The organism is Lentzea fradiae, assembly GCF_900100955.1.
In the GTDB taxonomy this organism is placed as follows: domain Bacteria; phylum Actinomycetota; class Actinomycetes; order Mycobacteriales; family Pseudonocardiaceae; genus Lentzea; species Lentzea fradiae.
The window spans coordinates 1-56,895 of sequence record NZ_FNCC01000011.1; the positions used below are offsets into that span (position 1 = coordinate 1).

The 56,895-nt window shown below is 70.5% G+C and carries 54 protein-coding genes (1 of these 54 only partly in view); 20 read left to right on the top strand and 34 right to left on the bottom strand.

The features are described 5' to 3' along the window. Positions 1–136: 136 nt before the first annotated feature. Positions 137–1,408, bottom strand: a complete 1,272-nt coding sequence (locus BLT23_RS25475) for a sensor histidine kinase (RefSeq protein WP_090053042.1) — start codon at positions 1,406–1,408, stop codon at positions 137–139. Beyond that, on the bottom strand, positions 1,405–2,082 hold the full coding sequence (locus BLT23_RS25480; protein WP_090053045.1) for a response regulator transcription factor: 678 nt from the start codon (positions 2,080–2,082) through the stop codon (positions 1,405–1,407). Before BLT23_RS25480 ends, BLT23_RS25475 begins: the two co-directional genes overlap by 4 nt. Before the next feature lie 95 nt (positions 2,083–2,177). Between BLT23_RS25480 and BLT23_RS25485 the strand changes: the two genes are divergently transcribed. Beyond that, on the top strand, positions 2,178–2,786 hold the full coding sequence (locus tag BLT23_RS25485) for a single stranded DNA-binding domain-containing protein (RefSeq protein WP_143036036.1): 609 nt from the start codon (positions 2,178–2,180) through the stop codon (positions 2,784–2,786). Positions 2,787–2,859: 73 nt separating this feature from the next. Next, complete coding sequence (locus tag BLT23_RS25490; RefSeq protein WP_143036037.1) at positions 2,860–3,468, top strand: hypothetical protein; 609 nt, start codon at positions 2,860–2,862, stop codon at positions 3,466–3,468. Here BLT23_RS25490 and BLT23_RS25495 read toward each other — a convergent pair. Then, the gene (locus BLT23_RS25495; RefSeq protein ID WP_090053053.1) at positions 3,440–4,480 is read right to left on the bottom strand and encodes a potassium channel family protein; all 1,041 of its coding nucleotides are present in this window, start codon (positions 4,478–4,480) and stop codon (positions 3,440–3,442) included. The genes BLT23_RS25490 and BLT23_RS25495 overlap by 29 nt on opposite strands. Continuing rightward, entirely contained in the window at positions 4,467–5,900 is a 1,434-nt protein-coding gene (locus tag BLT23_RS25500; RefSeq protein WP_090053056.1) for a M20/M25/M40 family metallo-hydrolase, read from the bottom strand. The genes BLT23_RS25495 and BLT23_RS25500 overlap by 14 nt, the downstream gene beginning before the upstream one ends. 62 nt (positions 5,901–5,962) lie before the next feature. Between BLT23_RS25500 and BLT23_RS25505 the strand changes: the two genes are divergently transcribed. Beyond that, a complete protein-coding gene (locus tag BLT23_RS25505; RefSeq protein ID WP_090053059.1) occupies positions 5,963–6,355 on the top strand; it encodes a DoxX family protein in 393 nt (130 codons plus the stop codon). Positions 6,356–6,408: 53 nt separating this feature from the next. Beyond that, positions 6,409–6,945: a hypothetical protein gene (locus BLT23_RS25510; protein ID WP_090053062.1), complete on the top strand. Its 537-nt coding sequence runs from the start codon at positions 6,409–6,411 to the stop codon at positions 6,943–6,945. Between the two features lie 56 nt (positions 6,946–7,001). On the opposite strand, the gene BLT23_RS25515 is transcribed toward BLT23_RS25510, so the two are convergent. From BLT23_RS25515 to BLT23_RS25530, 4 genes are all read right to left on the bottom strand, one after another. Continuing rightward, positions 7,002–10,358 carry an ATP-dependent helicase gene (locus BLT23_RS25515; RefSeq protein WP_090053065.1) on the bottom strand — a complete coding sequence of 1,119 codons (3,357 nt, stop codon included), beginning with the start codon at positions 10,356–10,358 and terminating at the stop codon, positions 7,002–7,004. Between the two features lie 87 nt (positions 10,359–10,445). Continuing rightward, the gene (locus BLT23_RS25520) at positions 10,446–13,583 is read right to left on the bottom strand and encodes an ATP-dependent helicase (RefSeq protein WP_090053067.1); all 3,138 of its coding nucleotides are present in this window, start codon (positions 13,581–13,583) and stop codon (positions 10,446–10,448) included. Between the two features lie 57 nt (positions 13,584–13,640). After that, a complete protein-coding gene (locus BLT23_RS25525; RefSeq protein ID WP_090053070.1) occupies positions 13,641–15,755 on the bottom strand; it encodes a putative bifunctional diguanylate cyclase/phosphodiesterase in 2,115 nt (704 codons plus the stop codon). Between the two features lie 109 nt (positions 15,756–15,864). Next, a complete protein-coding gene (locus BLT23_RS25530; RefSeq protein WP_090053073.1) occupies positions 15,865–16,719 on the bottom strand; it encodes an SAM-dependent methyltransferase in 855 nt (284 codons plus the stop codon). Positions 16,720–16,837: 118 nt separating this feature from the next. Here BLT23_RS25530 and BLT23_RS25535 point away from each other — a divergent pair, with 118 nt between their 5' ends. Continuing rightward, on the top strand, positions 16,838–18,151 hold the full coding sequence (locus BLT23_RS25535) for a cytochrome P450 (RefSeq protein ID WP_090053802.1): 1,314 nt from the start codon (positions 16,838–16,840) through the stop codon (positions 18,149–18,151). 17 nt (positions 18,152–18,168) lie between these two features. After that, positions 18,169–19,167 (top strand): alpha/beta fold hydrolase, encoded by a 999-nt coding sequence (locus BLT23_RS25540; protein WP_245744167.1) that lies wholly within the window; start codon positions 18,169–18,171, stop codon positions 19,165–19,167. A gap of 205 nt (positions 19,168–19,372) precedes the next feature. Here the strand turns inward: BLT23_RS25540 and BLT23_RS25545 are convergent, their stop codons facing one another. Both BLT23_RS25545 and BLT23_RS25550 read right to left on the bottom strand, forming a co-directional pair. After that, entirely contained in the window at positions 19,373–21,457 is a 2,085-nt protein-coding gene (locus tag BLT23_RS25545) for a putative bifunctional diguanylate cyclase/phosphodiesterase (protein ID WP_090053078.1), read from the bottom strand. A 102-nt stretch (positions 21,458–21,559) separates the two neighbouring features. Then, positions 21,560–22,378, bottom strand: a complete 819-nt coding sequence (locus BLT23_RS25550; RefSeq protein ID WP_090053081.1) for an SAM-dependent methyltransferase — start codon at positions 22,376–22,378, stop codon at positions 21,560–21,562. Between the two features lie 181 nt (positions 22,379–22,559). Between BLT23_RS25550 and BLT23_RS25555 the strand changes: the two genes are divergently transcribed. Genes BLT23_RS25555 through BLT23_RS25565 form a run of 3 tightly spaced genes read left to right on the top strand, consistent with a single transcriptional unit; the run spans position 22,560 to position 25,217 of the window. After that, positions 22,560–23,870 (top strand): cytochrome P450, encoded by a 1,311-nt coding sequence (locus tag BLT23_RS25555; RefSeq protein ID WP_090053084.1) that lies wholly within the window; start codon positions 22,560–22,562, stop codon positions 23,868–23,870. 17 nt (positions 23,871–23,887) lie between these two features. Then, entirely contained in the window at positions 23,888–24,877 is a 990-nt protein-coding gene (locus BLT23_RS25560; RefSeq protein ID WP_090053086.1) for an alpha/beta hydrolase, read from the top strand. Positions 24,878–24,890: 13 nt separating this feature from the next. After that, entirely contained in the window at positions 24,891–25,217 is a 327-nt protein-coding gene (locus BLT23_RS25565; RefSeq protein WP_090053089.1) for an MGMT family protein, read from the top strand. A 13-nt stretch (positions 25,218–25,230) separates the two neighbouring features. Here the strand turns inward: BLT23_RS25565 and BLT23_RS25570 are convergent, their stop codons facing one another. The 11 genes from BLT23_RS25570 to BLT23_RS25620 all read right to left on the bottom strand — a co-directional run bounded on the left by BLT23_RS25570 (position 25,231) and on the right by BLT23_RS25620 (position 38,989). After that, positions 25,231–25,884, bottom strand: coding sequence for a sirohydrochlorin chelatase (locus tag BLT23_RS25570; protein WP_090053092.1), 654 nt, complete (start codon positions 25,882–25,884; stop codon positions 25,231–25,233). Next, a complete protein-coding gene (locus tag BLT23_RS25575) occupies positions 25,881–26,975 on the bottom strand; it encodes a uroporphyrinogen-III synthase (protein ID WP_245744168.1) in 1,095 nt (364 codons plus the stop codon). The genes BLT23_RS25570 and BLT23_RS25575 overlap by 4 nt, the downstream gene beginning before the upstream one ends. Next, a complete protein-coding gene (gene nirD, locus BLT23_RS25580) occupies positions 26,972–27,283 on the bottom strand; it encodes a nitrite reductase small subunit NirD (protein ID WP_090053094.1) in 312 nt (103 codons plus the stop codon). Before nirD ends, BLT23_RS25575 begins: the two co-directional genes overlap by 4 nt. Beyond that, positions 27,280–29,748 carry a nitrite reductase large subunit NirB gene (nirB, locus tag BLT23_RS25585; protein WP_090053097.1) on the bottom strand — a complete coding sequence of 823 codons (2,469 nt, stop codon included), beginning with the start codon at positions 29,746–29,748 and terminating at the stop codon, positions 27,280–27,282. Before nirB ends, nirD begins: the two co-directional genes overlap by 4 nt. 112 nt (positions 29,749–29,860) lie before the next feature. Next, entirely contained in the window at positions 29,861–31,162 is a 1,302-nt protein-coding gene (locus BLT23_RS25590; protein WP_090053099.1) for an MFS transporter, read from the bottom strand. A gap of 100 nt (positions 31,163–31,262) precedes the next feature. Further along, positions 31,263–32,693, bottom strand: coding sequence for an FAD-dependent oxidoreductase (locus tag BLT23_RS25595; RefSeq protein ID WP_090053102.1), 1,431 nt, complete (start codon positions 32,691–32,693; stop codon positions 31,263–31,265). Continuing rightward, a complete protein-coding gene (locus BLT23_RS25600) occupies positions 32,690–34,609 on the bottom strand; it encodes a molybdopterin oxidoreductase family protein (RefSeq protein WP_090053104.1) in 1,920 nt (639 codons plus the stop codon). The genes BLT23_RS25595 and BLT23_RS25600 overlap by 4 nt, the downstream gene beginning before the upstream one ends. Positions 34,610–34,714: 105 nt before the next feature. Continuing rightward, on the bottom strand, positions 34,715–35,512 hold the full coding sequence (locus tag BLT23_RS25605) for a TIGR02569 family protein (RefSeq protein WP_090053107.1): 798 nt from the start codon (positions 35,510–35,512) through the stop codon (positions 34,715–34,717). A 247-nt stretch (positions 35,513–35,759) separates the two neighbouring features. Then, the gene (gene moeZ, locus BLT23_RS25610; RefSeq protein ID WP_090053109.1) at positions 35,760–36,932 is read right to left on the bottom strand and encodes an adenylyltransferase/sulfurtransferase MoeZ; all 1,173 of its coding nucleotides are present in this window, start codon (positions 36,930–36,932) and stop codon (positions 35,760–35,762) included. Between the two features lie 79 nt (positions 36,933–37,011). Continuing rightward, complete coding sequence (locus tag BLT23_RS25615) at positions 37,012–38,010, bottom strand: DUF3152 domain-containing protein (protein ID WP_245744169.1); 999 nt, start codon at positions 38,008–38,010, stop codon at positions 37,012–37,014. Between the two features lie 25 nt (positions 38,011–38,035). Continuing rightward, positions 38,036–38,989 (bottom strand): alpha/beta fold hydrolase, encoded by a 954-nt coding sequence (locus BLT23_RS25620; RefSeq protein WP_245744170.1) that lies wholly within the window; start codon positions 38,987–38,989, stop codon positions 38,036–38,038. A 127-nt stretch (positions 38,990–39,116) separates the two neighbouring features. Here BLT23_RS25620 and BLT23_RS25625 point away from each other — a divergent pair, with 127 nt between their 5' ends. Beyond that, positions 39,117–39,746: a TetR/AcrR family transcriptional regulator gene (locus BLT23_RS25625; protein ID WP_090053116.1), complete on the top strand. Its 630-nt coding sequence runs from the start codon at positions 39,117–39,119 to the stop codon at positions 39,744–39,746. Positions 39,747–39,806: 60 nt separating this feature from the next. Here the strand turns inward: BLT23_RS25625 and BLT23_RS25630 are convergent, their stop codons facing one another. Continuing rightward, positions 39,807–40,601, bottom strand: a complete 795-nt coding sequence (locus BLT23_RS25630) for an alpha/beta fold hydrolase (protein ID WP_245744171.1) — start codon at positions 40,599–40,601, stop codon at positions 39,807–39,809. Next, complete coding sequence (locus tag BLT23_RS25635; protein ID WP_090053119.1) at positions 40,574–41,461, bottom strand: AurF N-oxygenase family protein; 888 nt, start codon at positions 41,459–41,461, stop codon at positions 40,574–40,576. Before BLT23_RS25635 ends, BLT23_RS25630 begins: the two co-directional genes overlap by 28 nt. A 61-nt stretch (positions 41,462–41,522) precedes the next feature. On the opposite strand from BLT23_RS25635, the gene BLT23_RS25640 reads away from it, so the two are divergent. Together BLT23_RS25640 and BLT23_RS25645 are read left to right on the top strand one after the other, a co-directional pair. Further along, positions 41,523–42,206, top strand: a complete 684-nt coding sequence (locus tag BLT23_RS25640) for a TetR/AcrR family transcriptional regulator (protein ID WP_090053122.1) — start codon at positions 41,523–41,525, stop codon at positions 42,204–42,206. Beyond that, positions 42,206–42,532 carry a DUF4873 domain-containing protein gene (locus BLT23_RS25645; RefSeq protein ID WP_090053124.1) on the top strand — a complete coding sequence of 109 codons (327 nt, stop codon included), beginning with the start codon at positions 42,206–42,208 and terminating at the stop codon, positions 42,530–42,532. The genes BLT23_RS25640 and BLT23_RS25645 overlap by 1 nt, the downstream gene beginning before the upstream one ends. A gap of 70 nt (positions 42,533–42,602) precedes the next feature. On the opposite strand, the gene BLT23_RS25650 is transcribed toward BLT23_RS25645, so the two are convergent. Beyond that, entirely contained in the window at positions 42,603–42,827 is a 225-nt protein-coding gene (locus tag BLT23_RS25650) for a DUF3107 domain-containing protein (RefSeq protein ID WP_053739329.1), read from the bottom strand. A 43-nt stretch (positions 42,828–42,870) separates the two neighbouring features. Next, complete coding sequence (locus BLT23_RS25655) at positions 42,871–43,512, bottom strand: ferritin-like fold-containing protein (protein WP_090053127.1); 642 nt, start codon at positions 43,510–43,512, stop codon at positions 42,871–42,873. Positions 43,513–43,680: 168 nt separating this feature from the next. On the opposite strand from BLT23_RS25655, the gene BLT23_RS25660 reads away from it, so the two are divergent. Genes BLT23_RS25660 through BLT23_RS25670 form a run of 3 tightly spaced genes read left to right on the top strand, consistent with a single transcriptional unit; the run spans position 43,681 to position 47,542 of the window. After that, positions 43,681–45,309, top strand: coding sequence for a DEAD/DEAH box helicase (locus tag BLT23_RS25660; RefSeq protein WP_090053130.1), 1,629 nt, complete (start codon positions 43,681–43,683; stop codon positions 45,307–45,309). A gap of 5 nt (positions 45,310–45,314) precedes the next feature. Then, complete coding sequence (locus BLT23_RS25665) at positions 45,315–46,655, top strand: Rv3212 family protein (protein ID WP_143036038.1); 1,341 nt, start codon at positions 45,315–45,317, stop codon at positions 46,653–46,655. Positions 46,656–46,663: 8 nt separating this feature from the next. Next, a complete protein-coding gene (locus tag BLT23_RS25670) occupies positions 46,664–47,542 on the top strand; it encodes an alpha/beta fold hydrolase (RefSeq protein WP_090053133.1) in 879 nt (292 codons plus the stop codon). A gap of 291 nt (positions 47,543–47,833) precedes the next feature. Here the strand turns inward: BLT23_RS25670 and BLT23_RS25675 are convergent, their stop codons facing one another. Beyond that, positions 47,834–48,136 carry a hypothetical protein gene (locus tag BLT23_RS25675; protein WP_143036039.1) on the bottom strand — a complete coding sequence of 101 codons (303 nt, stop codon included), beginning with the start codon at positions 48,134–48,136 and terminating at the stop codon, positions 47,834–47,836. Positions 48,137–48,232: 96 nt separating this feature from the next. Then, the gene (locus tag BLT23_RS25680) at positions 48,233–49,069 is read right to left on the bottom strand and encodes a RecB family exonuclease (RefSeq protein ID WP_090053140.1); all 837 of its coding nucleotides are present in this window, start codon (positions 49,067–49,069) and stop codon (positions 48,233–48,235) included. Between the two features lie 59 nt (positions 49,070–49,128). Here BLT23_RS25680 and BLT23_RS25685 point away from each other — a divergent pair, with 59 nt between their 5' ends. After that, positions 49,129–49,431, top strand: a complete 303-nt coding sequence (locus BLT23_RS25685; protein ID WP_090053143.1) for an ArsC/Spx/MgsR family protein — start codon at positions 49,129–49,131, stop codon at positions 49,429–49,431. Between the two features lies 1 nt (position 49,432). On the opposite strand, the gene BLT23_RS25690 is transcribed toward BLT23_RS25685, so the two are convergent. The 4 genes from BLT23_RS25690 to BLT23_RS25705 all read right to left on the bottom strand — a co-directional run bounded on the left by BLT23_RS25690 (position 49,433) and on the right by BLT23_RS25705 (position 51,798). Beyond that, complete coding sequence (locus BLT23_RS25690) at positions 49,433–50,107, bottom strand: MarC family protein (protein ID WP_090053145.1); 675 nt, start codon at positions 50,105–50,107, stop codon at positions 49,433–49,435. Next, positions 50,061–50,918: a PHP domain-containing protein gene (locus BLT23_RS25695; protein WP_090053148.1), complete on the bottom strand. Its 858-nt coding sequence runs from the start codon at positions 50,916–50,918 to the stop codon at positions 50,061–50,063. Before BLT23_RS25695 ends, BLT23_RS25690 begins: the two co-directional genes overlap by 47 nt. A 36-nt stretch (positions 50,919–50,954) precedes the next feature. Next, complete coding sequence (locus BLT23_RS25700; protein ID WP_090053150.1) at positions 50,955–51,515, bottom strand: PH domain-containing protein; 561 nt, start codon at positions 51,513–51,515, stop codon at positions 50,955–50,957. A 64-nt stretch (positions 51,516–51,579) separates the two neighbouring features. Then, a complete protein-coding gene (locus tag BLT23_RS25705) occupies positions 51,580–51,798 on the bottom strand; it encodes a hypothetical protein (RefSeq protein WP_090053152.1) in 219 nt (72 codons plus the stop codon). An 81-nt stretch (positions 51,799–51,879) separates the two neighbouring features. Between BLT23_RS25705 and BLT23_RS25710 the strand changes: the two genes are divergently transcribed. Then, entirely contained in the window at positions 51,880–52,293 is a 414-nt protein-coding gene (locus tag BLT23_RS25710) for an NUDIX hydrolase (protein WP_090053809.1), read from the top strand. 37 nt (positions 52,294–52,330) lie between these two features. On the opposite strand, the gene BLT23_RS25715 is transcribed toward BLT23_RS25710, so the two are convergent. After that, a complete protein-coding gene (locus BLT23_RS25715; RefSeq protein WP_090053154.1) occupies positions 52,331–53,329 on the bottom strand; it encodes a DUF2332 domain-containing protein in 999 nt (332 codons plus the stop codon). 1 nt (position 53,330) lies between these two features. Beyond that, the gene (locus tag BLT23_RS25720) at positions 53,331–53,834 is read right to left on the bottom strand and encodes a MaoC family dehydratase (protein WP_090053156.1); all 504 of its coding nucleotides are present in this window, start codon (positions 53,832–53,834) and stop codon (positions 53,331–53,333) included. 286 nt (positions 53,835–54,120) lie between these two features. On the opposite strand from BLT23_RS25720, the gene corA reads away from it, so the two are divergent. Next, positions 54,121–55,200 carry a magnesium/cobalt transporter CorA gene (gene corA, locus BLT23_RS25725; RefSeq protein WP_090053811.1) on the top strand — a complete coding sequence of 360 codons (1,080 nt, stop codon included), beginning with the start codon at positions 54,121–54,123 and terminating at the stop codon, positions 55,198–55,200. A 141-nt stretch (positions 55,201–55,341) separates the two neighbouring features. Further along, on the top strand, positions 55,342–55,719 hold the full coding sequence (locus BLT23_RS25730; RefSeq protein WP_090053159.1) for a hypothetical protein: 378 nt from the start codon (positions 55,342–55,344) through the stop codon (positions 55,717–55,719). On the opposite strand, the gene BLT23_RS25735 is transcribed toward BLT23_RS25730, so the two are convergent. Further along, entirely contained in the window at positions 55,703–56,791 is a 1,089-nt protein-coding gene (locus BLT23_RS25735) for a DUF2332 domain-containing protein (RefSeq protein WP_090053161.1), read from the bottom strand. The genes BLT23_RS25730 and BLT23_RS25735 overlap by 17 nt on opposite strands. A 64-nt stretch (positions 56,792–56,855) precedes the next feature. Here BLT23_RS25735 and BLT23_RS25740 point away from each other — a divergent pair, with 64 nt between their 5' ends. Further along, positions 56,856–56,895: the beginning of a metallophosphoesterase family protein gene (locus BLT23_RS25740; protein ID WP_090053164.1), read on the top strand. Its footprint extends 629 nt past the window's final position; the window shows 40 of its 669 coding nt (coding positions 1–40); the start codon lies at positions 56,856–56,858; its stop codon lies off the right edge, out of view.

Genomic DNA, 56,895 nt, shown 5'->3' on the forward strand with positions numbered 1-56,895 from the left:
GCCGCGATCTGGCACAACTGGATCATCGACGCACCCGTCAAGCGCTCACTGATCGCCTACGACCACTGAAGATCCAGGAATCAATCATCTAGGGCGAAGCCGAGCAGCGACCCCGGCCCGCGCGGCGGGGCCCGGATCAGATCGCCGGGGGTCTGGGGGCAGCGCCAGGCAACCGGACCCGGAAAACCGCTCCCCGGTCAGCGGGCTCACAGGTCAGCTCCCCGCCGTGGGCCCGAACCACCCCCCGGGCGATGGCCAGCCCCAGCCCGGACCCCCCAGACCGCCGGTCCCGGGCGTCGTCCAGCCGAACCAGCCGGTCGAAGATCCGCTCGCGCTCCCCCTCAGGCACCCCTGGGCCGTCATCACGAACACTGAACCCGGTCGGATCAACCCGAATCCGCACCACCCCACCGGGCCCGGTCGCCTGCCGGGCGTTGTCGACGAGGTTCGCCAAAACCTGAGCCAGCCTCTGCCCGTCCCCCTCCACCACAACCGACACCCCCTCGACAGCGATGTCGAAGTCAGGCGCCACAAACCGGGTACGAGCCACCTCGGCCTCGGCCAGGGCGAGCAAGTCCACCGGCTCCCGCTGCATCTCGTACCCGGCGTCGAGCTGGGCCAACGCCAGCAGGTCGTCCACCAGCCGCCCGGCCCGCCGAGCCTCCCGCACCAGCAAGAAGGACATCTGGTCCCGGTCAGGGGAGTCGACGGGCGCCTGCACCAAAGCCTCGGCCACAGCCTGAACCCCGGTGATCGGCGTGCGAAGCTCATGAGCCGCATCGGCGACGAACCGCCGAGTCCTCTGCTCCGACCCCTCCAGCGAATCCAGCATCCCGTCGAACGCAGCCGCCGTGCGCCCCAGCTCCGTATCGGTACGAGAAGGGTTCAACCGGCCGCCGCGATGTCCAGCCGCGATCGCCTGAGCCAGCGACGTCATGGCGTCGAGCGGAGCCAAAGCCCGCCGCACCACCACGATCATCAACAACCCGGTGACGACGATCGCGCCGAGTCCCAGCAGCACCAGCAACTTCCGCAACCGCAGCTGCGCCTGCGAGATCGCCTCGGTGTCGGCGTAGAAGGTGTACTTGTTGCCGTTGATGGTCCGCGCGTTGCGTTGGTAGTGCCCGCCTTCCGGGATCTCCCCGACCAAGGCGCCGTTCGACAGCTCGACGACCACGCGAATGTTCCGTTTGGACAGCTGCCGCACGACCTCGCGCGGCGGCATCCCCCGCACCACGAAGCCGGCCGCGCGGGTCTGCGCCTCCCGCAGCACGCTGTCGACGTCTCTCGAAGACTGGGTCGCGAACGTCCTGTCGACCCCGATGACCAGTGCCACCAGCACGAGCAACAGCACGAGCAACACGGAGAAGGTCACCCGGCGGCGCAACGAGACGGTGCGCAGGTTCATTCGTCGGCCCGCAGCACGTAGCCGAGGCCGCGGACGGTGTGCACGAGCCGCGGCCCGTGTTCCTCGATCTTGCGGCGCACGGCGCTGATGTGGACCTCGACGAGGTTCGGGTCGTAGTCCTCGTAGCCCCAGACGGCGGTGAGGATCTGCGTCTTCGACACCACCCGCCCGCGCTGGGCCGCCAGGTACACGAGGAGCCGCAGCTCCGTGGCCGTCAGCTCGATCGCCCGGCCCGCGCGCATCACGACACCGGCGTCCGCGTCCACGACCAGGTCGCCGACCTGCACCGTCGACGGTGTCCTGCCGAGCCGCCGCAGCACCGCGGACACGCGTGCCACCAGCTCGGCGAGCACGAACGGCTTGCCCACGTAGTCGTCGGCTCCGCCGGACAGCCCGCGCAGCCGGTCGGGAACCCCGTCGCGGGCGGTCAGCATGACCACCCCGGCCCCCGAGGACCGGCGGATCACCTCCAGCAGCTGGAACCCGTCGCGGCCGGGCAGCATGACGTCGAGGACGACCAGGTCGGGGCGGAAGCGACCGAGGTCGGTCTCCAGCTGGCGCCCGTCCAGCCGGTGCTGCACCTCGTACCCGGACTCGCGCAACGCGGACGACACGGCGGCACCGATCGCCTCGGCGTCCTCGATCACCAACACCCTGGCTGACACCTCGACCATTCTGCTGATCATCCGGCGTTCGGGCGACTCGCCTTCAGCTCCTTCTCAGGAGCGCCTTCAGCCCGTTTTCAGATTGTGCGCGGACTCTGGTGTCCATGTCGAAGAAATCAGCGTGGGCCGGCGCCGTCGTGGCGGCCGTGGGGCTCACCGTCGGCGGCATCGCGGTCGCCACCGCGGCCGAGGGCCCCGACGGCCCAGCAGCAGTGTTCGGCGAGCACCACCCCGGCGGGTTCGGCAAGCCGGGCGGACCGCCCGACAGGGGCGAGTTCAAGGACAGGGCCGGGTTCAAGGACAGGGCGGCCCTGAAGGACAGCACTCTCGTCGTCGGACGCGTCAAGTCCGTCGAGTCCGGCAAGCTCGTCGTCATCAAGGACGACGGCAACGAGGTGTCGTTGACCACTGACAGCTCGACGAAGCTGCGCGGCGGCGACCTCGCGGGCCTTCAGGCCGAGCAGCGCGTGACCGTGCGCGTGAAGGACGGCAAGGCGCTGAACGTGGCGCTCGCGAAGGCCGCCGAACGCGGCACGGTCAAGGACGTCAACGGCGACAAGGCCACGTTGGTCCAGGTGGACGGCTTGCAGACGCCGCTCGACCTGTCCGCGGTGGCGGAGAAGCCGAAGAACGGCGACCTGGTCGCCGTGACCGGCACCGTGTCGGACGGCAAGACCATCAAGGTCGAGCAGCTGCGGCAGCTGACGAAATAAACCTGGGCTCCACGTGGGCCGCCGCGTCTGCGAACATCGCAGTGTGGCGGTTCCGCGTAGCCCCAGCAGATGGGTGTTCATCCTCCTGGTCGCAGGACTGGTGGGGATGGGGGTCGCGGTCGCCCTCCTCGTGCCCGGCAGGGTGCTGGGCGCCGCGGAACCCCCCAGACCCGTGGCCGCGACCGTCGTCGAGTCGGGGACGTGCGGTCGCGGCATGGACACCGTCGAGTGGGACGCGGGCGGTGGCGAGAAGAAGCAGGCCAAGCTGGACGGCTGCGGGCACACCGAGGGCGAGACCGTCGAGATCGTCATCACCGGCACCGACATGGTGTCGTCCGCCGCGTCCGTCCCAGCCGGACCGCCGGTGTCGAACCGCGTCACCGCCCTGTTGCTCTGCCTGGCGGCGCTGGCAGGTGGCTTCTACGCGTTCCTCTTCCGCTACGCCCCGCTGCGCGCCCCGGCCGTGCTGCCTGGTTCTCCCGCCCCGGTCCGGGCCAAGGTCTCCGCCGGCGCGGTTCCTCCCGGCCCTGCCTCTCCAGGTCCGGCGGCCGATCCCTTCCCGTCCGGCCCGCATCCTTCCGGCCCGCATCCTTCTGGCCCGCTCCCGGTCGTTCCGCCTCCGTCTTCCGGCCCGGACCAGGTGTCCCAGGTGCCTACTCCCCCGCCGGGGTCACCTTCTTGACGTAGAGCAGCCGGTCCCCCGGCTCGATCGCGTCCGCCTCCGGTGCGTCCACCCGGTACAGCTTCCCGCCCCGCACCACGCCCAGCACTATGTCGGACAGGTGCCGCGGCGACCCGCCCACCTCGCTCCGCTCGACGTCGCGCTCCGCGATGGCGAGGCCCGCGTCCGGGGTGAGGAGGTCCTCGACCATGGCGACGACGGTCGGCGTCGCGGTGGCCATGCCGAGCAGGCGGCCCGCCGTCTCCGACGACACCACCACCGAGTCGGCGCCGGACTGCTTGAGCAGGTGCTCGTTCTCGCGTTCCCGCACGGACGCCACGATCTGCGCGTTGGGCGCCAGCTCACGAGCCGTGAGCGTGATCAGGACGGCCGTGTCGTCGCGGTTCGGTGCGACGACGATCGCGCGCGCTCGTGCCGCACCGGCGACCCTCAGCACGTCGTTGCGCGTACCCGATCCGTGCACGGTCACGAGGCCGATGGCGGACGCGGCGTCGAGCGACTCCTGCACGGTGTCCACGACGACGATGGAACCGGGCTCGACACCGTCCCCGAGCAGTGCCGCGACCGCGGACCGCCCCTTCGTGCCGTAACCCACGACCACGACGTGGTCCCGCACGACCCGCCTCCACTTCTGAATGCGCAACGCCTGACGGGAGCGCTCGGTGAGAACTTCGAGTGTCGTGCCGACCAGCACGATCAGGAACAGGACCCGCAACGGCGTGATGACCAGGACGTTGACCAGCCGTGCCGACGACGACGCCGGAGTGATGTCGCCGTAGCCGGTCGTCGAGAGCGACACCGTCGCGTAGTAGAAAGCGTCGAGGAGCGAGACACCGTCCTCGTTGACATCACGGTAACCGTCGCGGTCCAGGTAGACGATCAACACCGCGAGCAGCAACGCCGCCATCGCGCCGATGACGCGTTTCAGGATGGCGCGGGCCGGGCTCGTCCCCTGCTCCGGCATCCTGATCACGCCGACGAGCGAATGCGCGGCTTCCTCAGACAGACTCATCCGTCACCCTCTTCGCGATCCCCGCTCCGGCGAGCATCCGCCACAGGTGAGCGGCCGCCTCCGCGCCTTTGAGGAGCAACGGCACCACCACGCGCTCGTTCGGCGCGTGGACGCGATCATCCGGCAAAGTCGCGCCGAGGTAGACGAGTGGCACGCCGAGCAACGCCTGCAGAACCGCGGCGGGCCCGGACCCACCGGCCCGCGCGAACCGCACCGGCCGGTCGAACGCGAGCTCCATCGCCTCCCGGACCGTGGCGTTGGCGGGGTGGTCGGGACTGATCGCGTACGGCGGCACGCCCGTGCCGCGGAACGTGACCTCCGCGCGGATGCCGTCCGGCGTGTGCTTCGCGACGAACGCCCGCAGCTGGTCCTCGACCTTCTCCGGCCGCTGGTCCGGCACGAGCCGGAAGCTGATCTTCGCCGTCGCGGACGCGGGCACGATGGTCTTGAGACCGGGCCCGGTGTAGCCGCTGAGCAGGCCGTTGACCTCGGCGGTGGGCCGCACCCAGATCCGTTCGAGCGTCGAGTAGCCGGGCTCGCCGGACGTCGCCTGCGCACCGCCGCCGCTGGTGGCGAGCCAGACCCGTTCGTCGAAGGGCAACGACGCGTAGTCCTCGCGCTCCCGGTCCGTCGGCTCCCGCACGTCGTCGTAGAAGCCGTCGAGCCGGACCCGGCCCTCGTCGTCGTGCAGCGCGGCGACGAGTTTCGCGAGCGCCGTGGCGGGGTTCGGAATGGCCCCGCCCGCACGTCCGGAATGGACGTCGTCGGTTCCGCCGTAGAAGACGATCTCGCCGCCGAGAACACCCCTCTGCCCGGTGTTGACGGTCGGCGCGTCGCGTTCGTGCAACGACGTGTCCGTGAACACGACAAGATCGCACCCGAGCGCATTTCCGTGATCTTCGAGCAGCTTTCGCAGATGCGGAGAACCCGATTCCTCCTCGCCCTCGACGAAGAGTTTCAAGGTCACGCTCGGCGACGTCCGCCCGGTCGCCGCCAGATGCGCCCGAACCGCGAGCAGGTGCATGGCGACCTGCCCCTTGTCGTCACTGGCACCCCGCCCGAGCACCTCGTCACCGCTGGTCACGGGCTCGAACGGCGGGTGGTGCCACCGTTCGACGGGGTCGACCGGCTGCACGTCGTGATGCCCGTAGACCAGGACCGTCGGCGCCTGCGGGTCCTCCGACGGCCAGCACGCGAACACGGCGGGAAGCGCGGGCCCGTCGTCCCAGACCTCGACCTGCGGCCACCCGTCCTCCCGCAGCCGCCCGGCGAGCCAGTCGGCGGATCTCCGCACGTCACCGTGGTGCGCGGGATCGACGCCGATGCTCGGAATCCTGATCCACTCGAGGAGCCCGGCGACGAACGAGTCGGTCAGCGCCTCGACAGCAGCGCGTTCGGGATGACGAGAATCACCTGCCACAGTCGTGGACAATAAGCCAGCCCGATCTCGCCGACGCTCCGCAGGCGTGACAGGGTTGCGTCATGGAACCGAACCGTTCCCGAAGGCGGTCGGCCCTGGCGCTGGCCGCGCTGCTCGGCCTGGCGGGAGCGACCCACTTCACCAGGCCGAAGTACTACGACGCGATCGTCCCGCGAGCCCTGCCCGGCACCCCGCGCCAGTGGACCTACGCCTCCGGCGCCGCCGAACTGGCCATCGCCGCCGCCGTCGTCGCCCCGCGCACCCGCCGCCGGGGTGCCCTGGCCGCCGCGGCCCTGTTCCTGGCCGTCTTCCCGGCGAACGTGAAAATGGCGCTCGACTTCCGCGAGAAGTCGCCAACGGCCCGAGCCCTGGCGTATGGTCGCCTGCCTCTGCAGATCCCACTCGTGGCTTGGGCGTGGAAAGTGGCCAAAGCCGCACCTGACAACCCTGGGTAATCCTTAACCAAGTATCCCCAAACGCTGTCATTTTCCGCGCGAGGAACCCTAGGATGCGCCCTGTGCACACGCTTCTCCAGCGCGCCGCAACCGCGCTCGACTGGGACGGAGTCGTCATCCCCGACGTGGCCGTCCTGGGCCAGCAGGTGTCGGCGGTCGTGCGCCTGCTGCCCGAAGTGCACGAGTGGAGAACGGCGAACGGCTGGCCCCCGCGCGCCGACCCGTCGTGGTTCCGCTCCTGGTTCGAACCCGAGGCCCACGACCGCCTCCCCGTCGCCGCCGTCGACCTGGTCGGCGTCCTGGTCAGCGAGTCGACGACCGACCGCGCCCTGCAGTCCTGCGGCACCCTGCTGACCCTCGCGCCCTGCGCGGTGATGCTCCCCCGCTCCCAGGCTTCGCAAGCCTGGTCCTACATCGAGCTCGACTACTACGGCATCGGCGTGGTCGTCGGAGACGAGACTTCGGCCGAGCTGATGGTGCCGCCGGAGGACCGCTCGCCCGAGTTCGGGCCTTCGCTGTTCGGGCGCTGGCTGCTCGAGGTGTTGTACGAGCGGGTTTTGAAGGCTTCTCACGCGCCCGCCGGGGCTTGACGGGGCTTTCCGTCCCGCGTCGCTTCGCTCGGCCTGGAGCAGGCCCGAACCGCCACTCACCCCACTGACCGGATCAGGTCCTTCAACCCCTGCTCGTCCAGCAGGTCGGCCGGCCGGACGGTGTGGTCGTGCCGCACGTAGTGGAACGCCGCCCGCACCCGCTCCAACGGCTCCCCGGTCAACGCCGCCCACGCCAGCCGATAAGCGGCCAGCTGCACGGACAGCGCCGGAAGGGCGTCGGCATCCGGGACGGCGCCGGTTTTCCAGTCGACGACGGTCCAGCCGTCCGGGTCGCGGTAGACGGCGTCCATGCGGCCTCGGACGGAGATGCCGTCGAACTCCGTCTCGAAGGGGACTTCGACGTCGTGCGGGGTGCGGTCGGCCCAGGTGCTGGCGAGGAACGACTCCTTGAGGCGTTCGAGGTCCGCGTCGGGGGCCGCGTCGGCGTCGCCTGCTCCTGGGAGGTCGTCGAGGTCCAGGAGTCTGGTGGCGCCGAAGCGGTTCTCCAGCCAGGTGTGGAAGGCGGTGCCTCGTCTGGCCAGGGGGTTCGGGGGGAACGGGAGGGGACGGCGGAGCCTGCGGGCGAGGGTGTCCGGGTCTTTGGCCAGTTCGACCAGCTGCGAGACGGACAGGTGGTCTGGGAGGAGCACCTGTTCGCGGCGGTTCTGGGCTGCTGCTCGTTCGGCCAGGAGGACGTCGACGTCGCGGGCCCAGCCTTCCGGGTCCGGGTCTTCCGGCATTTCGGGGTCGTCGGGGACGACGTCGTCGGGGAGGGGTTCCGGCTCTGGTGGGAAGTCGTCGTCCGGGGGTTCGTCCGGGGGTGGGTAGTCGTCTTCGTCGGCCGTGCTGGTGGAGGGCTCGTCGAAGATCAGGGGCAGGGGGGCTGGCGGGGCGTTGCGGAGGGCGTCGAGGGCGTCGAGGACCAGTTGGGCGCCTTCTACTACGGCGTCACGGCGTTTGCCGAGGGGGTCGGCCGGCCATTGGGTGGACTTGACGTCTTCGGCCAGGGGGTTGGGGGTGTCGGGGTCTGGTTCGGGGGCCCACACGGCGATGTCGCCGGGTGGGGTGTCTCGTTGCAGGACCTCGTGCATCTCCTTCAGGAACACCGAGGGGCCCTTGGGCTTGTCGCCTGTCTCCGCCCACCAGTGGCCTGACATGAGGAGGCTGTGCTCGGCCCGGGTGACGCCCACGTAGAACAGGCGGCGTTCTTCCACGAGGCGGCGCTCTTCGAACTCCTCGGCGTGGATGGTGAGGGCCTCGTCGACTTCCTTGCGGTTGTGGCCGGCGGAGAGGCGGAGCTCGGGGAGGTCGGCCGAGTCGCCGCGCAGGGAGGCGGGGAGCTCGGTCACGGACTTGAGCCAGCAGGAGGACTTCTTGCGGCCGGGGAACACGTCTCGGACGAGGTGCGGGAGGGCGACGATGTGCCATTCGAGGCCCTTGGCGGAGTGGACGGTGAGGATTTGGACGCGGTCTTCCGAGACTTCCACTTCGCCGGGTTCGAGGCCGTCTTCTGCGTGTTCGGCGGTGTAGAGGTAGTCGAGGAGCGACGGGAGGGTGGCGGACGGGGAGGCGGCGGCGAAGTCCGTGACCACGTCGGAGAAGGCGTCGAGGTGGGCTCTGCCGACCATGCCGGGGCGGGACATGGACTCGATGTCGAGGAGGAGGGTGCGTTCCACGTCGGCGACGAGCTCGGGGAGGGGCTGGTCGAGGCGGCGGCGGAGTGCGGCGAGCTCGCCGCCGAGGCGGCGGATGCGGCGGTAGCCGTCGGGTGAGTAGGCGTCGGGGTCGCCGGGGTCGTCCAGGGCGTCGGCGAGGCCGGCTTGTTCGGCGTGTTCGCCGGGGAGGGCGTCGGCGAGCACCAGGAGTGGGTCGTCCACAACGGACTGTCGCGGTGCGACTCCCGCGAGTTCTCTGGCTCGCGTCCACAGTGCGGCGAGGTCGGCGGCGGCGAGGCGCCAGCGGCTGCCGGTGAGGAGGCGGGCGGCGGCGGTGCCGGCGAGCGGGTCGACGAGGACGCGCAGGGCGGAGACGAGGTCGCGGACCTCGGGTTCGTCGAGGAGGCCGCCGAGGCCGACGACTTCGACGGGCAGGCCGCGGTCGCGGAGGGCGGCGGCGATGGCGGCCATGTCGGAGCGGCGGCGGACGAGGACGGCGGCGGTGGGGGGTGCGCCTTCGGCGTCGAGGTGTGCCTCCCATTGGGCGGCGAGGGTGTCGGCGAGCCAGTCGAGCTCTTGGCGGATGTCCTGGTGCAGGGCGAGCCGGACGTCGCCGGGGCCCGCGCCGGGGCGGGCGCGCAGCTCTTCGACGTCGAGGCCGGCTTCGCGCAGGGGCAGGGAGACGGCGTTGGCGAGCTCGAGGACTTCCGGCGGGTTGCGGAAGCTGGTGAGCAGGCCGTACTTGCGGGTGGGCGGGAAGTCGTCGGCGAAGCGGGGCAGGTTGGCGGCGGAGGCGCCGCGCCAGCCGTAGATGGCTTGGGCGGGGTCGCCGACGGAGGTGACGGGCATGGGGGTGCCGAGGCCGAACAGGGACCGCAGCAGGACGCGTTGGGCGTGGCCGGTGTCCTGGTACTCGTCGAGCAGGACGGCTCCGTAGCGTTCGCGTTCGCCGCCTGCCACTTCGGGGAAGGCGGCGAGCTGGGCGGCCAGGGACATCTGGTCGGCGAAGTCGAGGGCGGCTTCTTTGCGTTTGCGCTGCTGGTAGGCGTCGAGCAGGGGCAGGAGGGCGACGCGGAGGCGTTGGGCGGCGACGATGTCCTTGAGCTTCTCGGGGAGGGCGTCGCGTTGCCGGGGTGCTTTGGGGGCGTTCTCGATCAGCGCGCACAGCTCGCGGGCGTGTGCTTCGAGCTGGTCGGGGGTCACGAGGTGTTCGCCGAGCTCGCCCGCGAGGGACAGCAGGTAGCCGGTGATGGTCGCGGGGACCTTGTCGGTGTCGAGGTCGTGGGCCCAGGTGGCGACGACGCGGTGGGCGAGCTGCCAGGACGCGGTTTCGGTGAGGAGCCGCACGCCGGGTTCGACGGGGAGCCGCAGGCCGTGTTCGGTGACGAGGCGGCCCGCGTAGGCGTGGTAGGTGAGGACGACGGGTTCGCCGGTGAGGACGGACATCTTGCGTTCGCCGCTGGGGTCGAGCTCGTCGAGCAGGGGTGATCCGGCGAGCCGGCGGAGGCGGGCGCGGACGCGGTCGGCGAGCTGCCGGGCGGCCTTGCGGGTGAAGGTGAGGCCGAGGACGCGGTCGGGCTGGACGAGGCCGTTGGCGACGAGCCAGACGACGCGGGCGGCCATGGTCTCGGTCTTGCCCGCTCCGGCTCCGGCGATGACCAGGGCGGGTTGTGCGGGTGCGGCGATGACTTCGGCTTGCTCGGGGGTCGGCCGGTTCAGCCCGAGCGCCTCAGCGATCTCGAACGGGCTGACGGTCACCGGTACATCTTCCTATCCACGCCGTGCGCGTCCGCACCAGCCGGTCCTGTTCGTCCACTGACCGGGGAAGTGCTGGTCAACGGGCACCTACTCGCTCACCTGCCGCCCGGAGGGGTGGACCGGGCAGGTGGTGCGGGCCGGGCACCTGTCGCAGTCCGCGTTCTCGCGGGCGGTGTACTGGGGGCCGAGGACGGACTCGGCTGCGCCTTGGACGACTTCGAGCCAGGCGCGGACGCCTTGTTCGTCGAGTGGTGCCTGGGTGCGTTCGACGGCTCCTGTCTTCTTGTCCTCTTTGGCCACGTACAGCAACCTCGCGCCGCCGGGTTCTGTTCCGAGGCCGATGTGGGTGAACCCGCCGAGGGAGGAGGCGAGCTGGTAGACGGCCAGCTGCGGGTGTTCCTGGGTGGCTTCGCGGGACACGGGGCTTTTGCCGGTCTTGAGGTCGATGACGACGGGGCGGCCGTCCTCGTCGTGTTCGAGCCGGTCGACGCGGCCGCGGACCTGGAGCCACGGGCCTCCGTCGCGTTTGGGCACCTCGACGACCATCTCTTCCTCGACCGCGACCTGGGTGAGCTGGCTGCGGCTCATGGTGAGCCAGGCGAGGAACGTGTCGAGCATCTTCTCGACGCGCATGCGTTCGCGGCGGGAGAACCACGGTGCGCCCGCGTCGACGGCGGCCCACGCCTCGTCGAGCTTCTGCCGCAGGGCGGTGGCGTCGGCTCCGGAGGCGGCGGCTTGGGCGAGGGCGTGCACGAGGGTGCCGGTGACCGATGCCAGCTCGGCCGGGTCTTGGCCGCCGTGGCGTTCGACGACCCAGCGCAGCGGGCACTTGGTGATCACTTCGATGGTGGACGGGGTGACGCTGACCTTCTGGTCCTCCGTCCACAGCGGGGCGTCGGTGGACACGTCGGCCAGGCCGTACCAGGAGTCCGGGTGGGCGCCGGGGACGTTGGCTTCGGCCAGGCGGGCGAGCTGGGCGGCGGCACGTGACCGGCGGGCCGGGTCTTCGGAGTCGGAGCAGACGACGCGGCGCAGCTCGCCGACGAGCTCGCCGAGGACCAGTCCGCGTTGGGGCCGGTGGAGTTTGCGTTCTTCCTCGGCCGTGGACTCGATCTCGTCGAGGAACCGGGACGGCTGCTCGTCTTCTCCGCGGACGGCGCTGATCAGCAGTTTGGACCGGGCGCGGGAGGCGGCGACGAGCAGCAGGCGGCGTTCTTCCGCGAGGATCGGCGCGACGGCGGACACCGACGGTTCCATTCCGGCGAGCACGTCCACCATGCGTTCGACGCCGAGGACGGTGCCGCGCAGCCGCAGGTCCGGCCAGCTGCCTTCCTGCACGCCGGGGACGGCGACGACCTCCCACTCGCGGCCGGCGGCGGAGTGGGCCGTGAGGACCGACACGGCTTCTCCGGTCGGGGCGGAGGCGGCGAGGGTGTCGCCGACGATGCGCTGGGACTCCAGGTAGTCGGCGAACCCGGCGACGCCGGAGCCGGGCAGCCGGTCGACGTACTTGGCGGCGGCCTCGAACAGGGCGACGATGGCGTCGAGGTCGCGGTCGGCCTGCATGCCGGGCATGCCGCGCCGGGCGGACTGGGCGACCCAGCGGTCCTGCAGCCCGGACGCCGTCCACAGCTCCCACAGCACGACCTCGACGGACTTGCCCGCCTCGACCGCCTTGCGCGCCAGAGACAGCAGGTGGGAGATCTTCCTGGCGGGCAACGACTCCGCGTCTTCGAGCGCCGCGAGCCGGTCGGGGGTCTCGACGACCTCGACGAGCAGGTCTCCGCTGGGCCTGTCGCCTCCCGCGGCCATCTCCAGCCGCCGCAGGCCGCGCCGCAACCTGCGCAGCGCCAACGGATCGGCGCCGCCGTAGGACGAGGACAGCAGCATGGCCGCCGTGTCCTCGTCGAGCGTTCCCGGCATCGCCGCCGCGCGGACGAGGGCCAGCAGCGGACGCACGGCGGGCTGCTGCGCGAGCGGCAGTTCGTCCGACGCCACCGACACGGGCACTCCGGCGGCGAGCAGCGCGCGTTGCAGCACCGGCAGGGACAGCGTGGCCGACCGCACGACCACGGCCATCTGCGACCACGGCACCTCGTCGGCCAGGTGCGAGCGGCGCAGCTGGTCCGCCACCCACGTCGCCTCCTGCGCGGACGACGCGAGCAGCCGCACCTGCACCGTCCCCTCGCCGTCGACGGGCAGCACGGACCGGGTGGGTGAGGACCCGGGCAGCCGCGACGCCAGCCGGGCGACCGCGTCGCGGATCTCCGGCAGCATCCGGTGCGACTGCCGCAGCACGACCGTCTCGCCGGGGACGTCGCGCAGGATCTCCGGGTCGGCGCCGCGAAACGTGAAGATCGCCTGGTCCGGGTCGCCCGCCAGGACGAACCGCGTCGCCCCCGAGCCCAGGGAGCTGACCAGCGAGTACTGCATCGGGTCGAGGTGCTGCGCGTCGTCGACGAACAGGTACCGCACGCGGCGCCGTTCGCCGAAGAGCAGCTCCTCGTCGTTCAGGAAGGCCGCGTAGGCCGACGCCACCAGCTCCGCCGCGTCGTAGGCGGGCGCGTAGGAGGTGGCGGAGTCCATGCCGGACAACAGGTTCACGGCCTCGTACTGGGCGCCGAACCGGCCCGCGGCCACCCATTCGTCGCGGCCGTGCTGTTCGCCGAGCTCGATCAGGTCTTCCGGGCCGAGGCCGCGTTCGGCGGCGCGCAGCAGCAGGTCGCGCAGCTCGTGGGCGAAGCCGGGCAGCTCCAGTGCGGGCCTCAGCCGGTCCGGCCAGTGCAGGGCGCCGGACTCGACGTCACCCGCGAGCAGCTCGCGCACCATCGCGTCCTGATCGGGACCGGACAGCAGCCGCGGCGGAGGTTCGCCGAGCAGCACCGCCTGGTTGCGCAGGACGGCGAACGCGTAGGAGTGCACGGTGCGCACCAACGGTTCGCGCACCGCCGGCAGGTGCCCGGTCAGCAGCCGCGTGACGTGTGCGCGCACCGCCACCGACGCGCGCCTGTTCGCGGTGAGGACCAGCACGTTCTCCGGGTCGGCTCCCTCTTCCAGCACGACGTGCGCCGCCAGTTCGGCGAGCAGTGTCGTCTTGCCGGTGCCGGGACCGCCCAGGACCCGCAGGAAGCCCTCCTGCGTGAAGACCCGCTGGGCAGCGCTGTCCCACCGGGGACGCGGGCGCGTCTCCGGCTTCCTGCGGACCAGCTGCGGTGGAAGTGCCACGTCCCGATTTCACCACGCTGCACCGACAAGATCAGCGACGCCCGCCGATCGGAGCAGTCAGCGCAGCTCCAGGCCCTGCAGGAAGCCGCCGGGGGTGTGGGTGGGGCCGAAGTGCGCGCCGGTCGCGAAGTCCGCTCCCGCCTCGCGCCACCACCGGGCCTGCTCGGCGCCGGAGATGCCGTCGACGGCGACCGCCACCCCGGCCTCGCGCATCAGCGGCAACAGTGCCGTCACGTACGGGGACCTGCGTTCGACCAGCGGTGTCGCCACCCGCACGGACCGCACCGGCAGCTCGGACACGGCGGCGGGGTCGAGCGGGCCGAGACCGAAGTCGTCGACGCCCATGTGCACGCCGACGCCCGCGAGGGTGGTGAGGTTGTCGGCCGCGTCGGTCAGCGGCAGCACCTCGGCGGGCATGCTGAGGGCGAGCCGCGCCGGGTCGAGGCCGGTCTCCTCCAGTACCCGGACGACGCGGGACACCAGGTCGGCGTCGGTCGACTGGTGCGGGGTGAGCCGCACGACGAGCGACCTGTCGAACTGGCCGCGCTGCCGCCACCACGCCGACTGGCCGCCCGCGATCTTGAGCAGCCACTCGCCGAGCGGCAGGATCAGCCCGGTCGCCTCGGCGAGCCCCGCGCACCGGTCGTGGCCGAGCACGCCGAGTCCCGGCCGGTCCCAGTGCAGCAGCGCCTCGGCGCCGTTGACCTCACCGCCCGCCAGCCGCACGAGCGGCCGGTACCGCACGGTGATCTCGCCGTCCTCCCAGGCGGCGGGCATCGACACGGCCAGCAGGTGGTCGCGCCGGTCCTCGGCGTCCTGGCCGGGGTGGAACACCTCCCACTGCCCGCGCCTGCGCACCTTGGCCCTGCGCAGCGCCGTGTCGGCCGCGCGCAGCAGGTCGACGGGCTCGGTCGCGGGGTCCGGCCGCTGCACGACGCCCGCGCTCATCGACACCGCCAGCCCGTGACCGTCCACATAGGTCGGTTCGAGCAGGTCGTCGTTGATGCTCTTCATGATCGCGCCGATGGCGGGCGTGGTGGCCTTGTTCTCCAGCAGGACGCCGAACTCGTCGCCGCCGAACCGGGCGATCATGACCTTCTCGCCCGCCAGCAGCACCCGCAGGCGCTGGGCGACGTGCTGGAGCAGCCGTTCGGCGATGCGGCCGCCGAAGCTGTTGCTCACCATGCCGAACGCGTCGATGTCGAGGTGCAGGACGGTGATGCCGTGCTCGGGGTCGGCCTTGCGCAGCACGGACTCCAGCTGCGTGGTGAAGAACTGCCGGTTCGGCAGGCCGGTCAGCACGTCGTGCAGCGACTGCCGCTTCAGCTCGTTCTGCAACAGCTCCAGCTCGGTGCCGTCCTCGACGACCACGACGAAGTGGCTGCTCTCGTCGTCCGCGCCGCGCAGCAGCGACGCCGTCAGCGTGAGCCGTGCCGGTTCGCCGTCGATGCGCAGCATCCGCTGCGCCTGCCGCACCCGGTGCGCCCGGCCCGCCAGCAGCTCGTCGAGCGCGGACCTGAGCATGTCGACGAAGTCGGGTGCCACGAGGTCGAGCAGCGCCATGCCGGTGAGCTCGTCGGCGGTGTAGCCGAGAATCTCGCCGATGGCGGCGTTGGCCCGGACGAGCCTGCCTTCCAGGTCGACGATGAGGACGCCGTTGCTGGAGGAGGTGACGACCTCGTTGTAGCGGGCCTCGCTCTCCTTGAGGTTCCAGTTGGCGTCGCGCACGGCCTTGAGCAGCGACCGCTGCATGCTCTCCTGCTGGGCGAGCACGGACTCGGTGTTCGCGGCGGTGAACCCCGTGCCGATGGCGCCGATCGCGAGCACGACCCGTTCGGCGTACTGCTCGAGCGGCTGGAGCTCCGGCAGCGCGAGCAGGCCCTTGCCGAGGACCTCGGCGGTGCAGCGCAGGCCGGGCCGTCCGAGGTGACCGAGGTTCGCGAGGTCCACGCCGAACTGCTCGGCGGCGGAGGGGTCGAACTTCTCGGCGTGCAGGAGGTCGCAGAGCGCATCGAGCCGTTCACCCAGTTCGGCGTCGAGATCCTCTCTGCCCATCGGGATGGCGACGGCGCCCAGCAGGCGGTACGACCATTTGCGCGCGAGTGTCCGCCGCGCCTTCTCGTTGTTCTGCGGAGACGGCGTGACGTCGGGTATTCGGCGCGGCGTGGACATTTCGGGGCGGCCTCGCTGTGGGCTCGGAGGATCCCGGAAGTTTACCCACGCACGGTAGGTGCGACCTCAACCGGTAGCGTGAATTATCATCCCTCGATCGGAATTTCCGCTACGGCTTCCGTCCGACCCCGGCGAACGCGATCCTGTTCACGGCCGGGTCGTCGGAAACGTCGCCGGGACCGGAAGGACGCCATTCGGCGAACTTGACGAGCCCTGGTTCGACGATCTCGAAATCACCGAAGAACGCCTCGATCTCGGCGCGGTCCCGGTAGGTCACGTCACCGCCGCCGGCCTTGCTCATCCGGTCGGTCACGGCCCTGGCCTCGTCGTTGACGTGGTCGCCCGCCATGTGCGAGATCGCGAGGTAGCTCCCGCTCGGCAGCGCCTCCCGGTACCTCTTGAGCAGGCTCTGCGGGTCGGCCTCGTCCGGCACCCAGTGGACCATGAACAGCAGCAGCAGCCCGATGGGCTCGTCGAGGTCCAGCAACCGCCTGACCTCGGCGCTGCCGAGGATGCTCTCCGGGTCCCTCATGTCGGCCTGCAGCACGCCGACCCGGTCGTTACCTGCGACGATCAGCTGGCCGTGCGCGACGGCGACGGGGTCGCGGTCCACGTAGACGACCCGGCAGTCGGGCGCCTGCTCCTGCGCCACCTCGTGCACGTTCGCCACGGTCGGGATGCCGGAGCCGATGTCCAGGAACTGGCGGACGCCCTGCTCGGTCATGAACCGCACGGCCCGGCGGAGGAACGCGCGGTTGAGCCTCGCCGCGTTGCGCGAGTTCGGCATCATCTGCTCGGCCTTGTCGCCCATCACCCGGTCGACCGCGAAGTTGTGCGCGCCGCCGAGCAGGTAGTCGTACACGCGTGCCGCGCTGGGCACGGAGACGTCGACGTTCTGCGGGATCCAGTTCTCGTCGGCCACGGCGAACACCTCTTCGGGTTGCGGACGCACCAGCTTAGTCATGCACTGAGCGCACTCGATTACGCCGCAAGTGTGAACCAGCTCCACCCGATCGGCCACTGTCGTCCTCAACCGAATGACTCATATGGTGTCCCCCTCTTTCCCCGGACGAGGAGCGATGATGTCCGTCCCGGTGGCACCCGGCCGGTTGCCATTTCTCGGGCACTCGTTGCCAATGCTCACGAAAAGATTCGCGTTCACCGCGAATTTGCGTGACCAGGGCGACTTGGTGGAGGTTCACCTCGGCCCGTTGCGGGCTTTTTTCGTCACCAGTCCGCAGCTGATGCACCAGGTGCTGGTCACCGACGCGCCGAAGTTCCACAAGGGCAGGATGTACGACAAGTTCCGCCGGTTCGCGGGCAACGGGCTCGCCCTGTCGAGCGGGTCCTACCATCTCCGCCAGCGCAGGATGATGCAGCCGGCGTTCCACCGCGACCGGATCGCGGCCTACGCGGCCATCATGTCCCGCGCTGCCGGGGAGCTCGTCGGACGGTGGCGGGCGGACGAGGTGCGGCGGCTGGAGGTGGACATGCAGGGACTCGCCGTCACGATCGTGGGCGAGGCGCTGTTCTCCACCGAGATCGGCCGCAGGGCGGTCGACGAGGCCCGCCGGTCGGTGTTCGTGATCGTCAAGAACGGCATCCTGCGCGCCCTCTCGCCGGGGTTCGTGGAGAAGCTGCCCATCCCGGCCAACCGGGAGTTCGACGAGGCCATCGCCCGGATGCGCGCCATCGTGCAGGAGGTCGTCGACAGCCGCCGCGGCGACGACACCGACCACGGCGACCTGCTGTCGACGCTGATGCTCGCCAAGGACACCGCGACCGGTGAGCCGATGACCGACGAGCAGGTCTTCGACGAGGTCGTCACATTGCTGACCGCGGGGATCGAGACCACCGCGCTCGCGCTCGCCTGGATCTTCCACGAGATCGCCGCCAACCCCGAGGTCGAGGAGCGGGTGCTGGCGGAGGTCGACGAGGTGCTGGGCGGGCGGCCGGTGACGGTCGGCGACGTGCCGCGGCTGACCTACCTGGGCAGGGTCGCGAACGAGGTCCTGCGCAAGTACTCGCTCTGGCTGATCATGCGCCGCACCGCCGAGGAGGTCGAGCTCGGCGGCGTCCGATTACCCCCGGGCACCGAGGTCATCCTCAGCCCGCACACGCTGCACCACGACCCCGCCCACTTCCCCGACCCGGAGCGCTTCGACCCGGACCGCTGGCTCCCCGAACGAGCGAAGCTGCTGCCCAAAGGCGCCTTCGTCCCGTTCGGCGGCGGCATCCACCAGTGCATCGGCAACCACTTCGCCCTGACCGAGATCGCCATCGTCGCGGCGACGGTCTTCTCGCGGTACCGGCTCGTCCCCGACCGGCCCGTGCGCACCAGGTTCACCAATGCGGCCTACCCCAACGACCTCATGATGAAGGTCGTCCCCCGCTAGCTGGAGGTTCTCCCCCCATGCGTTTCCGTCGGCTTTGTGCCGCCGTGCTGCTCGCCGCGTTCCTACCGGTTCCCACGCCGGCCAGTGCCGCTCAGACCACCTGCGAGGACGTGCACACCCCCGTCCGGTTCGGGCTGATCCAGCAGACGATGTACGGCAGGCTGTGCGTGCCCCGCGGAGCGACGACCGTGCAGGTGCTCGTCCCCGGTGGCACGTACACGAGCGGCTACTGGGACATCCCCGGCGAGGGCGAGAGGCGGTCCGTCACCCGTTCGATGAACAGCGCGGGCATCGCCACGATGGCGGTGGACCGGATCGGCTCGGGCAAGAGCACCAAGCCGCTCAGCATCCTCGTCGACGTCCCGAACCAGGCGCAGGCGGTGCACCAGGTCGTGCAGAACCTGCGCCCGCGGTTCGCCAAGGTGCTGGTGGGCGGGCACTCCATCGGCTCTGCCATCGCGATGGTGGAGGCCGCCCGCTACCGCGACGTCGACGGCGTCCTGGTCACCGGCATGACACACCAGTGGGACTACCTCCGCGCCGTGCCCGCGCTGACGAACCTGATCCCCGCGCTCCTCGACCCGAAGCTGAGCCTGCGCGGCCTCGACGTCGGCTACCTGACGACGGCGCCGGGAACCCGGTACACGATGTTCCACGCGCCCGGCCCGAACCTCGCCGAGGTGATCAGCCTGGACGAGGCCACCAAGGACGTCGTGTCGGCGGGCGAGTTCGTCACCACCGCGCTGATGTCCAACCTCGTGCTGCCCGCCAGCACCACCATCTCGGTGCCGGTGATGACCGTGCAGACGTCGGCCGACTACTTCTGCGGCACCCCGCCGCTCGGCGCCGACTGCTCCTCGCCGCAGGCGCTGGTGAGGTCCGAGCGGCCGTTCTACCCGCGGGCACCCCGGCTGGACGGCCACGTCGTCAACGGCTACGGGCACGTCTTCAACTACGACACCACCGAGGCCGACGCCTACCACGCGGCGCTCATCGCGTGGCAGCGCAGCATCTGAACCTGCTTCCACGACCGCTGTCCGTAACCCCCCACCCCGCTAGCACTTCTCTTTCGTGTTCGCCCTGCTGCACGCGGGGGCCCCACGTTCGCTCCACGAGTACGCGGGGACCCCGCGTACTAAAGCCACGTCGCGCAGAGAGAGCGGTGACCGCTGTACGGATGACACACGGGTGGGTGCGTGACGGGCAACGGCGGGGCAGCGTTCAGCTGAGCTGCTTGAGGAAGTCGCCCGCGTTCTCGGGTGAGCCGAAGTGGGCGCCGATCGCTAGGTCGGCGCCCGCGTCGGTCCACCAGTCGGCCTGGTCGGCGTTCTCGATGCCGTCCACGCACAGGTCCACGCCCAGGTCGTGCACCGCCGGGACCAACGCGGCCGAGCGGGTGTCCTGACGCCGCACCAAGTCCTTCGGCACGAGCACCGACACCACCGGCAGCTCCGTGAGCCACGCCAGGTCCCGCGGGCCGAGGCCGAAGTCGTCGAGCGCGATCCGCACGCCCATGTCCGCGAGCGTCGCCAGGTTCTCGGCCGCCCCTGCCACCGGCAGCACGCCGACGGGCATGGTGAGCGTCAGGCTCCGCGCAGCCATACCCGTCTCGTCGAGCACCTTCGCCACGCGGGACACCAGGTCGGCGTCGGTCGCCTGGTGGCGGGTGAGGCGGACGCCGAACTGCGCGTCGAGCTCGCCGCGCTGCCGCCACCACTGCGCCTGGCCCGCCGCGATCCTGATGAGCCACTCGCCCATCGGCAGGATGAGACCCGTCGAGTCGGCCAGTTCGGCGCAGCGGTCGGAGAGGTCCCAGTGCAGCACCGCCTCCACGCCCGCCAGCTCACCGGTCGCGAGCACGCGGACGGGCTGGTAGCAGACGCCGATGTCGCCCTGCTCCCACGCGCCGGGCATCACGACGGCCAGCGCGGCGTCCCGGCGGTCCGCTGTGCTCTCGTTGCCGTGGAACAGCTTCCACTGGCCGCGCTGGTCCTTTTTGGCCTGACGTAACGCCAGGTCGGCCATGCGCAGCAGCTCCGCGGGGTCGATGTCGGGTGACGGCCGGTGGACGACGCCGGCGCTCACCGAGACGGCGAGACCGTGGTCGTCGACGAACACCGGCTCGGACAGGTCGGTGTTGATGGCGGCCATGATGGCGGCGATGTCCGGTGTGCCGGGCGAGTTCTCGACGACGATGCCGAACTCGTCGCCGTCGAACCGGGCGACCATCGCCTGCTCGCGCGACATCACCGTGCGCAGCCTGCGTGACACGTGTTGCAGCAGCTTCTCGCCGATGCGGCCGCCGAGACTGTTGCACACCAGGCCGAACGCGTCGAGGTCGAGGTGGAACACGGTGACGCCGAGCTCCGGGTCCGCGCGGCGCAGCACCGTCTCCAGGTGCGTGGTGAAGAACTGCCGGTTGGGCAGGCCGGTCAGCACGTCGTGCAGCGACTGGCGGCGCAGTTCTCCTTGCAACAGAGCAAGTTCCGTGGCGTCGTCCGCGACGACGAGCACGTGGCTCGCCTTGCCGTCGGCGTCGCGCAGCAGTGACGCCGTCAGGGTGACCTTCGCCAGGTCGTCCTCGCCGCGCAGCAGCTGGAGCGGTTCGCGCTCGAAGTCACCGCGTTCGGCGAGCACCCGCTCGATCATCTCGCGGAACACGGCGATCGAGCCGGGTGCGACGAGCTCCATGAGCCGCGTGCCGGGCTCGGGGGCGTGGCCGAGGATGTCGCCGATGGCCTCGTTCGCCCACACGACCCTGCCGTCGAGGCCGACGAGGAGGATGCCGTTCGTCGACGAGTGGGCGACGACCTCGAACTTGGCCTCGGTCTGCCGCCGGTCGCGCTGCGCGTCGTGGGCGGCCTTGAGCAGCGACCGCTGCATGCTCTCCTGCTGGTCCAGGATCGACCGGGCGCGGGCCGCGCTGAAACCGCACGTCAGCGCGCCGATGCCGCCGACAACGCGCACGGCGAGCTGCTCGACGGACCGGAGCTCCTCCAACGCCATCAAGCCCTTGCCGAGCACGTCGATCGTGCGCTTGAGACCGGGCTCGTTCACGTAGCCGAGAGCGACGAGCCGCTCCCCCACCTCCTCGAACGGGGCAGGGTCGAACGGCTCGCTGTGCAGCGCCGCGCACAACGCGTCGAGCTGGTCGCCGAGCTCGGCGTCCAGCTCGTCCCTGTTCATCGCGACGACGACGACGCTGCTGAGCAGGTAGCTCCACTTGCGCGCCAAGGCTTCTCGCGCGCGGACGGCGGCGGTGTCCTGCGGCGGAGCGGCATCGGGTCTTCGGCTCGGATTCGTCATTCCCGTTGCCCTGTATGGGTTGAAGAGTGTCCGGCAGTTTACCTACCGGCAGTCGGCGGCCATTGAGCCAACAGTGTGATCCTCGGACACTGCCGTGTGATTTCAGTCCTTACGACCAACACCAGCGTACAAGAACATGTTCATGGACGCCTCGTCGGCGAAGTCGCCCGGTCCGTCCGGACGCCACTCCCCGCAGCCGACGAGGCCCGGCTCGACCAGGCCGAACCCGTCGAAGAGCGCGCTGACCTGCTCATGGGTACGCATGTGCATCCGGTCGGCGCTCTTGCTGCGGTTCACCACGTCCGCGGCCCTGCCGACGTTCTCGCCGATCTGGTCCTTCGCGACGTGCGTCATCACGACGAAGCTGCCGGCGGGCAACGCGTCGCGGTAGCTCGCGACGAGCTCGCCGGGACCGTCCTCGTCCGGCACCCAGTGCAGCATGAGCAGGAACAACAGCCCGACCGGTTCGTCGAACCGCAGCAGCCGCCGCAGGCCGGGACTCGCCAGCACGGCCTCCGGGTCGCGCATGTCGGCCTGCACGATCGCGGCGTTGTCGTTGTCAGCCAACAACAACCGGCTGTGCGCGACGGCGACCGGGTCCTTGTCGACGTAGACGACCCGCGCCGCCGGGTCGCGTTCCTGCGCCACCTCGTGCACGTTCGCGACCGTCGGGATGCCGGACCCGATGTCGAGGAACTGCCGGACTCCCCGGTCCATCAGGAAGCGCACGGCGCGGCCGAGGAAGCGGCGGTTGAGCCGGGCGACGCTCGGCAGCCCGGGAACCAGCTTCTCGATCTGGGAGCCGACCTGCCGGTCGGCGGCGAAGTTGTGGGCGCCGCCGAGGATGTAGTCGTAGACGCGGGCCATGCTCGGCACGGCCGTGTCGATGCCGGGAGGTACCCAGCTCTGGGTCTCTGCCACGGGAAACACCTCTTCGGTTTCGTGGCGGTCCGGGGAAGACGCACGAGCCTAGCCAGTGGAACTGCCTCGGGACTGAGCCAGGAGAGTGACGCGGAATCACCCGATCAGGCACTGTCGTCTTCATCCAAACGGCTCCTAGGGTGGTCCGTCCCCGTTCGGCCCCACTCCTCAGGAGTTCCGAATGCCCGTCCCGGTGGCCCCGAGCCGCTGGCCGCTGTTAGGGCACACACCGGCGATGCTCCTCCGGCGCGCCGGGTTCACCGACGCGCTGCACGAGCACGGTGACATCGTGCGCCTCGACCTCGGCCCACTGCGCGCACACTTCGTCACGAGCCCTGAGCTGACCTACGAAGTCCTTGTCTCCCAAGGGTCGAAGTTCCGCAAAGGCGCGATGTTCGACAAGTTCCAGCCTTACCTGGGCACCGGTCTGCTGCTGTCGAACGGCGAGCACCACCTGCGGCAACGCCGGATGATGCAGCCCGCCTTCCACCGCGAACGGATTGAGGCGTATGCGTCGACGATGGTTCGTACAGCTGCTGCGCTGGCTGCGAGGTGGCGGCCCGACGAGGTCCGCGCCGTCGAGGAGGACATGCAGGAGCTCGCGGTCACGATCGTCGGTGAGACGCTCTTCTCCACCGAGATGGGGCAACGCGCCGTCGCCGAGATCCGCAGGTCCATCTTCACGGTCATCCAGCAGGGGATGATCCGCGCGCTGACGCCGTCGTTCGTCGAGAAGCTCCCGCTACCGGGCAACAGGGACTTCGACGCCGCCATCACGCGCATGAAAGCCGTTGTGCTGCAAGTGATCCAGAGCTGGCGCGCCGACGGAACCGACCACGGCGACGTGCTGTCGACGTTGCTGCTGGCCAGGGAAGACGGCGCCGGCATGACCGACCAGCAGACCTACGACGAGGTCCTCACCCTGCTCACCGCGGGCATCGAGACCACCGCCATCGCACTGGCCTGGGCGCTGCACGAGGTCGGCGAGAACCCGGACGTCGAGCACCGATTACACAGGGAGCTGGACACCGTCCTGGGCGACCGCGAGGTGACGTTCGCCGACATCCCGAAACTGACCTACACCACGAAGATCGTGCAGGAGACCCTCCGCCGCTACCCGATCTGGTTCGTGATGCGCCGAACCCTCACCGAGGTGCGACTGGGCGCCGCGACCCTCCCCGCGGGCGCCGAGGTGATCATCAGCCCTCACGCCCTGCACCACGACCCGCGCCACTTCCCGGACCCGCACCGCTTCGCCCCTGACCGCTGGACCCCCGAGCTCACCGCCGCCCTCCCCCGCGGCGCCTTCGTCCCGTTCGGCGGCGGCACCCGCCAGTGCCTGGGCAACGTCTTCGCCCAGACCGAGGTCGTCCTCACCCTCGCGACGATCGCGTCCCGCTGGCGCCTCGTCCCCACCAGACCGGCCCGCGTGAAGTTCACGTCCGCGCCGTACCCGCACGGCCTGCTGATGCGCGCCGTCCCCCGCCACTGACCGGAGGTAGTACCCCCATGCGTCTCCGCAGGCTCTGCGCCGCGGCCCTGCTCACCACCGCCACCCTCCTGGCCCCACCCCCGGCGTCGGCCGCGGTGACGTGCGAGGACGTCAGCTACCCGGTGCGCATCGGCCTCACCCCGCTGGTGACGACCCAGGAGACGATGGCCGGCAGGCTGTGCGTCCCGTCCAACGCGCGTACCGTGCAGGTCCTGATCCCCGGAGGCACCTACGACAGGTCCTACTGGGACGTCGGCTTCGAACCGTCCACCCACTCGTTCACGACGTCCCAGAACAAGGCGGGCATCGCCACCCTGGCCCTGGACCGCCTGGGCACCGGCCGCAGCTCCACACCCCTGAGCGCCCTCGTCACCGCCTCGACCCAGGCGAGCGCGGTCCACCAGGTCATCACCACCCTGAAACCGCGCTTCACCAAGGTGATCGTCGCGGGCCACTCCATCGGCTCCGCGATGGCCATGATCGAGGCAGGCACCTACCGCGACGTGGACGGCGTCCTGGTCACCGGCTTCACCCACAAGATGAACTACGTGACCGTGGTCCCGGTCCTCGCGAACATGATCCCGGCGCGTCTGGACCCCGGCTACCTGACCACCATGCCCGACACCCGCTACAACGCCTTCCACAAACCAGGCCCGCTGGTCACCGGCGCCATCGCCTGGGACGAGAACACAAAAGACGTCTTCGCCGTAACCGAGGCAGTGGACACGATCTTGATGAACACGGTCATCATCCCGATCTCCCGCCGCATCACCGTCCCGGTGATGATCGCCGTCGGCAACGACACCCACTTCTGCGGCTCGGGCATCCCCCTGATGGGCAGTGACTGCTCGTCCCCAGCCGCCCTCAAGGCAGACGAGGCCCCGTTCTTCCCCTCGGTCCCCCGCCTGGACACCTACGTCCTCAACGGCTACGGCCACTCCATCAACTACGCCCCCAACGCCCCCGACTACCACGCGGCAGTCGCCTCCTGGGCAAAGACGATCTAGCTACACTTCCGGGATGGACGAGGAGATCCACGAACGGGTCCGCGACTACATCAAGGCCATCCCCCGCGGCCGAGTCGCCACCTACGGCGACATCGCGGACCTCGCCAAGGCCCCGTCACCACGCCTGGTGGGCCGCATCCTCAACGAGGACGGCCACGACCTGCCGTGGCAACGGGTCCTGAAAGCCGACGGCACCTGCGCCCCGCACCTGCGCGACATCCAGCTCCAGCTCCTGCACGAGGAGGGCGTCCCCAACCTGGACGGCAAGGTCAACCTGCGCGACCACCGCTGGGAACAGGCCCGCAAACCGGAACCGGAGGAACCTCCCGGCCTCTGGTGACGCGCGCACCGGCTCACGACGCGAAGCGAACCGACCCGCCGGTCGCTGCCATCCCCTCGAAATACCGCCGAACCAAGGCATCGACAACCAGTGGATGCGCCCCGACAGGCTCAGCGACAACCTCGGCGCCACAACCCACGACAGCGGAGTGGAACACTCCGGGCGCCAGCAACCAGGACGCGACAGCCACCCGCCGCCCCCGAATCCCGGCGACCACATCGGCGATCCGAGGATCGGCGGTGGCCACGTACCCGATCCCCACAGCCCCCAGCAACGCCCCGGCCCGCCGGACATCGGCCAGCGCCCGCTCATCGGAAGACCCGGCTGCGGCAAGCACAACGGCATCCCCTCGACGAAACCCGGCCTCTCGCAACCGATCTCGAACCGCGGGAACGGCATCCACCCCGAGTGGCCGGGTCACGACCACCCCGGCACGCCCCCCGATCTGCTCGGGGATGTCAACCCGAACGTGATACCCAGCCGCCAAGAACACAGGCACCACGACACAAGGCGAGTCGACAACAGCCCCAACAGAAGGCTCGAGAACGTCCGCGTACCCCACCACAACCGGAACGTCCACAGCGGACCGGACCGCGGCGGCGATCTCCTCACACACAGCAATCCCGCGAGGAGAACGGGTTCCGTGAAACGCCAGAACAAGTTTCACGCGGGCTCCATAGCTAGCCGGTAACCACGCTTGACGACCGTGCACACCATCTGCGGCGACCCCAGAGCGGTCCGCAACCGCCCGATGGCGGTCTCCACAGCGTGCTCCTCACCCCCGGAAGGCAAGGCAGCCAACAACTCCTGCCGGGACACCACCCGCCCCCGAGCAGCGACCAGCGTCCGCAGCACAGCCATCGGAGCCGGAGCGACAGGCCGCAGCTCACCGTCGATCACGACAGCGGACGCCCGCATCTCCATCTCCCGCGAGGCGATCCGCAACCGGGTGGCCCGAGCTGGAAGCTCGACCGCCAGCTCCCGCACCATCGACCCGATCCGGGACCGGACGGGCTGCACGACGGGAATCCCGGCGGCGACCAGCGGCCCGGCCGTGATCGCACCGACGCCGACGACGAGGACGTTCCGCCGCAACGCTTCGACCAGCGCGCCGTACCGGTCCCCGGCGGTCCGCAGCACCGAGGCCGCTGCGGGAGCACTGGTGAACGTCAGGGCGTCCACCTGTCCGCCCAGCACGGCGTCGATCAGCGACTCCAGCGGCCGGATGTCGGCCGGGGGTTCCCAGCGGTAGACGGGGATCTCGACGACGTCGGCACCGGCGGCGGCGAGGGTGTTCACGAAGTCCGGCAACGGTTCGCCGTGCAGCTGCACGGCCACCCGCTTGCCTGCCACGCCCATCCGCAGCAGGTACTGCAGCAGCTCGGCGTTCGACTCCGACTCGGGTGACCACGTCTCCACGAGACCGGCCGCCCGGACGGCACCCTTGGCCTTGGGGCCGCGCGGCAGCACGACGGCGGAGGACAAGGCCCGGTGCAGCCTGCCGGCCAGGCCCCACCCCTCCGCCGCCTCGAACCAGCCGCGGAACCCGATCGCGGTGGTCGCCACGACGACGTCCACGGGTGCCGCGACCAGCGCCGACGTGGCCTGGTGCAGGGTGGCGTCGTCGGGCAGCGGCAGGATCCGGATGGCCGGGCCGTGCAGGACCGAGGCGCCCTTGCGTTCCAGCAGGGCGATGAGCTCGTCGGCGCGGCGGGCCGCGGTGACGCCGATGGTGAAGCCCGCCAGCGGTCCCGTCACGTCAGCTCCACGACGCCGTCGCGCACGCGCACCGAGTGCACCGCGACGGACACCGACGGCTCGTCCAGACACTTGCCGGTCGCGAGCTCGAAAGCCTGCTTGTAGACCGGGGACACCACGACGGGCACGCCGCCGCGGTCGCCCACGATGCCGCGCGACAGCACCGCGGCGCCGCTGAACGGGTCGATGTTGTCGAGTGCGTGCACGGCTCCGTCGGCGGTCAGGAACACCGCCACCTGCGAGCCGTCCGGCAGCAGAGCGGCGACGCCCTGCTCGGGACGCAGCACGGCAAAGTCACAGACGATCATCTGACGACCTCCGGTATGCCCAGGGAGACGGGGACGCGCTGACCACGTTCAGCGCGGAACTCGATCGTGGGGTCGGGCGTGCCGGGCGCGTTGACGAACGACGTGAAGCGCGCCAGCTTCTCCGGGTCCTCCAGGACGCCGCGCCACTCGTCGGCGTAGTCCGTGACGTGCGAGGCCATCGCGGCCTCCAGCTCGTCGCAGATGCCGAGCTTGTCGTCGACGACGACCTCGCGCAGGTGGTCGAGTCCGCCGTCGAGCCCTTCCAGCCACGCCGACGTGCGCTGCAACCGGTCGGCGGTGCGGATGTAGAACATCAGGAACCGGTCGATCACGCGGACCAGCGTCTCGGTGTCCACATCGGACACGAGCAGGTCGGCGTGGCGGGGCGTGAAGCCGCCGTTGCCGCCCACGTACAGGTTCCAGCCGTTCTCGGTGGCGATGATGCCGAAGTCCTTGCTCCGCGCCTCCGCGCACTCCCTGGCGCACCCGGAGACGGCCGACTTGAGCTTGTGCGGCGACCGCAGGCCCCGGTAGCGCAGCTCCAGCTCGATGGCGAGGCCGACGGAGTCCTGGACGCCGTAGCGGCACCAGGTGGTGCCGACGCAGGACTTCACCGTGCGCAGCGCCTTTCCGTAGGCGTGCCCGGACTCGAAGCCCGCGTCGACGAGCCTGCGCCAGATCTGGGGCAGCTGGTCGACCGTCGCGCCGAACAGGTCGATGCGCTGGCCGCCGGTGATCTTGGTGTAGAGGCCGAAGTCGCGGGCGACCTCGCCGATCACGATCAGCTTCTCCGGCGTGATCTCGCCGCCGGGGATGCGCGGCACGACCGAGTAGGTGCCGTTGCGCTGGAGGTTCGCCAGGAACCTGTCGTTGGTGTCCTGCAACGGCGCCTGCGACTCGCCGAGGATGTGGCCGTTCCCGAGCGACGCGAGGATCGACGCCACCGCGGGCTTGCAGATGTCGCAGCCGCGGCCGGTGCCGTGCTTCTCGATCAACGCGCTGAACGTCGTGATCCGGGTCGCACGGACGATCTCGAACAGCTCGGCCCGCGAGTGCGTGAAGTGCTCGCACAACGCCTTGGACTGCTCGACACCGCACTCCGTCAGCAGCTTCTTCAGCATCGGCACGCACGAACCACAGCCCGTGCCGGCCTTGGTGCACGCCTTCAGCTCGGCCACGTCACACGCGACGCCGGACTGGATCGCGTCGGTGATGGTCTGCTTGGTGACCGCGTGGCACGAGCAGACCTGGGCGTCCGCGGGCATTTCCACGTCCACGGCACCGCCCGGTTGCAGCAGCGCCGCCGGAACTTCCTTGCCCACCAACGGTCGCAGCGACGGGTAGGCGGAGGCGTCACCGACGAGCACACCGCCGAGCAACGTGCGGGCGTCGTCCGACACGACGAGCTTGCTGTAGGTGCCGGCGACGGCGTTGTTCACCACGACTTCCAGCGCGCCCTCGGTGACGGCGTGCGCGTCGCCGAACGACGCCACGTCCACCCCGAGCAGCTTCAGCTTCGTGGACACGTCGGCACCGGGGAACACCCGCGTGCCACCGGAGATCTGGTCCGCGACCACCTCCGCCATCGCGTAACCGGGCGCGACCAGCCCGTACGCCACGCCTTCGACGGCGGCGCACTCTCCGATCGCGAACACGCGCGGGTCGGAGGTCCGGCACGCGGCGTCGACCAGGTAGCCGCCGCGCGGCCCCAGCTCCAGGCCCAGGTCCAGGTCGGTGCGCGGCCGGATGCCCGCGCTGAACACGACGACGTCGAGGTCCAGTTCGAGCCCGCTGGCCAGCTTGGCGATCAGCCGCTCGCCGTCGCGTTCGATGGAGGAGGCGGACGTACCGGTGTGCACGGTCAGGTCGAGCTTCTCGACCAGCCGCTTCAGCAGCCCGGCACCGCCCTCGTCGACCTGGATCGGCATCAGCCGCGGCGCCAGCTCGACGACGTGCGGCGAGACGCCCATGCCGCGCAGCGCGTTGGCGGCTTCCAGGCCGAGCAGGCCGCCGCCGAGCACCATGCCGGACTTCCGGCCGGGGCGCGTGGCGGCCTCGACGGTCGCACGGATGTCGTCCAGGTCGTCGATCGTCCGGTAGACGTGGCAACCGGGCAGGTCGCGGCCGGGCACCGGCGGCACGAACGGCACCGATCCGGTCGCCAGGACCAGCACGTCGTAGGAGACCTCGACGCCGGACGCGCCGACGACGACACGTCGTTCCCTGTCGACCGAGACCGCCTTCTCGCCGAGACGCAGCTCACATCCGCTGAGCGCGGGCAGCTCCAGGTCGGCGGAGTCCCAGCTGTCCACGTAGGACGACAACGCGACCCGGTCGTAGGCGGGGCGGTTCTCCTCACCGAAGACCACGATCCGCCAGGACGAGTCGCGGAGGACCTCGACGAGCCGGTGGCCGACCATGCCGTTCCCGATCACGACCAACGTTCCGGGAGTCGTTCCAGCCATCGGGCATCCCTCCTTCCGCCCGGTATGCTCACCGGGCGGCGTGTCATCCCAAGGTCCGCGCTATTTCGCGGGTGTTAAAGGAAACTCTCTTCGCAGCTCAGAGCGGTGTGCGTCACACGCCCGCGTAGGCCAGCGACGGCCGTGCCGCGAACACGTTGCGCCGCAGGTAGAACCACCACGTGGTGCCCAGGCAGAGCGCGTAGAAGACGAGGATCGCGGTCAGGGCGGGCGTCAGCGTCTTCGAGCCCTCCAGCGAGAACTTGAAGACGAGGTTCACCAGCACGCCACCGGCCGCGCCGACCGCACCCGCGATGCCGACCACGGCGGCGGCTTGGCGCTTCGCGGACTTGTCGTCGTCGGACTGGGTGCGGAAGATCGCCGGGATCATCCGGTAGGTGGAGCCGTTGCCGACGCCCGCCAGCACGAACAGCAGGATGAACGAGCTGAAGAACAGCGCGAAGTTCTGCAGGTCGACGCTCACCAGCACGCCGATCGTGCCGATGGCGAGCCCGACGAACGTCCAGAGCGTCACCTTCGCGCCACCGATCCGGTCGGCGAGCCAGCCGCCGAGCGGACGGGCGACCGAGCCGATCAGCGCGCCGAGGAACGCGAGCCCCACCCAGCCCTTGTAGTCGACGAAGCTCAGCTTGATCAGCGACGGGAACGCGAACGAGTAGCCGATGAACGAGCCGAACGTGCCGATGTACAGGAACGACATCACCCACGTGTGCATGTTGGACAGTGCGAGCTTGTACGACTGCCCGTCCGGCTTGGCCTGCGTGAGGCTGTCCATGAAGAACCACGCGAGCACGGTGGCGAGCACGATGAACGGCATCCAGATCAGTGCCGCGTAGGCGAGGTTGATGCCGGCGCCGATGGTGATGACGAACGGCACGATGAGCTGCGTGACCGCGACGCCGAGGTTGCCGCCGGCGGCGTTCATGCCGAGCGCCAGACCCTTCTTGCCCTCCGGGTAGAAGAACGAGATGTTCGCCATCGACGACGAGAAGTTGCCGCCGCCCAGGCCCATCGCGGCCGAGGTGAGCAGGAAGAACCAGTACGGCGTGCCCGGCGTCGTCACCGCGTGGGCGAGCATCGCGCACGGGATCAGCAGCATGCCCGCGCTGATGGTGGTCCACAGCCTGCCGCCGAACCTCGGCACCGCGAACGTGTAGGGCACCCGCAGCACGGAACCGACCAGGTTCGGCACGATCAGCAGCCAGAACTGCTGGCCGACGCTGAAGTCGAAGCCGACGGAGCCGAGGCTCACCACCACGATGCTCATCAGCACCCAGACGCTGAAGCCGAGGTTCTCGGCGAAGATGCTCAGCGCCAGGTTCTTGCGGGCGATCCGCTTGCCGGTGGACTCCCAGAACTCGGGCTTCTCCGGCTCCCAGTGGTCGATCCAGCTCATGTGAACTTCCTCCGCGGGGTCGGCGACTGCCCAACAACCTAGGAACCGGGCATTACCGAGGGGTTCGCCGCTGTGACGCGGGCGGCAACTCCGCCGCACATCACGCGGGCTGCGGTTGTGAGGCTCCGAGCCAGTCGAGCAGGCCGCAGACCGCGTCCTTGCAGCCACCGCAGCCGGTGGTCGCGCGGGTGGCCTCGGCGAGCTGTGGCAACGACTCCGCGCCCGCCCGCCAGGCCGACACGATCTGTCCCTTCGAGACGGTGTTGCAGCGGCAGATCACCGCGCTGGACGGCAGGTCCGCCGGTGACGCGGCCTCCGCGGGCAGGGCGCGGCCGAGCAGCAGCGCGAGCCGGTCGGTGGGCGCGGGGATGCCGCGGTCGTAGAGCTGGGTGATGGTGGCCGCCGCGTCCGGTGCGCCGAGCACGATCGCGCCCGCCACCCGGTCGTCGCGCAGCACGAGCTTCGCGTACCGGCCGCGCGAGGGTTCCTGGAAGCACAGGACCTCCGAGTCGGGGCAGTCGACGTCGGTGTGCACGTCGCCCAGCGCGGCGAGGTCGACGTCCCGCGCCTTCAGCCTCGTGACGACGGACGTGCCGCGGTAGCGGGCGGCCGGGTCGGCGCCGGTCAGCCGGTCGGCGAGCACGGCGGCCTGGTCCCAGGCCGGTTGCACGAGGCCGGAGACGGTGCCGGGGTGCTGCGCGCAGTCGCCGATCGCGTGGACGCGCGGGTCGCTGGTGCGCAGCGCGTCGTCGACGACGATGCCGCGGTCGACGGTCAGCCCGGCCGCGACGGCCAGCGACGTCTCGGCGCGCACGCCCGCGGAGACCACGACGAGCTCGGCCGGGACGTGGCTGCCGTCGTCGAGGACCAGGCCGTCGCCGGGGAGGTACTTGGCGGCCAGCGAGTTCAGCCGGAACTCGATGCCGAGCCTGCCGAGCGTGCGGGCGAGGACGGTGCCGGCGCCGGGGTCGAGCTGGCGTTCCATCAGGTGGCCGACCGGGTGGACGACCGTGACCAGGCAGCCGCGTCCGGCGAGCCCCCTGGCGGCCTCGATGCCGAGCAGGCCGCCGCCGAGCACGGCGACGGGCATGCCCTTGGCGGCCTTGGCCTCGATCTGTGCGCAGTCGTCGAGGGTGCGGAAGGCGACGACGCCGGGGGCCAGCGCGCCGTCCTCCAGCAGGCCCTCGGCGGGCGGCACCCACGGCGTGCTGCCGGTGGCGAGCACCAGCGCGTCGTACCCGACCTCCTCACCGCTGGTGAGCCGGACGGTGCGGGCCGCGCGGTCGATCTCCTCGACGCCGCAGCCCAGCCGCAGGTCGATGTCGTGGCGCTCCGCCCAGTCGTCGTCGTGCAGCCGCGTCGACTCCGGCGTCATCGAACCCGCCACCACCGTCGACAGCAGCACCCGGTTGTAGGCGGCGTGCGGTTCCGCGCCCACCACCGTGAGGTGCACCCCGGGGTCGCGGCGGCGCACCTCGTCCGCCAGCCGCGCACCCGCCATGCCGTAACCGACGATCACGATCCGCCTCATGCCCGCTCCAATCGCACCGCGCACACCTTGAACTCGGGCATCCGGCTCGTGGGGTCGAGCGCGGGGTTGGTGAGCAGGTTCGCCCGCCCGTCACCGGGGAAGTGGAACGGCAGGAACACCGCGTCGGCGCGCATGCTCGGCACGCACCGCACGGCCGCCGTCACCCGGCCCCTCCTGGACACGACGTGCGCGAGCGAGCCGGCTTCCAGCCCCGCCCGTGCGGCCGTGTCGGGGTGCATCTCCACGTACATCTCGGGAACGGCCTTCATCAGCTCGCCGATCCGCCGTGTCTGCGCACCCGACTGGTAGTGCTGCAGGACCCGCCCGGTGGTGGCCTGCAACGGGAACTCGGCGTCCGGCGGTTCCGCCGGGCCGCGGTGGTCGACCGGGACGAACCGCGCGAGGCCGTCGGCGTGCGCGAACCGGTCGAGGAAGAGCCTCGGTGTTCCGGGGTGCCCGGTCGAGGGCACCGGCCAGTGCAGCCGTTCGGCGTCGAGGCGGTCGTAGGTGATGCCCGAGTAGTCGGCGAGACCACCGGCGGAAGCCCTGCGCAGCTCCTCGAAGACCTCCCGCGGCACGACCGGGAACCCGGCCGGCACGCCGAGGCGCGTCGCGAGGCCGTTCAGCAGCTCCAGGTCGCTGCGGACCCCGGGAGGCGGGTCGAGCGCCTTGCGGCGCCGGATGACCCGGCCCTCCAGGTTGGTCATGGTGCCGTCCTCCTCGGCCCACTGCGTGACCGGGAACACGACGTCGGCCATCGCGGCGGTCTCCGACAGCACGAAGTCCGCGACCACCAGCAGGTCGAGCGCCTTGAACCGGTCCGCGACCCCGGCCGCCCGCGGCGCGGACACGACCGGGTTGCTGCCGAACACGAGCATCGCCTTGACGTCGTCGGCCATCAGCAGCTCGTACGCGCTGCGGCCCGGCCCCGGCAGCTCGGACACGCCCCACACGTCCATGACGTGCCTGCGCGCCGCCGGGTCGTCGATCTTGCGGTAGCCGGGCAGCTGGTCGGCCTTCTGGCCGTGCTCCCGGCCGCCCTGGCCGTTGCCCTGCCCGGTCAGGCACCCGTAGCCGGAGCCCTCCCGGCCGGGAAGTCCCAGTGCCAGCGCCAGGTTGATGAACGCCGACACGGTGTCGGTGCCCGACGCGTGCTGCTCGGACCCGCGCCCGGTCAGGATGTACGACCGGCCCGCGAGCAGCTCCACCGCCGCCCTCTGGTCGGCCGCCGAGACGCCCGTGACGCGTTCGGTCTGCTCCGGCCACCACTGCGCCGCGACCCGCCAGGCGTCGTCGAAACCGGTGGTGCGCTCGGCGATGTACTCCTTGTCGACGAGCCCTTCGACGACCGCGGTGTGCAGCAACCCCAGCGCCAGCGCGAGGTCCGTACCCGGTGCGGGCTGCAGGTGCAGCGTGGCGCGTTCGGCGGTCGGCGTGCGGCGCGGGTCGATCACGATCAGCCGCGGCCCCTCCAGGTGCCGCAGGAACGGCGGCATGGTCTCGGCCGGGTTCGACCCCGCCAGCAGCACGGCGTCCGCCGTCTTGAGGTCGGTGAGCGGGAACGGCAACCCGCGGTCCAGCCCGAACGCCTTGTTGCCCGCCGCCGCGGCCGACGACATGCAGAACCGGCCGTTGTAGTCGATCTGCGAGGTCTTCAACGCCACGCGCGCGAACTTCCCGAGCGCGTACGCCTTCTCGTTGGTCAGTCCGCCGCCGCCGAACACGGCGACCTCGTCGGGTTCGTACGACCGGATGCGGGCGGCGACGAAGTCCAGCGCGTCGTCCCACGACACCGGCTCACCGTGCAGGAGCGGCGTCGTCAGCCGGCCGGGGTGGCGCAGCAGCTCCCCCGCCGTCCAGCCCTTCTGGCACAGCCCACCGGGGCCAGGGGCCACCTGGCCGTCGATGACGCTCATGGAGCACTGCAGCGCGCAGTAGGGGCAATGGGTCACGCCGCTGACGCTAAGAAGCTCCCGTTAACCCGAAGCTCCGCAATGTTTCGTACCGGGAAAATGGGCCGCTCAGAGCATGGCCGTGAGGTGGTGAGCAGCTCGTTCCAAGCCCGCAAAGGACTGCGGCGTTGACAACGGGTGCAGCGCGTGCACGGCGAGCCGGAACAGCATCGCGCGCAGCAGCGCCTGCTCCCACTCGGCCTGGTGGCTCCACCGGTGGAACAGCCCCGAGTCGGCGCCACCCCACGCCACGGCGTCCACCGCGACCACGGCCGCCGCCCACTCGGCGGGACGCCAGTAGGCGGTGAAGTCGATGACGGCCGGCTGGGCGTTGCCCGCGAACAGCACGTTGCCGAACAGGTCGCCGTGCACCACCTGCGGTTTGAGACCCAGCGGCTTCAGCCGCTCCTTGAGCAGCTCGAACAGCCTGCCGCCGAGGTCGGCGTCGAGCGGCACGTCCTCCTCGCCCCACGCCTTGCGGTCGGCGACGGCGAACACGTCCGTGCGCGTCTCCAGGAACCGCGGCTTCGGCAGCCCGGCCGTGGCCTGGTGCAGCCGCTGGGAGACGGAGATCACCTCGTCGTGGCGCGGCTCGGCGCGCCCGGCGAGGAACTTGGTGGCCGACCAGCCGCCGACGACGTACCGGCCGTCGGTGGACCGCAGCGGCCGTCCGATGCGCACGTGCGGCACGTCCAGGCCGTCGAGCGTCTTGGCGATCCAGGTGGCCTCGGCGGGCTTGGGCGCGGGACGGATCGTCGCGTCACCGCACCGCCACGCCGGGCCGCCGTCGATCAGCTCCGGCTCGGCGTCACGGGCCCCGAACGCCGCACGCACGTGCGCTGGGGGCGGTTCGGGGGACCGGGTCACGGCTCGGCACGCTACCTGCTTAGACCGTCCGGGTGGTGGAAGGCAGCACACCGCAATTCGTGCCGCCACCCGAAGGGCCGAACGCCCCTTACCCGCTTTCGGCCCAATCCGGCACCGCCCGCCCGCCTCCCCCGCCGCACGCGGGGGCCCTTCGTACTATCAGTCAGTACGAAAGGCCCCCGCGTGCGGCACAGGACGTGCGGGGCCGGGCCGGGCTGCGCGGGTACCGCGCTGCCCGGGCCGGTGATCAGTACGTCGGCAGGCTGGGGTCGACCTCGCGGGCCCACGCCAACACGCCGCCACCGACGTGCACCGCGTCCTTGAAGCCCGCCTGGTGCAGCGCCGCGAGGGCCTCCGCGGACCGGGCACCCGACTTGCAGTGCAGCACGAGCGGCTTGTCCTGCGGCAGCTCCGAGAACGCCTCGCCCGACAGGATCTTGTCCTTCGGGATGAGCACCGAGCCCGGGATCTTCACGATCTCGTACTCGTGCGGCTCGCGGACGTCCACCAGCAGGAAGTCCTCGCCGGACTCCTGCTTGTGCTTCAGCTCGAGCGGCGTGATCGTGTTGCCCGCGGCTGCCTGCTGCGCGTCCGTGGACACGACCCCGCAGAACGCGTCGTAGTCGATCAGCTCGGTGATCTTCGGCGACGCCGGGTCCTTGCGGATCTTGATGGTCCGGTACGACATCTCCAGCGCGTCGTAGACCATCAGGCGGCCCAGCAGCGGGTCGCCGATGCCGGTGAGCAGCTTGATCGCCTCGGTGACCATGACCGAGCCGATGGACGCGCACAGCACGCCCAGCACGCCGCCCTCCGCGCAGGAGGGGACCATGCCGGGAGGCGGCGGCTCCGGGTAGAGGTCGCGGTAGTTGAGGCCCTGGCCGTTCGGGGCGTCCTCCCAGAAGACGCTGACCTGGCCCTCGAACCGGAAGATCGAACCCCACACGTACGGCTTGCCCAGCAGCACCGCGGCGTCGTTCACCAGGTACCTGGTGGCGAAGTTGTCGGTGCCGTCGAGGATCAGGTCGTAGTCGCGGAAGATCTCCAGCGCGTTCTCGGAGTTGAGGTGCGTCTGGTGCAGGACCACCTTGACGAACGGGTTGATCTCCGCGACCGAGTCGCGCGCGGACTCCGCCTTCGGGCGGCCGACGTCGGACTGGCCGTGGATGACCTGACGTTGCAGGTTCGACTCGTCCACGACGTCGAAGTCGACGACGCCGAGCGTGCCGACCCCGGCCGCGGCCAGGTACAGCAGTGCCGGGCTGCCCAGGCCGCCCGCGCCGACGACGAGCACCTTCGCGTTCTTCAGCCGCTTCTGCCCGTCCACCCCGACGTCCGGGATGATCAGGTGGCGGCTGTACCGCGCGACCTCTTCCTTGGTCAGCTCCGCGGCTGGCTCAACGAGCGGCGGAAGCGCCATGCTGCTCCTCCTCGACGAATGTCTCCGTGTCCGAGACAACGCCTAGCCTGCCTCGGCTCTTCCCGCTTGGAAAGCCGTCTCAACCTGCGGGAAACGCGTTCGGCGTGCACACCTTGCCGTCGGGGGGCACCACGTCCTGGCCCGCGTTGAGCAGGGACACGAAGTCGTTCGAGACGCCGAAGGTCTGCTGCATCATCACGGGCGCGGGCGCGCCGTTCTCGGGGCAGGCCGCGTGGCCGCTGCCGAGCGCGTGGCCGACCTCGTGGTTGATCACGTAGTTGCGGTAGCCGGCCAGGTCGCGGCTGTAGACCATCGCGCCGCGCACCCAGCGGGCGACGTTGATGATCACGCGCTTGGTCTGCGGGTGCCAGCAGGAGGTCTCGAACGGGATCTCCTTGCCGCACAGCGTGTGCGTGGTCTTCGTGCTGGTCAGCGCGATGGTGAAGTCCGGGTTCTGGTTCGCCTCGACCCGCTGCAGCGCGACGGTCTTGGTGCCGACCCAGCTGCGCGGGTCGGACAGGAAGCCCTCGACGGTGCGGGCGAACGCCGCCTCGTCGTCGTTGTAGTCGGAGGGCTTCACGCCGTCCTCGATGGCGATCGCGTACTTGCGGAACTTGGGCGCGTTCGCCTCGCCGACCCGCGGGCCGTTGCCGCCGATGACCTTGAACGTGCCGACGCCGTCCTGCGAGAACTCCGGACCGGCCGGCAGCTCCGCGGTCGGGATGTTCAGCTGCGGTTTCTGGGCCTGCACCTCGGTCGGCGGGGCCTCGGGCGTGCTCACCGGCGCCTCGGAGGCGTTGCCCGCGCCGGAGACGCCCTGTTCGGGGATCGTGCCCGGCTGGACGGTGTCCAGGACGACGAGCGCGGTCAGCACGAGCAGCACCGGGACGGCGTAGATCCGCCAGCCGTAGCCGGCGATGAGCCGCTTCAGCCCGCGGCGCCGGGACGAGCGCCGCGGGGCGGCGGCGTTCTCGGGTTCCCAGGCGGCCGCGAGCGGTTCCGCGCTGGTCCGGCGCTCGCCACGGCGGTAGCGGTCAGCTGGCGGATCAGTTCGTCCTCGCTCGGGGGCGCGATTCACGTCCACCAGGGTCCCACATCGCGTCTCACCACGTGCTCCTGTCCACCGCCTCCCACATGCCCAGCACGGCCCTGGCGACGGTCGCCGGCCGTTCCATCTGGGCGACGTGCCCGGTGTTCGGCAGCACCAGCAGCCGTCCCCTCGGCAGGAGCCTCGCGGTGCGCGGGCCCTTGCGCACGCTGACGAGCCGGTCGTGCTCGCCCCACAGCACGAGCGTGGGCGCCTGCACCCGCGGCAGCAGCCGCCACAGCGACTTCGGTCCGGGCGTGAGCCAGCTCGTCATCAGCCCGAGCGTGCTGCGGTTGAGGGCCTGCGCCGCCCACCGCTGCCGGGCGCGTTCCTCGTTCTCGCTGATCGACTCCTCGATGCGGTGGTCGGGCACCAGGCTCGGGTCGGAGAAGCACAGCTCGATCATCTGCCGGGTGCGGTCCTGCGGGGTGAGCTTCGCGAGCTCGCGGCGGACCTTCGCGCCGACCACCGGGAGCACGGCGAGCGCCATCCGCGGGTCGGACATGCGGTCGAGCTTCGGCCGCAGGTCGGGCACCGCGGGTGACACCAGCGTGAGCGTCCTGACCAGGTCGGGGCGGCTGGCGGCGACGATGACGGAGATGGCGCCGCCCATCGAGTTGCCGAACAGGTGCACGGGCTCGCCGAACGTCTCCAGGTAGGCGATGACGGTGCGGGCGTGCGTGGTGAGGCTGAAGTCGTAGCCGGGGACCGGCTCGGACCGGCCGAACCCCGGCAGGTCGACCGAGAAGCCGCGGACGTGCCCGCGCAGCTGGGCCGAGAGGTCGGTCCAGTTGGTCGCGGACCCGCCGAGCCCGTGCACGTAGACGGCGGCCGGTCCCTCGCCGGGAGTGGCCCTGACGTGCACCTCGTGGCCATCGACCTGGACGAGCTCGCCGGGCCACGGCTTCTGCGAGGTGTCGAGAGGGGGCAGCTCGGCGGAGGACAGCGGGGCGGGAATCAACGTGCTCACCAGACCAGGATGCGGGAAAGAACGCCCGGATGGTTCCCGGGAGCGCCCTACCAGCGAGTAAGGTTGCGCTCACGCCCCGGACCGGCAACCCCGGAACGACGGCAGGATCACTCGTGCTGGAGGCACCATGACGGAGACGGCGCAGAGCGCACCCGCGGGAAGGGGCGTTCGACTGCCGCGCACCGCACGACGCGCGCAACTGCTGGCGGCGGCGCAGGACGTGTTCGTCACCAACGGCTACCACGCCGCGGCGATGGACGAGATCGCCGAACGCGCGGGCGTGTCGAAGCCGGTGCTGTACCAGCACTTCCCCGGCAAGCTCGAGCTGTACATGGCGCTGCTGGAGTCCCACGTGGACGAGCTGGTGGGCAGGGTCCGCACCGCCATCGGCTCGACGACGGACAACAAGCTGCGCGTGCGCGCCGCGGTGGCCGCGTTCTACGACTTCGTCGACGGCGAGGGCCAGGCGTTCCGGATGGTGTTCGAGTCCGACCTGCGCGGCGAGCCCGCCGTGCAGGAGGCGGTCGAGCGCGCCACCACCGACTCGGTCGACGCGATCACCGACACGATCACCGCGGACGCGGGCCTCGACCCCGAGCGGGCCCGCCTGCTGGCCGTCGGCCTGGTCGGGTTGTCGCAGGTCACGGCCCGGTCATGGCTCGCGGACAACCGCCGGGTGCCGAAGGAGGAGGCGGTCGCGCTGATCTCCAACCTGGCGTGGCGCGGCATCGGCGGCGGCTTCCCGCTCCAGCACTGAGCGGGGACTGACAACGTCGAAGGGGCCCCTCCGCGAGGGGCCCCTTTCGTCGTCTTCCGTTCAGCGGCGTCCGTTCATCAGGGCCGCGATCCGTCTCGCGACGTCCTCCGAACGTTCCAGCGGCAGCATGTGCCCGGCGCGCGGGTAGATCACGAACTCCGCCGACGGCAGGGCCTCGGCCAGCACCCGCGCGTGCCGCATCGGTGTCAGCACGTCCCACGAGCCCGCCAGCACGACCGTCGGGATGTCCGACAGCACCGCCAGCGCCTCTTTCCGCTGGTGCAGCGTCAGTTCCTCGCGGATGCCCGCGAACGCGGCACCGCAGGTGTTGCCCGCCATCGCCGCGGCGGCGCGCACGTCCTCCCAGCGCGGCCTGCGCCCGAACGTCACCCGCAGGCCCGGTGCGAGCACGCGGCCGAACCCGACCTTGGGCCGGGCGCCGATCCACCGCCCCGCGAGCTTCTCCACCGCGCTCTGCCGGGGCAGGTCGCCGCACGACGTGGCGACGAGCGCCACCCCGGACACGCGGTCGAACAGCTCGGGCCGCTGCTCGGCCAGCGCCATCACCGTCATGCCGCCGAGCGAGTGACCGGCCAGCACGAGCCGTCCCGTGGGAGCGTGTTCTTCGATCACCGCGGCCAGGTCGTCCGCCAGCTCGGCGATCGTCCCGGTGAGGCTCTCCGAACGGCCGTGGCCGCGCACGTCGTAGCGGACCACGCGGCCGGGCAGCGTCGCCGCCACCCGGTCCCAGGTCGTCAGGTCCATCGTCCAGCCGTGCAGCAGCACGGCGGTCACGTCCGAGTCCGCCTCCCCGGACGTGACGACGTTCAGCCGAGCAGGAACGAGCGGCGCCACGAGCGCATCCCCGGCCTTCCCACCAGTCCGGCCTCGTCGAGGAACGACATGATCCGTTCGCCGGACCAGCGGATCGTCTCCTGGAACCGCGGGTTGCCCAGCGCCTGCCGGTGCGCCTCGCGCGCGTCCAGCCCGACGGCGGTGTAGACCCGCGGGTTGATGAGCGCGCGGGTGATCATGAGCGACGTGAAGGCGATGAGCCACCGCTGGTAGGGCTTCTCGAACCCCTTCAGCTCCGCCATGCCGCGCAGCAGTTCCTCGCGGGCGAACCGCACGTGGCGGGCCTCCTCCAGCACGTGGATGCGGTTGACCATCCGCACGATCGGCTGGACGGTCTCGTCGTTCATCGCCTCGCGCTGCAGGCGGTCGAGGATCTCCTCGGCGACGAGGATCGAGCCGTACATCGCGGGGCCGTAGCCGATGACGGGCAGCAGCTTGCCGAGCCGGTGCGTGCTCCTCGTCGGCCCGTACGCGGGGCAGCCGACGCGTTCGACCAGGCGCGCGAACATCGTGGAGTGCCGGCACTCGTCGGCGACCTCGGTCAGCGCGTACTGGGCGTGCCGCGTGGTCGGGTCGCTGTTGTAGACGACCTTCACCAGCATCTGCATGAGCAGCAGCTCGAACCACAGGCCCACCGAGGCGATGGACGCCAGCTCGTGCCGGGACAGCTCGATGCGCTGCTCGGGGGTCAGCGACTCGTAGAGGGGTGTGCCGTAGAGCGAGATGCGCTGCTCGGGGAGGTAGAAGAGCCCGTCGGCCAGCGGCGCTGACCAGTCGATGTCCACCTCGGGGTCGTAGAACTTCTCGGCGGACGACTTGAGCAGCCGTTCCGCTGTCTTCTCCCGATCGGCGACCCTCATCGGTTGCCCCTCCCAGTAAGTGTTACTTGAGGTAACGGTTACTTCTGGTAGCGTGCGTCACATGGCACGCACTGTCAAGGGGCCGGACGCGCGGCGCGAGCGGTGGAAGGGTCACCGCGAGCAGCGCAGGGCGGAGTTCGTGGAGGCCACGATCGCCGCGGTGGCCAGGAAGGGCCCCGACGTCGGCATGGACGACGTGGCCGCGGAGGCGGGCGTCAGCAAACCCGTGCTGTACCGGCACTTCACCGACAAGTCCGACCTGTACCTGGCGGTCGGCCAGCGGGCCACCGAGCTGCTGATGGACCGGATGGGTCCCGCGCTGCTCGCCGACGGCCCGATCCGCGGCCGCATCGAGCAGATCGTCGACGCCTACCTGTCGGTGGTCGAGGACAACCCGAACCTCTACCGGTTCGTCGTGAAGGGGTCCTTCGTCGACCGGCCGGTGGAGAAGGACGTCGTCGCCGAGGACAAGAACCTCATCGCGACGGCGCTCGCCCGCATCCTCGGCGACTACCTGCGCGCGCTCGACATGGACTCGGGCGGCGCCGAGCCGTGGGCGCACGCGCTCGTCGGCATGGTGCAGAACGCGGGCGACTGGTGGCTCGACCGCCAGACCATGTCCCGCGCGAACCTCAGCGACTACCTCGCCACCCTCATCTGGCACGCCATCGACGGGCTGCTGCGTTCGGCGGGCGTCGAGGCGGACCCGGAGAAGCCCCTCACCCCGCTGCGATTGGTGGACTGATGAGCGAGCACGAGCACGAGCACGAGCACGACGAAGAGGGCTACACCGGTCCGGCGACCCTCGTCTTCGACAGTGGGGAGCTGGCCGTCGAGGTCGACCTGCGCGGCCACTTCCAGCCGATCGACGGCCGCTTCCACTGGTACGGCCGGGTGAAGGCGGACGAGGAGGTCACCGCCCGCGTCGAGGGCGGCGCGCGGTCGGCGTTGCTGCGCACCCCCGGCGGCGAGGCGCGGACCACGCTCACCGACCAGGACCCGTGGGGCCGCTACCGCGTCGGCGGCACCTCGACACCGCCCTACGAGATCGTGCAGCCCGCCACGCACTGAAAGACGCCACGCGCCGAACCCGAGAAAGCCCTGGTCAGGGAATCCTGACCAGGGCTTTCCGCGGTACGACTCAGGCTCCGAACCCGACCTTGCGCGAGTCCTGCGGGCCGATCTCCACGTACGCGACGCGGCCAGCGGGCACGACGAACCGCGCACCCTTGGCGTCCACCAGCGACAGCACGCTGGACTTGCCGGACACCGCGTCCGCCACCAGAGCCTCGACCTCGGACGGGTTGAGCTCACTGGTCACGACGAGTTCCCGCGGGCTGTCCGCGACGCCGATCCTGACCTCCACGCTGACCTCCGTGCTCAAGAGAAAAAACTGATCCCGAGCCTACCTAGCCCAGACCCAGCTGCGTCATGCGCCGCGCGTGCGACTGCTGGAGACGGCGGAACAGCTGCCCGATCCCGGCGAGGTCGCCGGACCCCCTGATGATCAGCTCCGAGAGGCCGTCCCGCTCCGCCACCACGTACTGGGCCTGCGTCAACGCCTCCCCGAGCAGCCGGCGGCCCCACAGCGCGAGCCGGTCGCGGACCCGCGGATCGGACTCGACGGCGGCCAGGACTTCGCGCTCAGCGAACGCGGAGTGTCCCGTGTCGGCGAGCACGTGGAGCACCAGCTCCTTGGTCGGCTCGTCGAGCCACTCGGCGATCTCGCGGTAGAAGTCGGCGGCCAGGCCGTCGCCCACGTACGCCTTCACGAGCGACTCGAGCCACGACTTGGGGCTGGTCGACTCGTGGAACGCGTCGAAGCCCTTCACGAACGGCGCCATCGCGTCCTCGACCGCCACACCCTCCGCGGCGAGGTGCTTCTGCAGCAGCGTGAAGTGGCCGATCTCCGCCGCCGCCATCTGCGCCAGCGCCGCCCTGCCCGCCAGCGTCGGCGCCGATCGCGAGTCCTCGGTCATCCGGTCGAAGGCTGAGAGCTCGCCGTACGCAAGCGCTCCCAGAAGATCGACAACACCCTCCGCAACACCCATGCTTGCGAACTCTAGTGGTCAAATGCGTCTTGGCAGGTAGAATGGGATCGACGCCCGGCGTGACGAGTGTGACGAACCGCCGCGAGGCGCACGAAATGGTGCGCGTACACCTTTCCCGCAGCTGATTCCCGAGCGCGGTCGAGAGGCCCGGCCAGGGCTCGTACGCGCTTGGTACGAGAGAGGCTGATCATCCTGACCGCTGAAGTAGAAGCACATCCGGACCCCGTCCTGCTGGAGCACTCCGAGACAGGCGTCCCCGCCCAGGACACGTCGCACCCCCTGCTGGCAGACGCCCCTGCGCAGTCCGGCACCCCCACGTTCGCCGAGCTGGGAGTGCGTGACGAGATCGTCAGGGCACTCGGCGAAGCCGGCATCGAACGCACGTTCGCCATCCAGGAGCTGACGCTCCCCATCGCGCTCGCCGGTGACGACGTCATCGGCCAGGCCCGCACCGGCACCGGCAAGACCCTCGGGTTCGGCGTGCCGCTGCTGCACCGCGTCGAGACCCCCGGTGACGGCACCCCGCAGGCCCTTGTGGTGGTCCCCACCCGTGAGCTGTGTCTCCAGGTCGCGCACGACCTCACCGACGCGTCGAAGCACCTCGACCTGAAGGTCGCCGCGATCTACGGCGGCATCCCCTACGAGCGGCAGATCGCGCAGCTGCGCAAGGGCGTCGACGTCGTCATCGGCACGCCCGGCCGCCTGCTCGACCTCGCCGAGCAGCGCCACCTGGTGCTCGGCAAGGTCCGCATGCTCGTGCTGGACGAGGCCGACGAGATGCTCGACCTGGGCTTCCTGCCCGACATCGAGCGCATCCTGACGATGGTCCCCGACGAGCGGCAGACGATGCTGTTCAGCGCGACCATGCCGGGCCCGATCATCACGCTCGCCCGCACGTTCCTGAACCAGCCGACGCACATCCGTGCCGAGGAGAACGACGCGGGCCAGACGCACGAGAACACCTCGCAGTTCGTCTACCGGGCGCACTCGATGGACAAGCCGGAGATGCTGGCCCGCGTGCTGCAGGCCCGCGACCGCGGCCTCACGATGGTGTTCGCCCGCACGAAGCGGACGGCGCAGAAGGTCGCGGACGACCTGACCGAACGCGGGTTCGCCGCGGCGGCCGTCCACGGCGACCTGGGCCAGGGCGCGCGCGAGAAGGCGCTGCGGGCGTTCCGCAACGGCAAGGTCGACGTGCTGGTGGCCACCGACGTCGCGGCGCGCGGCATCGACATCGACGACGTGACGCACGTCATCAACTACCAGTGCCCCGAGGACGAGAAGACCTACGTCCACCGCATCGGCCGCACGGGCCGTGCCGGGCGCACCGGTGTCGCCGTGACGTTCGTCGACTGGGACGAGACGGCGCGCTGGCGGTCCGTCGACGAGGCGCTCGGCCTCGGCCAGCCGCTGCCGGTCGAGACCTACTCCACCTCGGACCACCTGTTCGCGGACCTGGGCATCCCGTCCGGTTCCACGGGCAGGCTGCCGCTGAGCCACCGCACCCGCGCCGGGCTCGACGCCGAGGAGGAGGAGAACCTCGACTCGGGCAAGCGCAAGCAGCGCCGGCGCCGCACCGGCTCCACCACCGGCCGCGAGCAGGCGCCGGAGGCGAGCGAGGAAACCCGTCCGAAGCGTTCGCGCACCCGCACGCGCAGCCGTGGCGGCGTAGCGGAGGAGGGGCAGCCGGCCGAGGCGGCGTCGTCCGAACCGGCTGACAAGCCCGCCTCCGACAAGCCGCGCCGGCGCCGTCGTCGTCGAACCTCTGCCGAACAGGCCGCACCTTCGGCAGACTGATCACCATGTCGTCCCCCGGTTCCGACGTCACCGAGGTCGAGGACGTCCTCGACGAGCCCTCTCACGAGGCCGAAGCCGAGTCCTCGCCCGTCGAACGCCCGCCAGCCCGGTCCTGGCGCACCCGCGCCGACTTCGTCGCGCTCGCGCTGATCGCCGTCGTCTCGCTCGTCGCGTCCGTCCTCACGTGGGCGTTCAGCGACGCGCGGGCCACGACGTCGGTCACGGGGCCGTCGTCGTGGGAACCGCTGCCCGAGGCAGCGGCTCTTCCCCCGACGCTGTCGGAGGTGTGGCGTGCGCCGAGCGGGGCGACGCAGTCCCCCGCGGTCGTGCTGAGCGCAGCGCCCCAGACGGGCGAGGAGAAGCCGTCGTCGGTCGTCACCGGCGACGGCGGCACCGTCCACGGCCGCGATCCCCTCACCGGCGACGTGCGGTGGACGTACGAGCGCGACCTGCCGCTGTGCGTGGTGAGCACGGCCTGGGGCCGGGCGATGGCCCTGTACTCCAAGGGCACCAACTGCTCGGAGCTCACCTCGCTCGACGGCGTGACGGGCGAGCGCCGCGCACAGCGCAACGGCGACGCGGAACCGGGAACGGCCCTGCTCAACGAGGGCTCCCACCTCATCACCACCGGCTCGAAGTTCCTCGAGGTCTACCGCCGCGACGACCTGGTGAGGTCGCTCGAGTACGGCACCCTGCGCGCCATCGTGAACCCCGGCAAGCAGCCGCGCACCGGCTGCACGTACGGCTCGGTCGCGGTGTCGTCCGGCCGGTTCGCGCTGATCGAGCGCTGCCCGGACGACGCGTCCGACCGGGTCTCGGTGCTCAAGCCGAACCCGGAGCACTCCGACCAGCCCCAGGTGTTCGCGAGCGTCCTGACCGGCAGCAAGAGCTCACAGGTCGTGGCGGTCACCGACAAGCTCGTCGCGGTGGCGGTGCCGAACCCGGCCCGCCTGCTCGTGTTCGACGCCGAGAGCGGCAACCAGATCACCGAGAAGCCGCTCGACGTGCCGGACGCCGACTTCACCGAGCCGCCGAACCACGTGACGCGCGCGTTCACGACCAAGACCAACGTCTTCTGGTTCTCCGGCTCGAAGACGGTCGCCCTGTCGCTGGAGACCCTCACTCCACAGTGGACGGCGGACGGCACGCTGGGCGCCGGCACGACCCTCGCGGGCCGTGCGGTCATCCCGGTGCAGGACGGTCTGCGCGTGTACGAGCAGGCCACCGGCGAGGTCGTGGGCACGGTCAAGCTCGACCGCGAGGGCCACACCGGCCCTGTGCAACTCGCCACAGCCGGGTCCGTCGTGCTCGAGCAGCGTGGCGGAACCCTGGTCGCGCTGCGATAGTTCCTCTCGTGCACTCGCAGCTCAGCCCGCACCGGGCACACCGCGTCGACCTCCAGGGCCGGTACGGCACGATCGCGGCCTTGCGCGCGCCCGCGATGGGCGACGACGCGGTGCGCACGACGGCGCTGCTGGTCCCCGGCTACACGGGGTCCAAAGAGGACTTCGCGCCGATGCTCGACCCGATCGCGGACGCCGGGTTCGAGGTGGTCGCGATCGACCTGCCGGGCCAGCAGCACTCACCGGGCCCCGGCGACGAGGCGCTCTACCGCCCCGGCCCGCTGGGCTCGGTGGTCGCCGAGCTGGTCGGCAAGATCGCCGCGGACGGCCGGAAGGTCCTGCTGCTGGGCCACTCCTACGGCGGCCTGGTGTGCAGGGCGGCGGTCTTCGCGGGCGCCCCGATCGCCGGCCTGACGCTGATGTCGTCGGGCCCGTCGGAACTCCCCGCCGGTGACCGCCGCACAGCCCTGGAGGTCGGCGAGCACGTGCTGGCCGAGCAGGGCGTGGCAGGCGTGCAGAAGCTGAACGAGCTGCGCTCGTCCCAAAACCCGGCGTGGGCCGTCCTGCCGCAAGAGCTGAAGGACTTCTACCGCGCCAGGTTCCTGAACTCCCCTGCCGCGGCTCTCCTCGGCATGGGCAACGGCCTGCGCGAGGAACCCGACCAGGTCGCGAAACTGGCCCGCACCCTCCGCTCGACCGGCACGCCGTGCCTCGTGGTGTGCGGCGACACGGACGACGCGTGGAGCCCAGCCGTTCAACGCGACATGGCCGAACGGCTGGACGCCGACTTCGCCGTACTCCCCGGCGTGATGCACTCCCCGAACACCGAGGCACCGCACGAACTCATGGCCACCCTGCTCCCGACTTGGCGAGCCTGGCTCAGCTCCTGAGGTCTTCGATCCCCTTTTCGGTTGGAAGCTGATCCGGATCTCGCGCTCGTCCCGGGCGACCACGTTCGGGTAGCCACGCACCTCCGCCTTCGCGAACGCGGGCGTCAGCAGGCTGAACGCCCGGCTGTCGGCCGTGACCGTCTCGAACCCGCCGGTGCGGCCGAGGCCGTCCCGGCTGTCGGACGCGATGCCCACCAACACGCTCTGCCTCCGGGAACTTCCTCGTTCCACACCCCTCACCGGCTCCGTCCCGTGTGGACGGAAACCCCGGCCCGGCCGTGGGTCAGCCCTCTATGCCCACCAGAACGTCCACAACGTCCCCGCTGCCACCACAAAAACAACCAGCGACGAAACAGGAGCCTTCCAGTCCGCATACCGATCAGCCACGATCTGGCCCCCCACGGCCAGCAACGCAGCCACCACATGGGCAACAACGGACAAAGTCCCAGGCCCAGGCAGATCCCGGGAGTTCGCGTAGAACTGGACGCCGATGTTGCCCAGCGCGAGGAGCACCAGCCCCACCGCCAGCACGCCGCTCAAAGCGCGCAGGATTCCATAGGCCCGCGACGGCCGCTTTGCTGCTTCCACGTCCACGCCCGCCACCCTACGGCCCCACCCGCACACCGAGCGCGACACATCCGGACATCAGCCCGCCCTCCTCAAGCCCGATGACCACGACACCACCGTCCGCTACGGCGCCAGCAAGTCCCACGGCTCCAACGGCGGAGCAGCAGCCTGCCCCTCGGCACAACTGCGCCGGAAGTCGCACCACTGACACTGCCGCCCCGTCACCGGCGGGAACAAGATCTCCCGATCCCCACCGGCCTTCAAGGTCTCGGTGGCCAGATCGATCTCGTCAGCCGCCTCCTCCGCCCGGCGCACGTGCCGGGCCAGCGACTCCTCCGTGTGCTCCCAAGCGGCGACGGTCCCGGACGGCAGGTGGTGGAGCTCGACCCGGCGGCAGGGCTTGCGGAGGGTGCGACGGGCCGCCAGGGCGTACAACGCGAGGGCCTGGGAGCCTCGCGCGTCGTCCGAGGTGAGGACGTGGCGCCCCGTCTTGTAGTCGACGATCACCAGCTCGCCGTCGCGGTGGTCGATGCGGTCGACGCGGCCTTCGGCGACGATGCGGTCGGTCGGGGAGCTGACCCAGCGTTCGACGCCCAGGGGCTCGAAGTCGACGTCCAGCGACGAGACGTAGTCGTGCACCCAGGTGCAGGCCCGGCCGCGGTACTCGGCTGCCTGGTCGGCGTCGCGGAAGCCCTCGGACTTCCACTGCCTGTTCACGAGCGCCACGGCCTGCTCTGGGGTGCGGCGCTCGGGCGGGAGGTCGAAGAGGGCTTTCAGGGCGTTGTGGACCACGGCGCCCAGCGTGTTGTGCGCCCAGGCGCCGCCCCGCGGGGGCGCGGGACGGTCCAGGTACGTCATCCGGAAGCGGCGCGGGCAGTCCGTCCACGTCGCGAGCTTCGCGGGCGTGACGCGCACCAGCTTGCGGGGCTGGACCCCGAAGTCGAAGCCGAGTTGTTCCACCCCGCCCAAGTTACTCAGCACCCCCGACAGTCCCGGCCGGGGAGAGCTAGATTCCCGGCATGGAGATCTGGCACAACCCCCGCTGTTCCAAGAGCCGCGCCGCGAAGCAGCGGCTGGACGAGAGCGGGGCCGAGTACACCGAGCGGCGCTACCTCGACGACGTGCCGACGGCCGACGAGCTGGACGAGGTGCTGACGAAGCTCGGCAAACAGCCGTGGGAGATCGCGCGCACCAAGGAAGCCGCGTACCCGAAGGGCCTGGAACACGACCGCGGCAAGTGGATCGCGCACATGGTCGCGAACCCGAGCCTGATCGAGCGGCCGATCGTCATCGACGGCGACGAAGCCCGCATCGAACGCTGAGCTAGACCCCGTTCGTGATGAACCCCTGCACGGACGACGCGACGAGCTGCACGGCGATCGCGGCCAGCAGGAGGCCCGCGATCTTGGCCATCAGCAGGATGCCGCTCTCCTTGAACACCTTGATCAGCAGGCCGGCGGAGCGCAGCGTCGCCAGCAGGACGAGGTGCACGGTCACGATCGCCGCGGCCAGGGCGAGGTAGGAGGCCCAGTCGCCGCCCGCCTGGCGGACGAACACGATGGTCGCGGCGATGGCGCCGGGGCCCGCGAGCAGCGGGGTGCCGAGGGGCACGAGGGCGATGTTGACGTCCTCCACCTCGGGGTGGTTGGTCGCGCCCTTCCCGGTGAGCAGGTCGAGCGCGATGAGCAGCAGCAGGAGGCCGCCCGCGCCCTGGAGCGCGGGGATGCCGATGTGCATGTACGCGAGGATCGAGTTGCCCGCGACGGCGAAGAGCGTGATCACCAGGAACGACACGAGCACGCCCTGCCGTGCGGCGCGTTTGCGGGCGTCGCGGGACTTGCGGCCGACCAGGCCGAGGAAGACCGGGACGGTTCCGGGCGGGTCCATGATCACGAGCAGCGTGATGGTCGCCTCGATGTAGAGCCGCACGTCCACCACGCTGCCCACCGCCCTAGCCGACGAGGATCTCGGCGCCTGTCGCCCTGTCGGCCAGAGCATCCAGCATCTCCGGCGCGGTCGTCTCCGCGCCGAGCCGGACCGTCTTGTTCGTGCCGTGGTAGTCACTCGACCCGGTGATCACGAGACCGAGCTCGCCGGCGAGCGCCCGCAGGGACGCGCGGGTCTCCTCGTCGTGGTCGGGGTGGTCCACCTCGACGCCCGCCAGGCCGATCTCGGCGAGCTCGCGCACGACGGAGGGTGCGACGACGGGGCCGCGGGAGCGGGCGAACGGGTGGGCGAGGACGGTGACGCCGCCGGCCTCGGTGATCATCTCGATGGCGCGTTCAACGGGCGTGTCGGTGCGGCCGACGTAGTACTGGCCGCCGGTGAGGTAGGTGGCGAAGGCTTCGTCGACGGACGTCACGACACCGGCGCGGATCAGCGCCTGGGCGAGGTGGGGGCGACCGGCGGGGGCGTCGAAGGGCAGCCGGGCCATCAGGTCGACCGGGTCGATCGGGAAGCCGTCGGCCCGCATCATCTCGGCCATCTTCTGCAGCCGGTGCCGCCGTTCCTCGCGCAGCCGGGACTGCTCCTTCATCAGCATGGCGTGCGTCGGGTCGTAGAGGTACGCCAGGAGATGAACGGTGATCGTGCGGCCGTAGCCGTCAGGCGAGGCGCAGGACAGCTCGGCGCCGCGCACCAGCTTGAGACCGGGCGGGAGCGCCGCGGCGGCCTCCGCCCATCCGGCGGCGGTGTCGTGGTCGGTGATCGCCACCGCGTCGAGTCCTGCCAGTGCCGCCGCCCTCACGAGGTCTGCGGGGCTGTCGGTGCCGTCGGACTCGGTCGAATGGGTGTGCAGATCGATGGCCACGACGTCCAGTGTGGACGACGCCGGAAACCGGCTCCGCTACGGGACCATCTTCTTCCCGCGCGCCGCCCGCTGGGCCTTGATCATCGAGAAGCGCTCGGCCTGGGCCTTCTTGTCGCCGAAGGTCAGCTCCGAGATGGCGTCGTACACCTCTTCGGGGTCCGGCAGGTACTCCAGGCGGTTGAGCGCCTGGATCTGACCGGCCGACTCCACGATGAGCGTGCCGTAGCCGAGCATGCGCCCGCCGACGGTGCGCTCGTAGGTGAGGTCGGTGACCTTGCTGATGGGCATCATCGCGACCTTGGTCTCGAAGACGCCCGATGTCAGCATGAACCGCTTGTCGGTGACGACGATGCGTTCGACCCACCACTCGATGATGAAGTACGCGAGCCGCAGCAGCACGAGCAGCGCTCCGTACCACAGCACGTTCTGGAGCAGGCTCGCGTCCGCCGGGAGCAGGTACGAGATCATCATGAAGCCGGCGAGCAGCGCCGCCGCCTCCAGGACGTCCCAGACCAGGTAGGACCAGTGCCTGCGCACCCGGATGACCCGACGCTCGCTCGACAGCAGGTAGTCGTCCGGATCACGTGGTGCGAACATGCGCTACCAGCCCTTCCCTGACCAGCCAGTGCCCTTGTCCCTGCCCCGCGGCGAACCCCTGGGCCTAGAACAATTGTCGCACGAAGGTGATCAGGGCCTCAGCCGCAGTTCGCAGCGAGTTGAGGATGTTCTGCACCAGCTGAGCCGCTTGCTGCGGCTCGGCGATGAGGAAGAACAGCAGCAAGGCGATTCCGGCGAAAGTGAGAATCTTCTTCAAGTTCACGGTGTCCACCCCGTCCGCGTTCGCACCCGTTTGGCGCCGTTCGTGACCGTTGTACAGCACGATCCGGCACCTCGGGAGATTTGTACCGCAGCCGGGGTAGTGGACAGCACCGCCGTTCCGGTGTGACTACGCTTCGTGTTTGTGACGGGTAGCGATCGGCGAGTCATCCGGTGTGTCGGTGCGATCGTGCATGACTCGTCCGGGCGACTCCTGCTCGTGCGACGCGCCAATCCGCCTGGTGAGGGCAGGTGGTCGATCCCAGGTGGGCGAGTGGAGTCTGGGGAGACGGACAGTGACGCCGTGACTAGGGAAGTCGCGGAGGAGACGGGACTCTCCGTCACCGTGGGCCGGCTCGTCGGCAGCGTCGAGCGACCGGCCCCGAACGGGCTCTACGCCATCCACGACTACGAATGCCAGGTCACGGCGGGTGTGCTCCGAGCGGGCGACGACGCATCGGAGGTCGCTTGGGCCGACAGTGCGACGTTGGCCACACTGCCGCTCACCGACGGCCTCCTGGGAGCGCTCTCAGACTGGAACTGCCTGCCCCGCGCCTGATCGGTTTCACGCGAAAGGGGACAGCTCCCGCGCCTCCTCAGCGCCAGACGAGACGCTGCCCGTGGGCCTCGGTGGTCGCGAGAGTGGTCGTGGAGACCTCGGATTCACGCACTCGGACCAGTCGCAGCTCGCCCTCCTCGTGCGCGGCCCACCACGCAGGTCTGCCCAAAGCCGACAAAGCGGGCACGAGGTCGAGGCCGGACCCGCTCGTCATGACGACGACCGGCGCGTCGATCGGCTCGACGGCCTTGGCGAGGTCCTCGACCGGGTCGCCCGCCACCAGGCGGGGCGGGTTCTTGCGCAGCACCCCGCAGGCCACCCCGAACAGGCGCAGGCGCTCCGGCTGGTCCGCCCACACGCAGGCTTCCAGCCACGCGTAGGCGTCCTCGTCGGTCAGGTCGGCCGGGGCGACGCCGATGCCCGCCTTCGCGGCCACCTTGACGGTCTTCGGCAGCTTTGGCAGCGCGGCGCCCGGCGCGAGCTCCAGCGCGCAGTGCAGGCCGAGCGCGGCCTTGGCGGGGCCCGCGACGACCTGGCCCGCCTCGGCGGTCTGGTAGCGGTACGAGTACTGGTCGAGCCCGAGCAGCAGACCGGCGGTCGTCGCGGCCTCCACGAGCCCGATGGGCGCGCCCGCCTGCTTCGCCGCGGCGGCGACGGCCGGGTAGAGCAGGGCGGCGCGGCGCACCTCGTTGGTCTGGATCACCTGCGAGCCCACCAGCGCCCGCACGCGGTCGCCGCGTTCCAGCAGGAAGTCGCGGAACAACGGCCAGGTGCTCTCGTCCGCGCCGTAGGTGCCGCCCAGCGACGGGTAGTAGTTGGAGAGCTGGTGGAACGGCTCGGCCTGCACGAGCCGGTGCGCCGCCGCCAGGAGCAGCTCGCCGGTGGCGTTCTCCTCGGTGGCGGCGGTCAGCAGGCCGGCGACCTCCGGATCCTCGGCGGCACGCGAAGCCAGGTGTTCGTAGAGCGGCGAGATGCCCGCCGCCTGTTCCGCGAACGCGCGCAGTCGTCGCTGTGCCAGGTCCAGAGAGGTCGTCACGTCACTCCTTGGGTTCGGGGCGCCCAGGCTGCTCTCCACCGCGGGACTCGCCGTAGGACCGCTTCGGCACCATGACCTTGCGCCTGAAGATGCACACGACCGTGCCGTCCTGCTTGTAGCCCCGAGTCTCCACGTAGACGACACCCCTGTCGTCCTTGGACTTGGACGGCGTCTTGTCGAGCACCTCGGTCTCACCGTAGATCGTGTCGCCGTGGAACGTCGGCTTCACGTGCCGCAGCGACTCGATCTCCAGGTTCGCGATGGCCTTGCCGGAGACGTCGGGCACGGACATTCCGAGCAGCAACGAGTAGATGTAGTTGCCGACGACGACGTTCTTGCCGAAGTCCGTCGTGTTCTCCGCGTAGTTCACGTCCATGTGGAGCGGGTGGTGGTTCATGGTGAGCAGGCAGAACAGGTGGTCGTCGTACTCCGTCACCGTCTTGCCCGGCCAGTGCTTGTAAACCGCTCCGACCTCGAACTCCTCGTAGTACCGACCGAACTGCACCGTTCCTCCAACTACGTGTGATCGAGATCTGTCCCGGGTGGGAAGACAGTCTTCACACGGAGGGAGTACCCTCGGCAACCGGTGTGTGAGGATTTCCACCACCAGTGACTTCGCCCCGAGGAGGTGAGGACCCCTAAATGAGCAAGGACCCCCACCCTGCCAGTACCAAGCGCGTCCTCACCGAGGTGATCTTCTAGTTCCTTCTGGAACGTTTGAGTTCCTCGGTCAGGGCGCCCGTCGTGCTTTCGCACTTCCACGCCGGCGTGTGTACCTGGAGGAACTCACCATGCCCAGCCTTCCCTCGATCCGCGGAAGAGGCTCCCAGCGGGGTGCCACGGGCCACGTCCCGCACGTGCCCGTGCCGTTGTCGCACTACGTGGTCGACTGCGCCGTTTACGTGGACGGCAAGCGTTTGCCGGGCCGCTGGACGCACACGGACGCCGTCAAAGAGGTGCGCAGGCGCAAGGACGGGTTCGTCTGGATCGGGCTGCACGAGCCGGACGCCGAGCAGATCCAGGGCATCGCGGACACGTTCGGGCTGCACGAGCTGGCCGTGGAGGACGCGGTGCACGCGCACCAGCGGCCGAAGCTGGAGCGCTACGACAATACGCTCTTCATGGTCTTCAAGACGGTTCGTTACGTCACGAACTCCTCGCCCGACTCCGCCAACGAGATCGTCGAGTCCGGCGAGATCATGGTGTTCCTGGGCAAGGACTTCGTCATCACCGTGCGGCACGGCAACCACTCGGGGCTGTCGAAGCTCCGTCACGTGCTGGAGGAGGACACCGAGCGGCTGGAGATCGGTCCCTCCGCGGTGCTGCACGCGATCGCGGACCAGGTGGTGGACAACTACCTCGACGTGACGGACCACATCGAGGACGACATCGACCGCATGGAGGAGCGGGTCTTCGCGCCGCGCACCGAGGTGAGCGCCGAGCAGATCTACATGTTCAAGCGCGAGGTCGTGGAGCTGCGCCGCGCGGTCATGCCGCTCGCGAACCCGTTGCGGCGCTTGGCGGAGGGCTACACGCCGCTCATCCCCGAGCAGGTGCGGGCGTTCTTCCGCGACGTCGACGACCACCTCACCGAGGTGTCCGAGCGGGTGACGGCGTTCGACGAGCTGCTGACGACGCTGGTCGACGCGACGCTCGCGAAGATCACGCTGCAGCAGAACACCGACATGCGCAAGATCACCTCGTGGGTCGCGATCATCTCGGTGCCCACGATGGTGGTCGGCGTCTACGGGATGAACTTCGACTACATGCCCGAGCTGAAGTGGAAGTTCGGTTATCCGCTGATCATGAGCCTGGTCCTGGTGGCGTGCCTGACGCTCTACCGAATACTGCGCCGAAATCGCTGGCTGTAGTTCCGGTTTCGTTCGCGTTTTCTCGGTTGCAGAAGAGGTTCGCCGTGCCCAGGTTGCTCACCAACATCCGTTTCTGGATCCTCGCCTTCCTGCTCTGCTGGATCACCACCGTCTTCGTGCTGATCAGCGGAACGCCCTGACGTGCGCCGCCGGCTGACCAACCTGCGGTTCTGGATCATCGTGTTCGCGGTGGGCTGGCTCGCGATGGTCTTCGTGTCGATCGCCTTCTGGCCGGAACCCGGCGAGGAGTCGCCGGACGAGCTGGCCGTGAGCGTGACGAACGCGTTGCGCGCACAGGACTTCCACAAGCTGGAGCCGTTGCTCTCGGCCGGTGGCGAAGAGGTCGCCAAGTCGACCGTCGAGCACTTCCGCGGCACGCGGGTCGAGCGCGGTTCCTACCGCGACGGCGCTGTCGTCGTCGAGTACACGCACGCCGGGACGCGCGCGGAGTTCCGGTTGCCGGTCGAGGTGCACGACGGCCGGTTCGTGGTGAACCCGGTGCTCACTCCCACCGGGTGACGTCCCAGGTGAAGGGCGTGCCGTGCCCCTCGCCGTGCCCCAGGTTCAACGAGATGCCCGCCGGCCACAGCTTGAGCAGCAGCTCGAACCGGTACTCCGCGTCCGGGCCGTCCACGCGGCGCGGCTCGAACACCAGCAGCGCCAGCGGTGTCGTGGGCGTCGCCTTCGCCGCCGCGTCGGCCAGCACGGCCCTGCCCATCGCCCGGTCCGCCGGGGAGACGTACTGCCACACCACCGAATGCCACACGACGGTGAGCACGTCCCGTTCGACGCGGGCGAGCCGCTGCGCGAGCCACTCGGGGCCCGCCGACCGGTCGACCCTCACCGGGTCGGTCGCCGCGAGGTCGAGCGCGTCGCGCAGCCGCCGCCAGCGCTCCAGCTGGTCGGCCCAGACGAACGAGCTGAGGTGCAGCCGTCCGTCCTCTGTGGACACGTCGACCGGGTTGAGGTCGCAGCCCGCCCGTCCGACGACGCGCAGCCGGTGGCCGAGGTCAGCCGGTGGCCTGCCGGTCCACTCCGGGTCGAGCACGAGGAGGCTGTCCTCGTCGCCGAGCACCCGGTCCTCCAGCCGGTAGCCGACGTGGTGCGGGCGCAGGTTGAGCCCGCCGCTCGCGCCGATCTCCAGCAGACGGACGCAGAACGGCACGCTCCTGCCCGCCGCCTTCGCGGCCTCCTGGGCGGCGACCAGCAGCCCGCCGTACAGGGGCGCGCTGCGGCCCGGTTCGTTGGTCTGCACGACCGTCGCCTGAACCCGCTGCCGCAGCAGGTCGGCGTGCTCCTCCAGGGCAGGCAGCGCGTCCTGCCACAGCGTCGGCAGGTGCGGCGAGCCGCCGACGGTCGGGTAGTGCTTCGCGAGGCCCTGCGCACGGCCTTCGAGCACGAGCCGGTGCACGGCGCCCGCGAACCGCAGACCGGGCACGGTTCCCTCGCGGTCGCGTTCGGAACCGGCCATGATCCGCGCGGTGACACCGCCGCGGCGGAGGTCGTCCGCGGCGTCGTCCAGCAGCCGCCCGGTCAGCGGGCTGCGGTCGCGGCACGTGTCGGCGGCCGCGGTGAACAACTCGGCAAGCACGGCGTTGACGCTAATGGGAGCGCTGTCCCGCGTCATCCGGAGAAAGCCTCATTACGCTGCTGGGATGGTGCGGGTGCTCGCGGTGTCGGACGAGGTCGTCGAAC

Excerpts from the sequence above, each read along its gene's own strand:
- BLT23_RS25480 (WP_090053045.1), bottom strand. The coding sequence starts at position 2,082 with ATGGTCGAGGTGTCAGCCAGGGTGTTGGTGATCGAGGACGCCGAGGCG.
- BLT23_RS25495 (WP_090053053.1), bottom strand. The coding sequence starts at position 4,480 with ATGAGTCTGTCTGAGGAAGCCGCGCATTCGCTCGTCGGCGTGATCAGG.
- BLT23_RS25540 (WP_245744167.1), top strand. The coding sequence starts at position 18,169 with ATGCGTTTCCGTCGGCTTTGTGCCGCCGTGCTGCTCGCCGCGTTCCTA.
- nirD (WP_090053094.1), bottom strand. The coding sequence starts at position 27,283 with ATGATCGTCTGTGACTTTGCCGTGCTGCGTCCCGAGCAGGGCGTCGCC.
- BLT23_RS25640 (WP_090053122.1), top strand. The coding sequence starts at position 41,523 with ATGGCACGCACTGTCAAGGGGCCGGACGCGCGGCGCGAGCGGTGGAAG.
- BLT23_RS25645 (WP_090053124.1), top strand. The coding sequence starts at position 42,206 with ATGAGCGAGCACGAGCACGAGCACGAGCACGACGAAGAGGGCTACACC.
- BLT23_RS25685 (WP_090053143.1), top strand. The coding sequence starts at position 49,129 with ATGGAGATCTGGCACAACCCCCGCTGTTCCAAGAGCCGCGCCGCGAAG.
- BLT23_RS25655 (WP_090053127.1), bottom strand. The coding sequence starts at position 43,512 with ATGGGTGTTGCGGAGGGTGTTGTCGATCTTCTGGGAGCGCTTGCGTAC.
- BLT23_RS25510 (WP_090053062.1), top strand. The coding sequence starts at position 6,409 with ATGCGCCCTGTGCACACGCTTCTCCAGCGCGCCGCAACCGCGCTCGAC.
- BLT23_RS25535 (WP_090053802.1), top strand. The coding sequence starts at position 16,838 with ATGTCCGTCCCGGTGGCACCCGGCCGGTTGCCATTTCTCGGGCACTCG.
- BLT23_RS25560 (WP_090053086.1), top strand. The coding sequence starts at position 23,888 with ATGCGTCTCCGCAGGCTCTGCGCCGCGGCCCTGCTCACCACCGCCACC.
- BLT23_RS25600 (WP_090053104.1), bottom strand. The coding sequence starts at position 34,609 with ATGAGCGTCATCGACGGCCAGGTGGCCCCTGGCCCCGGTGGGCTGTGC.
- BLT23_RS25595 (WP_090053102.1), bottom strand. The coding sequence starts at position 32,693 with ATGAGGCGGATCGTGATCGTCGGTTACGGCATGGCGGGTGCGCGGCTG.
- BLT23_RS25545 (WP_090053078.1), bottom strand. The coding sequence starts at position 21,457 with ATGACGAATCCGAGCCGAAGACCCGATGCCGCTCCGCCGCAGGACACC.
- BLT23_RS25625 (WP_090053116.1), top strand. The coding sequence starts at position 39,117 with ATGACGGAGACGGCGCAGAGCGCACCCGCGGGAAGGGGCGTTCGACTG.
- BLT23_RS25700 (WP_090053150.1), bottom strand. The coding sequence starts at position 51,515 with ATGTTCGCACCACGTGATCCGGACGACTACCTGCTGTCGAGCGAGCGT.
- BLT23_RS25690 (WP_090053145.1), bottom strand. The coding sequence starts at position 50,107 with ATGCTCTGGCCGACAGGGCGACAGGCGCCGAGATCCTCGTCGGCTAGG.
- BLT23_RS25525 (WP_090053070.1), bottom strand. The coding sequence starts at position 15,755 with ATGTCCACGCCGCGCCGAATACCCGACGTCACGCCGTCTCCGCAGAAC.
- BLT23_RS25565 (WP_090053089.1), top strand. The coding sequence starts at position 24,891 with ATGGACGAGGAGATCCACGAACGGGTCCGCGACTACATCAAGGCCATC.
- nirB (WP_090053097.1), bottom strand. The coding sequence starts at position 29,748 with ATGGCTGGAACGACTCCCGGAACGTTGGTCGTGATCGGGAACGGCATG.
- BLT23_RS25530 (WP_090053073.1), bottom strand. The coding sequence starts at position 16,719 with ATGACTAAGCTGGTGCGTCCGCAACCCGAAGAGGTGTTCGCCGTGGCC.
- BLT23_RS25635 (WP_090053119.1), bottom strand. The coding sequence starts at position 41,461 with ATGAGGGTCGCCGATCGGGAGAAGACAGCGGAACGGCTGCTCAAGTCG.
- BLT23_RS25555 (WP_090053084.1), top strand. The coding sequence starts at position 22,560 with ATGCCCGTCCCGGTGGCCCCGAGCCGCTGGCCGCTGTTAGGGCACACA.
- BLT23_RS25475 (WP_090053042.1), bottom strand. The coding sequence starts at position 1,408 with ATGAACCTGCGCACCGTCTCGTTGCGCCGCCGGGTGACCTTCTCCGTG.
- corA (WP_090053811.1), top strand. The coding sequence starts at position 54,121 with ATGCCCAGCCTTCCCTCGATCCGCGGAAGAGGCTCCCAGCGGGGTGCC.
- BLT23_RS25485 (WP_143036036.1), top strand. The coding sequence starts at position 2,178 with ATGTCGAAGAAATCAGCGTGGGCCGGCGCCGTCGTGGCGGCCGTGGGG.
- BLT23_RS25590 (WP_090053099.1), bottom strand. The coding sequence starts at position 31,162 with ATGAGCTGGATCGACCACTGGGAGCCGGAGAAGCCCGAGTTCTGGGAG.
- BLT23_RS25665 (WP_143036038.1), top strand. The coding sequence starts at position 45,315 with ATGTCGTCCCCCGGTTCCGACGTCACCGAGGTCGAGGACGTCCTCGAC.
- BLT23_RS25505 (WP_090053059.1), top strand. The coding sequence starts at position 5,963 with ATGGAACCGAACCGTTCCCGAAGGCGGTCGGCCCTGGCGCTGGCCGCG.
- moeZ (WP_090053109.1), bottom strand. The coding sequence starts at position 36,932 with ATGGCGCTTCCGCCGCTCGTTGAGCCAGCCGCGGAGCTGACCAAGGAA.